Annotated in this window: 59 protein-coding genes, 4 pseudogenes and 2 other annotated features (2 of these 65 only partly in view); of the genes and pseudogenes, 39 read left to right on the forward strand and 24 right to left on the reverse strand. The window is 36.8% G+C overall.

Features of this window, described 5'->3' with window-relative positions; all coding sequences use genetic code 11:
- The 4 genes in view from opp3b to BWGOE10_RS05810 are tightly spaced (at most 18 nt apart) and all read left to right on the forward strand, a layout consistent with a single transcriptional unit that may run on beyond the window.
- On the forward strand, positions 1-649 hold the 3' portion of the coding sequence (gene opp3b / locus BWGOE10_RS05795) for an oligopeptide ABC transporter permease (RefSeq protein WP_000534165.1). Its footprint begins 281 nt before the window's first position; 649 of the gene's 930 nt are visible here — the last part of the coding sequence; its start codon lies beyond the left edge, outside the window; its stop codon occupies positions 647-649.
- Positions 646-1,662, forward strand: coding sequence for an oligopeptide ABC transporter permease (gene opp3C / locus BWGOE10_RS05800; RefSeq protein ID WP_070141280.1), 1,017 nt, complete (start codon positions 646-648; stop codon positions 1,660-1,662). Before opp3b ends, opp3C begins: the two co-directional genes overlap by 4 nt.
- A gap of 18 nt (positions 1,663-1,680) precedes the next feature.
- Positions 1,681-2,724 carry an ABC transporter ATP-binding protein gene (locus tag BWGOE10_RS05805; protein WP_002149824.1) on the forward strand — a complete coding sequence of 348 codons (1,044 nt, stop codon included), beginning with the start codon at positions 1,681-1,683 and terminating at the stop codon, positions 2,722-2,724.
- A complete protein-coding gene (locus tag BWGOE10_RS05810; protein ID WP_070141281.1) occupies positions 2,717-3,652 on the forward strand; it encodes an ABC transporter ATP-binding protein in 936 nt (311 codons plus the stop codon). The genes BWGOE10_RS05805 and BWGOE10_RS05810 overlap by 8 nt, the downstream gene beginning before the upstream one ends.
- 145 nt (positions 3,653-3,797) lie before the next feature.
- Here BWGOE10_RS05810 and BWGOE10_RS05815 read toward each other — a convergent pair whose 3' ends face one another.
- Positions 3,798-5,243, reverse strand: coding sequence for an MATE family efflux transporter (locus BWGOE10_RS05815; RefSeq protein ID WP_070141282.1), 1,446 nt, complete (start codon positions 5,241-5,243; stop codon positions 3,798-3,800).
- Between the two features lie 353 nt (positions 5,244-5,596).
- Here BWGOE10_RS05815 and BWGOE10_RS05820 point away from each other — a divergent pair, with 353 nt between their 5' ends.
- Complete coding sequence (locus tag BWGOE10_RS05820) at positions 5,597-7,243, forward strand: peptide ABC transporter substrate-binding protein (protein ID WP_070141283.1); 1,647 nt, start codon at positions 5,597-5,599, stop codon at positions 7,241-7,243.
- A 30-nt stretch (positions 7,244-7,273) separates the two neighbouring features.
- On the opposite strand, the gene BWGOE10_RS05825 is transcribed toward BWGOE10_RS05820, so the two are convergent.
- Positions 7,274-7,477, reverse strand: coding sequence for a hypothetical protein (locus tag BWGOE10_RS05825; RefSeq protein WP_000559981.1), 204 nt, complete (start codon positions 7,475-7,477; stop codon positions 7,274-7,276).
- A gap of 580 nt (positions 7,478-8,057) precedes the next feature.
- Here BWGOE10_RS05825 and spx point away from each other — a divergent pair.
- Positions 8,058-8,453 carry a transcriptional regulator Spx gene (gene spx, locus BWGOE10_RS05830; RefSeq protein ID WP_002011348.1) on the forward strand — a complete coding sequence of 132 codons (396 nt, stop codon included), beginning with the start codon at positions 8,058-8,060 and terminating at the stop codon, positions 8,451-8,453.
- 50 nt (positions 8,454-8,503) lie between these two features.
- Here the strand turns inward: spx and BWGOE10_RS05835 are convergent, their stop codons facing one another.
- Positions 8,504-9,178, reverse strand: coding sequence for a TerC family protein (locus tag BWGOE10_RS05835; protein ID WP_070141284.1), 675 nt, complete (start codon positions 9,176-9,178; stop codon positions 8,504-8,506).
- Between the two features lie 436 nt (positions 9,179-9,614).
- Here BWGOE10_RS05835 and mecA point away from each other — a divergent pair, with 436 nt between their 5' ends.
- The 4 genes from mecA to pepF all read left to right on the forward strand — a co-directional run bounded on the left by mecA (position 9,615) and on the right by pepF (position 15,118).
- Complete coding sequence (gene mecA / locus BWGOE10_RS05840) at positions 9,615-10,298, forward strand: adaptor protein MecA (protein WP_070141285.1); 684 nt, start codon at positions 9,615-9,617, stop codon at positions 10,296-10,298.
- Positions 10,299-10,370: 72 nt separating this feature from the next.
- Positions 10,371-11,915: a cardiolipin synthase gene (locus BWGOE10_RS05845; protein WP_070141286.1), complete on the forward strand. Its 1,545-nt coding sequence runs from the start codon at positions 10,371-10,373 to the stop codon at positions 11,913-11,915.
- A gap of 90 nt (positions 11,916-12,005) precedes the next feature.
- Positions 12,006-13,241, forward strand: a complete 1,236-nt coding sequence (locus BWGOE10_RS05850; RefSeq protein WP_070141432.1) for a competence protein CoiA — start codon at positions 12,006-12,008, stop codon at positions 13,239-13,241.
- Between the two features lie 50 nt (positions 13,242-13,291).
- Positions 13,292-15,118: an oligoendopeptidase F gene (gene pepF / locus BWGOE10_RS05855; protein WP_070141287.1), complete on the forward strand. Its 1,827-nt coding sequence runs from the start codon at positions 13,292-13,294 to the stop codon at positions 15,116-15,118.
- 145 nt (positions 15,119-15,263) lie between these two features.
- Here pepF and BWGOE10_RS32755 read toward each other — a convergent pair whose 3' ends face one another.
- From BWGOE10_RS32755 to BWGOE10_RS05870, 4 genes are all read right to left on the reverse strand, one after another.
- On the reverse strand, positions 15,264-15,437 hold the full coding sequence (locus BWGOE10_RS32755) for a hypothetical protein (RefSeq protein ID WP_000748141.1): 174 nt from the start codon (positions 15,435-15,437) through the stop codon (positions 15,264-15,266).
- Between the two features lie 229 nt (positions 15,438-15,666).
- The gene (locus BWGOE10_RS05860; RefSeq protein WP_070141288.1) at positions 15,667-16,560 is read right to left on the reverse strand and encodes a ClpXP adapter SpxH family protein; all 894 of its coding nucleotides are present in this window, start codon (positions 16,558-16,560) and stop codon (positions 15,667-15,669) included.
- Entirely contained in the window at positions 16,560-16,958 is a 399-nt protein-coding gene (locus BWGOE10_RS05865) for a globin (RefSeq protein WP_070141289.1), read from the reverse strand. Before BWGOE10_RS05865 ends, BWGOE10_RS05860 begins: the two co-directional genes overlap by 1 nt.
- A gap of 184 nt (positions 16,959-17,142) precedes the next feature.
- Complete coding sequence (locus tag BWGOE10_RS05870) at positions 17,143-17,721, reverse strand: CYTH domain-containing protein (RefSeq protein WP_070141290.1); 579 nt, start codon at positions 17,719-17,721, stop codon at positions 17,143-17,145.
- Between the two features lie 144 nt (positions 17,722-17,865).
- Here BWGOE10_RS05870 and BWGOE10_RS05875 point away from each other — a divergent pair, with 144 nt between their 5' ends.
- From BWGOE10_RS05875 to BWGOE10_RS05890, 4 genes are read left to right on the forward strand one after another with little or no spacing between them, the layout of a single operon-like run.
- Complete coding sequence (locus tag BWGOE10_RS05875) at positions 17,866-18,237, forward strand: hypothetical protein (protein ID WP_070141291.1); 372 nt, start codon at positions 17,866-17,868, stop codon at positions 18,235-18,237.
- A 30-nt stretch (positions 18,238-18,267) separates the two neighbouring features.
- Positions 18,268-18,906, forward strand: a complete 639-nt coding sequence (locus BWGOE10_RS05880) for a GTP pyrophosphokinase family protein (protein ID WP_001081481.1) — start codon at positions 18,268-18,270, stop codon at positions 18,904-18,906.
- 18 nt (positions 18,907-18,924) lie between these two features.
- On the forward strand, positions 18,925-19,722 hold the full coding sequence (locus tag BWGOE10_RS05885; RefSeq protein WP_000673196.1) for an NAD kinase: 798 nt from the start codon (positions 18,925-18,927) through the stop codon (positions 19,720-19,722).
- 15 nt (positions 19,723-19,737) lie between these two features.
- Entirely contained in the window at positions 19,738-20,631 is an 894-nt protein-coding gene (locus BWGOE10_RS05890; protein ID WP_070141292.1) for an RluA family pseudouridine synthase, read from the forward strand.
- A 45-nt stretch (positions 20,632-20,676) separates the two neighbouring features.
- Here the strand turns inward: BWGOE10_RS05890 and BWGOE10_RS05895 are convergent, their stop codons facing one another.
- From BWGOE10_RS05895 to BWGOE10_RS05910, 4 genes are all read right to left on the reverse strand, one after another.
- Positions 20,677-22,287, reverse strand: a complete 1,611-nt coding sequence (locus BWGOE10_RS05895) for a peptidase G2 autoproteolytic cleavage domain-containing protein (protein WP_070141293.1) — start codon at positions 22,285-22,287, stop codon at positions 20,677-20,679.
- Between the two features lie 155 nt (positions 22,288-22,442).
- Positions 22,443-23,183: a bis(5'-nucleosyl)-tetraphosphatase PrpE gene (gene prpE / locus BWGOE10_RS05900; protein ID WP_070141294.1), complete on the reverse strand. Its 741-nt coding sequence runs from the start codon at positions 23,181-23,183 to the stop codon at positions 22,443-22,445.
- Between the two features lie 78 nt (positions 23,184-23,261).
- Positions 23,262-24,422 (reverse strand): FtsW/RodA/SpoVE family cell cycle protein, encoded by a 1,161-nt coding sequence (locus tag BWGOE10_RS05905; protein ID WP_070141295.1) that lies wholly within the window; start codon positions 24,420-24,422, stop codon positions 23,262-23,264.
- Between the two features lie 254 nt (positions 24,423-24,676).
- A complete protein-coding gene (locus tag BWGOE10_RS05910; RefSeq protein ID WP_070141296.1) occupies positions 24,677-25,513 on the reverse strand; it encodes a BclA C-terminal domain-containing protein in 837 nt (278 codons plus the stop codon).
- Between the two features lie 217 nt (positions 25,514-25,730).
- Here BWGOE10_RS05910 and BWGOE10_RS29595 point away from each other — a divergent pair.
- The 5 genes and pseudogenes from BWGOE10_RS29595 to BWGOE10_RS05925 form a co-directional block, all read left to right on the forward strand.
- A pseudogene (locus tag BWGOE10_RS29595) lies at positions 25,731-25,859 on the forward strand (sugar phosphate nucleotidyltransferase); the annotation flags it as partial.
- An 18-nt stretch (positions 25,860-25,877) separates the two neighbouring features.
- Positions 25,878-26,545: pseudogene (locus tag BWGOE10_RS05915) on the forward strand (dTDP-glucose 4,6-dehydratase); the annotation flags it as partial.
- Positions 26,526-26,630: pseudogene (locus BWGOE10_RS31165) on the forward strand (dTDP-4-dehydrorhamnose reductase); the annotation flags it as partial. The pseudogenes BWGOE10_RS05915 and BWGOE10_RS31165, both read left to right, overlap by 20 nt.
- Before the next feature lie 108 nt (positions 26,631-26,738).
- Entirely contained in the window at positions 26,739-27,509 is a 771-nt protein-coding gene (gene fabI / locus BWGOE10_RS05920) for an enoyl-ACP reductase FabI (RefSeq protein WP_002158869.1), read from the forward strand.
- Between the two features lie 148 nt (positions 27,510-27,657).
- Entirely contained in the window at positions 27,658-28,182 is a 525-nt protein-coding gene (locus BWGOE10_RS05925; RefSeq protein ID WP_070141297.1) for a CotO family spore coat protein, read from the forward strand.
- A gap of 56 nt (positions 28,183-28,238) precedes the next feature.
- Here BWGOE10_RS05925 and BWGOE10_RS05930 read toward each other — a convergent pair whose 3' ends face one another.
- Positions 28,239-28,694: a CotY/CotZ family spore coat protein gene (locus BWGOE10_RS05930; protein ID WP_070141298.1), complete on the reverse strand. Its 456-nt coding sequence runs from the start codon at positions 28,692-28,694 to the stop codon at positions 28,239-28,241.
- Positions 28,695-28,818: 124 nt separating this feature from the next.
- Here BWGOE10_RS05930 and BWGOE10_RS05935 point away from each other — a divergent pair, with 124 nt between their 5' ends.
- Together BWGOE10_RS05935 and BWGOE10_RS33275 are read left to right on the forward strand one after the other, a co-directional pair.
- Positions 28,819-29,178, forward strand: coding sequence for a DUF1360 domain-containing protein (locus tag BWGOE10_RS05935; protein ID WP_070141299.1), 360 nt, complete (start codon positions 28,819-28,821; stop codon positions 29,176-29,178).
- 257 nt (positions 29,179-29,435) lie between these two features.
- Positions 29,436-29,558 (forward strand): annotated as a pseudogene (locus tag BWGOE10_RS33275) (cytochrome C oxidase subunit III); the annotation flags it as partial.
- 75 nt (positions 29,559-29,633) lie between these two features.
- On the opposite strand, the gene exsF reads toward BWGOE10_RS33275, so the two are convergent.
- From exsF to BWGOE10_RS05975, 6 genes are all read right to left on the reverse strand, one after another.
- The gene (gene exsF, locus BWGOE10_RS05950; protein WP_070141300.1) at positions 29,634-30,140 is read right to left on the reverse strand and encodes an exosporium protein ExsF; all 507 of its coding nucleotides are present in this window, start codon (positions 30,138-30,140) and stop codon (positions 29,634-29,636) included.
- Positions 30,141-30,305: 165 nt separating this feature from the next.
- A complete protein-coding gene (locus tag BWGOE10_RS05955) occupies positions 30,306-30,773 on the reverse strand; it encodes a CotY/CotZ family spore coat protein (protein WP_070168294.1) in 468 nt (155 codons plus the stop codon).
- A 142-nt stretch (positions 30,774-30,915) separates the two neighbouring features.
- Complete coding sequence (locus BWGOE10_RS05960; protein WP_070141302.1) at positions 30,916-32,982, reverse strand: ATP-dependent helicase; 2,067 nt, start codon at positions 32,980-32,982, stop codon at positions 30,916-30,918.
- A gap of 235 nt (positions 32,983-33,217) precedes the next feature.
- Positions 33,218-33,640, reverse strand: coding sequence for a GNAT family N-acetyltransferase (locus tag BWGOE10_RS05965; protein ID WP_070141303.1), 423 nt, complete (start codon positions 33,638-33,640; stop codon positions 33,218-33,220).
- Position 33,641: 1 nt separating this feature from the next.
- Positions 33,642-34,160 (reverse strand): YjcG family protein, encoded by a 519-nt coding sequence (locus BWGOE10_RS05970; protein WP_070141304.1) that lies wholly within the window; start codon positions 34,158-34,160, stop codon positions 33,642-33,644.
- A gap of 90 nt (positions 34,161-34,250) precedes the next feature.
- The gene (locus BWGOE10_RS05975) at positions 34,251-34,982 is read right to left on the reverse strand and encodes an alpha/beta hydrolase (protein ID WP_070141305.1); all 732 of its coding nucleotides are present in this window, start codon (positions 34,980-34,982) and stop codon (positions 34,251-34,253) included.
- Between the two features lie 203 nt (positions 34,983-35,185).
- Between BWGOE10_RS05975 and BWGOE10_RS05980 the strand changes: the two genes are divergently transcribed.
- Both BWGOE10_RS05980 and BWGOE10_RS05985 read left to right on the forward strand, forming a co-directional pair.
- Positions 35,186-36,097, forward strand: coding sequence for a DMT family transporter (locus BWGOE10_RS05980; protein ID WP_070141306.1), 912 nt, complete (start codon positions 35,186-35,188; stop codon positions 36,095-36,097).
- Between the two features lie 76 nt (positions 36,098-36,173).
- Positions 36,174-36,749 carry a Crp/Fnr family transcriptional regulator gene (locus BWGOE10_RS05985; RefSeq protein ID WP_070141307.1) on the forward strand — a complete coding sequence of 192 codons (576 nt, stop codon included), beginning with the start codon at positions 36,174-36,176 and terminating at the stop codon, positions 36,747-36,749.
- On the opposite strand, the gene BWGOE10_RS05990 is transcribed toward BWGOE10_RS05985, so the two are convergent.
- On the reverse strand, positions 36,739-37,410 hold the full coding sequence (locus tag BWGOE10_RS05990) for a DUF4386 domain-containing protein (RefSeq protein WP_070141308.1): 672 nt from the start codon (positions 37,408-37,410) through the stop codon (positions 36,739-36,741). The genes BWGOE10_RS05985 and BWGOE10_RS05990 overlap by 11 nt on opposite strands.
- A gap of 88 nt (positions 37,411-37,498) precedes the next feature.
- On the opposite strand from BWGOE10_RS05990, the gene BWGOE10_RS05995 reads away from it, so the two are divergent.
- Positions 37,499-37,894, forward strand: a complete 396-nt coding sequence (locus tag BWGOE10_RS05995) for a PH domain-containing protein (protein WP_070141309.1) — start codon at positions 37,499-37,501, stop codon at positions 37,892-37,894.
- A gap of 30 nt (positions 37,895-37,924) precedes the next feature.
- Here the strand turns inward: BWGOE10_RS05995 and BWGOE10_RS06000 are convergent, their stop codons facing one another.
- The gene (locus BWGOE10_RS06000; protein WP_070141310.1) at positions 37,925-38,323 is read right to left on the reverse strand and encodes an Ig-like domain-containing protein; all 399 of its coding nucleotides are present in this window, start codon (positions 38,321-38,323) and stop codon (positions 37,925-37,927) included.
- 163 nt (positions 38,324-38,486) lie between these two features.
- Positions 38,487-39,965 (reverse strand): sodium/proline symporter PutP, encoded by a 1,479-nt coding sequence (gene putP / locus BWGOE10_RS06005; protein ID WP_070141311.1) that lies wholly within the window; start codon positions 39,963-39,965, stop codon positions 38,487-38,489.
- 306 nt (positions 39,966-40,271) lie between these two features.
- Positions 40,272-40,510, forward strand: a binding site (T-box leader).
- A 42-nt stretch (positions 40,511-40,552) separates the two neighbouring features.
- Positions 40,553-40,799 (forward strand) — a binding site (T-box leader).
- A 51-nt stretch (positions 40,800-40,850) separates the two neighbouring features.
- On the opposite strand from putP, the gene trpE reads away from it, so the two are divergent.
- The 8 genes from trpE (at position 40,851) to BWGOE10_RS06050 (ending at position 47,642) form a co-directional block, all read left to right on the forward strand.
- On the forward strand, positions 40,851-42,269 hold the full coding sequence (gene trpE, locus BWGOE10_RS06015; RefSeq protein ID WP_070141312.1) for an anthranilate synthase component I: 1,419 nt from the start codon (positions 40,851-40,853) through the stop codon (positions 42,267-42,269).
- Positions 42,266-42,853 carry an aminodeoxychorismate/anthranilate synthase component II gene (locus BWGOE10_RS06020; RefSeq protein WP_070141313.1) on the forward strand — a complete coding sequence of 196 codons (588 nt, stop codon included), beginning with the start codon at positions 42,266-42,268 and terminating at the stop codon, positions 42,851-42,853. The genes trpE and BWGOE10_RS06020 overlap by 4 nt, the downstream gene beginning before the upstream one ends.
- Positions 42,850-43,875, forward strand: a complete 1,026-nt coding sequence (gene trpD / locus BWGOE10_RS06025) for an anthranilate phosphoribosyltransferase (protein ID WP_070141314.1) — start codon at positions 42,850-42,852, stop codon at positions 43,873-43,875. The genes BWGOE10_RS06020 and trpD overlap by 4 nt, the downstream gene beginning before the upstream one ends.
- Position 43,876: 1 nt before the next feature.
- Complete coding sequence (trpC, locus tag BWGOE10_RS06030) at positions 43,877-44,638, forward strand: indole-3-glycerol phosphate synthase TrpC (protein ID WP_070141315.1); 762 nt, start codon at positions 43,877-43,879, stop codon at positions 44,636-44,638.
- On the forward strand, positions 44,635-45,249 hold the full coding sequence (locus BWGOE10_RS06035; RefSeq protein ID WP_070141316.1) for a phosphoribosylanthranilate isomerase: 615 nt from the start codon (positions 44,635-44,637) through the stop codon (positions 45,247-45,249). Before trpC ends, BWGOE10_RS06035 begins: the two co-directional genes overlap by 4 nt.
- Positions 45,246-46,439, forward strand: coding sequence for a tryptophan synthase subunit beta (gene trpB, locus BWGOE10_RS06040; protein ID WP_070141317.1), 1,194 nt, complete (start codon positions 45,246-45,248; stop codon positions 46,437-46,439). The genes BWGOE10_RS06035 and trpB overlap by 4 nt, the downstream gene beginning before the upstream one ends.
- Positions 46,440-46,442: 3 nt before the next feature.
- Positions 46,443-47,219: a tryptophan synthase subunit alpha gene (gene trpA / locus BWGOE10_RS06045; protein WP_070141318.1), complete on the forward strand. Its 777-nt coding sequence runs from the start codon at positions 46,443-46,445 to the stop codon at positions 47,217-47,219.
- 75 nt (positions 47,220-47,294) lie between these two features.
- Positions 47,295-47,642 carry a DUF4029 domain-containing protein gene (locus BWGOE10_RS06050; RefSeq protein WP_070141319.1) on the forward strand — a complete coding sequence of 116 codons (348 nt, stop codon included), beginning with the start codon at positions 47,295-47,297 and terminating at the stop codon, positions 47,640-47,642.
- Between the two features lie 33 nt (positions 47,643-47,675).
- Here BWGOE10_RS06050 and BWGOE10_RS06055 read toward each other — a convergent pair whose 3' ends face one another.
- Positions 47,676-48,233: a DUF4240 domain-containing protein gene (locus BWGOE10_RS06055; RefSeq protein WP_070141320.1), complete on the reverse strand. Its 558-nt coding sequence runs from the start codon at positions 48,231-48,233 to the stop codon at positions 47,676-47,678.
- Between the two features lie 163 nt (positions 48,234-48,396).
- Between BWGOE10_RS06055 and BWGOE10_RS06060 the strand changes: the two genes are divergently transcribed.
- Together BWGOE10_RS06060 and BWGOE10_RS06065 are read left to right on the forward strand one after the other, a co-directional pair.
- Complete coding sequence (locus BWGOE10_RS06060; RefSeq protein WP_070141321.1) at positions 48,397-49,896, forward strand: L-lactate permease; 1,500 nt, start codon at positions 48,397-48,399, stop codon at positions 49,894-49,896.
- Positions 49,897-49,987: 91 nt separating this feature from the next.
- Complete coding sequence (locus BWGOE10_RS06065; protein WP_070141322.1) at positions 49,988-50,671, forward strand: DUF2278 family protein; 684 nt, start codon at positions 49,988-49,990, stop codon at positions 50,669-50,671.
- A gap of 14 nt (positions 50,672-50,685) precedes the next feature.
- On the opposite strand, the gene BWGOE10_RS06070 is transcribed toward BWGOE10_RS06065, so the two are convergent.
- Entirely contained in the window at positions 50,686-51,519 is an 834-nt protein-coding gene (locus tag BWGOE10_RS06070; RefSeq protein WP_070141323.1) for a hypothetical protein, read from the reverse strand.
- Positions 51,520-51,714: 195 nt separating this feature from the next.
- Between BWGOE10_RS06070 and BWGOE10_RS06075 the strand changes: the two genes are divergently transcribed.
- Both BWGOE10_RS06075 and BWGOE10_RS06080 read left to right on the forward strand, forming a co-directional pair.
- Positions 51,715-52,500 (forward strand): zinc ribbon domain-containing protein, encoded by a 786-nt coding sequence (locus tag BWGOE10_RS06075; protein ID WP_070141324.1) that lies wholly within the window; start codon positions 51,715-51,717, stop codon positions 52,498-52,500.
- Positions 52,501-52,519: 19 nt separating this feature from the next.
- Positions 52,520-53,758, forward strand: a complete 1,239-nt coding sequence (locus BWGOE10_RS06080; RefSeq protein WP_070141325.1) for a TcaA 3rd/4th domain-containing protein — start codon at positions 52,520-52,522, stop codon at positions 53,756-53,758.
- Positions 53,759-53,801: 43 nt separating this feature from the next.
- On the opposite strand, the gene BWGOE10_RS32500 is transcribed toward BWGOE10_RS06080, so the two are convergent.
- On the reverse strand, positions 53,802-54,224 hold the full coding sequence (locus tag BWGOE10_RS32500) for a hypothetical protein (protein ID WP_070141326.1): 423 nt from the start codon (positions 54,222-54,224) through the stop codon (positions 53,802-53,804).
- A 199-nt stretch (positions 54,225-54,423) separates the two neighbouring features.
- Between BWGOE10_RS32500 and BWGOE10_RS06090 the strand changes: the two genes are divergently transcribed.
- From BWGOE10_RS06090 to BWGOE10_RS06100, 3 genes are all read left to right on the forward strand, one after another.
- The gene (locus tag BWGOE10_RS06090) at positions 54,424-55,758 is read left to right on the forward strand and encodes an FAD-dependent oxidoreductase (RefSeq protein ID WP_070141327.1); all 1,335 of its coding nucleotides are present in this window, start codon (positions 54,424-54,426) and stop codon (positions 55,756-55,758) included.
- A gap of 102 nt (positions 55,759-55,860) precedes the next feature.
- Positions 55,861-56,349 (forward strand): GNAT family N-acetyltransferase, encoded by a 489-nt coding sequence (locus tag BWGOE10_RS06095; RefSeq protein WP_070141328.1) that lies wholly within the window; start codon positions 55,861-55,863, stop codon positions 56,347-56,349.
- A gap of 301 nt (positions 56,350-56,650) precedes the next feature.
- Positions 56,651-56,856 carry the 5' portion of a DUF3908 family protein gene (locus BWGOE10_RS06100; protein ID WP_070141329.1) on the forward strand. Its footprint extends 205 nt past the window's final position, so 206 of the gene's 411 nt are visible here — the first part of the coding sequence; the start codon lies at positions 56,651-56,653; the stop codon falls past the right edge of the window.

The raw sequence follows: 56,856 nt of genomic DNA on the forward strand, positions 1-56,856 counted from the left end.
TGGACCATCAGCACAACTTGGTTTGCAAGCGATTATATTAGGAACATTTATCGGTTTAATTTTAGGAATCGTTGCGGCACTTCGTAACAATACGTGGGTCGATTATGGGGCGACAATTATTTCCGTACTCGGGATGTCGGTACCATCATTCGTATTCGCCGCATTACTACAATATTTCGTAGGGGTAAAACTTGGTTGGTTCCCAGTAGCATTCTGGAAAGGACCGGAGTTTACAGTAATGCCTACAATTGCCTTATCGATGGCAGTTATCGCAACAATCGCACGTTTCGCTCGTGCAGAGTTAATTGAGGTTATGCAAGCTGACTACATTTTAACAGCGAAAGCGAAAGGAATTAGCCAAGGCGTTATCATTATCAAGCACGCACTGCGTAACGCATTAATTCCAGTTGTAACAATTTTAGGACCAATGGTTGCAGGATTAATTACAGGGACACTAGTTATTGAGCAAATTTACGCTGTACCTGGACTTGGGGAACAATTCGTTAAATCGATTACAGTGAATGACTATACAGTTATTATGGGAACTACAATTTTCTATAGTGCGATCTTCATCTTAGTTATTTTCATTGTCGATATTTTATACGGAATTATTGATCCTCGTATTCGTTTAGCGGGAGGGAAAAAATGATGAAAGATGTACAAAAATTATCTCCAGATTTATTTCAACCAGCCAATCAAAGTAATGTTGATAATGAAGTCATTGCCCGTCCAAGCTTAACGTTTTGGCAAGATGTAAGAAGACGTTTGTTCCAACATAAAGGTGCAATGTTTGGTTTCGTATTATTAATGCTTATTGTACTACTAGCAATTATAGGACCGATGGTAAGTAAGCATTCTTATAAAGAGCAGGATTTAGGTCGTGCGAAAATGCCACCGAAAATTCCAGTGATTGAAAATGTTCATTGGCTACCATTTGACGGTACAGATCAATATGGTGTTGACCAATATGAAAAACGTGATATTAAAGAGTACTTCTGGTTTGGTACAGATGATCTTGGCCGTGATTTATGGACAAGAACATGGGAAGGTACACGAGTATCATTATATATCGCTCTTTTAGCAGCAGCGATTGACTTAGTAATTGGGGTTGCATACGGAGGTATTTCAGCCTTCTATGGCGGCAGAGTCGATAATATTATGCAACGTATTATGGAGATTATTAACGGTATTCCATACTTAATCATCGTTATTTTAATGGTAATCATTATGGGATCAGGTATTTGGTCTATTACACTTGCGATGGCAATTACAGGTTGGATAGGGATGTCGCGTATCGTTCGTGGACAAATCCTAAAATTAAAAAACCAAGAATATGTATTAGCATCTCGTACATTAGGGGCAACGAATACACAGTTAATTGTGAAGCACTTAATTCCGAACGTAATGGGACCAATTATCGTAATGACAATGTTTACAATTCCAACAGCGGTATTTGGTGAAGCATTCTTAAGCTTCATCGGACTAGGCATTCAGCCACCATTCGCATCACTTGGTTCTCTTGTAAATGATGGTTATAAATCAATTCAAACGTATCCACATATGATGTTCATCCCAGCGGTTGTCATCAGTATGTTAATCTTAGCATTCAACTTAATGGCAGACGGATTGCGCGACGCATTAGATCCAAAAATGCGTAAGTAAAAGAGGGGAGAAGTAAAAATGAAAACATTGCTAGAGGTAAAAGATTTGCAAGTCTCCTTTGATACACATGCAGGTGAAGTACAAGCTGTACGCGGCGTTACTTTTGATTTAAAAAAAGGAGAAACATTAGCGATTGTAGGAGAATCTGGTTCTGGTAAATCAGTTACTTCTAAAGCGTTAATGGGATTAATTCCGAATCCTCCAGGACGTATTAAAAACGGTGAAATCGTATTTGAAGGTCGTGACTTAACGAAACTAACAGAAAAAGAAATGCAGCAAGTACGCGGTAAAGATATTGCGATGATTTTCCAAGATCCAATGACATCATTAAATCCAACGATGACAATTGGTAATCAGATTATGGAAGGTCTTATTAAACACCAAGGAATGAGTAAAGCAGATGCACGTAAAGTTGCTTTAGAATTAATCGACCTTGTAGGTATTCCGAATCCAGAAGCACGCTTAAAACAATACCCTCACCAATTCTCAGGTGGTATGAGACAACGTGTAGTTATTGCGATGGCGTTAGCTTGTAATCCAAAATTATTAATCGCCGATGAGCCGACAACAGCGCTAGACGTTACGATTCAGGCGCAAATTTTAGAACTTATGAAGGACATTCAGCAAAAAACAGAAGCAGCAATCATTTTCATTACGCATGACTTAGGTGTAGTGGCAAATGTTGCAGACCGAGTTGCGGTTATGTACGCTGGTAAAGTTGTTGAAATTGGAACTGTTGATGAAATTTTCTACAATCCAAAACATCCATACACATGGGGCTTAATCGCATCTATGCCAAGCTTAGATGGTTCAGAGGACGAGCTATATGCGATTCCTGGAACGCCTCCAGACTTATTAAAACCGCCAAAGGGTGATGCTTTTGCACCACGTAACCCGCAGGCGCTGAAAATTGATTTTGAAATGGAACCACCTTTATTTAAAATAAGTGATACACATTATGCGGCAACTTGGTTACTTCATGAGCAAGCACCAGAAGTAAAACCACCAGCAGTTGTTGAAAAACGTATTCTTCAAATGAAAGCAGGTGAACAACATGACTAAACAACGTGAGAAATTAATTGAAGTAAAAAATGTGAAACAACACTTCGATGTGAGTGGTGGTGTTGTTAAAGCAGTTAATGATATTTCATTTGATATTTACCGCGGTGAAACATTTGGACTTGTAGGAGAATCTGGTTGTGGTAAATCAACAACTGGAAGAACGATCATTCGTTTATACGATGCAACTGCCGGTGAAGTGTTGTTCGATGGTGAAAATGTACATGGTAAAAAATCACGCGCAGAACTTAAGAAGTTCAACCGTAAAATGCAAATGATTTTCCAAGATCCATATGCATCATTAAATCCTCGTATGACAGTAGGGGATATTATCGCAGAAGGTATTGATATTCACGGACTAGCAAAAGGCAAAAAAGAGCGTATGGACCGTGTTCACGAACTGTTAAATACAGTTGGTTTAAATAAAGAGCACGCGAACCGTTTCCCGCATGAATTCTCAGGCGGACAACGTCAACGTATCGGTATCGCTCGTGCGCTAGCTGTAGAACCTGAATTTATCATTGCTGATGAACCAATCTCAGCACTTGACGTATCGATTCAGGCGCAAGTTGTAAACTTACTGAAACAGTTACAAAGAGAAAAAGGTTTAACATACTTATTCATCGCCCATGATTTATCGATGGTAAAATACATTAGTGATCGCATTGGTGTAATGTACCGTGGTCAAATCGTTGAGCTGACAACAAGTGAAGAGTTATATGAGAATCCAATGCATCCATATACAAAATCGCTACTATCAGCAATTCCACTTCCAGATCCAGATTATGAGCGCAATCGTAAACGTATCGTATACGACCCATCGCAGCATGATTATGGTAGTGAAGTGCCAACAATGCGCGAAATTCGCCCAGGACATTTCGTACTATGTTCTGAAGCAGAGTATAAGAAATATAAAGAAATCTATCAATAATAAAAAAAGCCATTCTTCCATTAAGGAAGGGTGGCTTTTTTCTACTATATAAATGAATTGTCAACATTGTCGGTAAGTCGATATATTGAAAGAATCGCCGATATAAATTTCATTCACTAATAACTACATCTTGATCAAACAAGTGTTACTGCGCCTGAACAGAAACGTTCTCATCTTGTTCATTTGGTTTAACAAGTGCATAACGTTCCCACGATCTACTTCTCCATCGGAAGAACATAATAATTGCCCGCGTCCATTCATCGATGGCAATCGCTAGCCAAATACCAACGAGCCCCATATCTAAATGGAAGGCGAAAAAGTAACCGAGTGGTAAGCTCATTAACACCATGGAGAATGCGCCGATTAAAACCGGATATTTTGCATCGCCAGCTGCACGAAGTGAATTAATGATGACGATGTTCATCGTCCGTCCTGTTTCAAGTAGTACACTTAGTAAAAGAACGCTTGCCCCTAGAGAGATAATATGGGGATTATCCGTAAATAGTCCCATTAATTGTGTGCGGAATGTAACAACGAGAATGACCATAAATAAAGTTACACCAATCGCCCATTGTACACTTTTCCATACGCGTGTGTAAGCTTCATCTTTTTCATTTCCGCCAACTAGGCGTCCAACGATAATAGCTGTTCCCATACCGATAGCAATTGCGAATAAATAAGTGAACATGGAAATGTTAGTAGCGTATTGTCTTGCTGCTAATGATTCCGTACCTAAGTATGTTGCGTAATATAAGAAGACAATTTGACAAGCTTGATACATGACTTGTTCGAATGCAGATGGAATGCCGATCTTTAAAATTTTGCCAACGTATTCTTTTGATAAAGTGAAGTAATATTGTAATTTCACACGGTATTCCATAACGCGATACAGTAACCAGAAGAAAACGATAAGTGCGATTAACCGGCTGACAGCGGAAGAAATCGCGGCCCCTTGCACACCAAGTTCAGGGAAACCGAATTTCCCGAAAATAAGTACGTAGTTTCCGGCGATATGAATAATATTCATTCCAAGCGAAACAAACATTGCTTGCTTTGTAAAGCCGTGAACGCGGATAATTGCGGCTAATGAGTTAATAATAGCTTGAAGGAAAATAGCTCCTCCGACGATGGATAGATAGCTTTGTGCATACGTTAGTACATCGCCTTGTAAATTCATTGCCACCATCATATGTTTTGAAAATAAAAGAAAACCAGCGCTTATAATGAGTCCGACCACTAAATTTAATGTGACTGCTAATGCTGATATTTTTGATGCTTCCATAAAGCGTTTAGAACCGAGGTATTGGGATACAACGATAGCTGCGCCATTCCCAATGACTTCTAGTACTAAAATCGCGATATGAAGGTATTGATTCGCTGCACCAACCCCAGATACAGCATCGTCTGATAATGCACTTAACATGAAAGTATCAGCGATCCCCATCAGCATAAAAAGAAAAACTTCTAGAAAAATAGGCCATGTTAATAAGAATAAACTTAATTTCTCTGTTGGCCCGTTTTTTGAGTGAATTGCTGTCATGTCCGTCCCCTCTTTACCGATATCTATTTTTAGCAAAGTGTATCGTAACACACTTTCATATCCTTTGCACTTAATTTAGCCTACATATTTTCAATATGAATAAACCTTCATTTTATGACAGAAAAGGAAGAATAATTATACGTAAGGTATTATAGAATATAAAATTTATTTTTCTCTGATAATTTAGAAAAGTATAAAATTTAGTGTTTTTAACACTTTAGTTCAATAAAAACGCAGTGTGAAACGTTTACAAATATAGAATGCGTTAACAGAAAATTTTAATAAAATAGAAATATAAATATACAAAGAATATATTTATGTGTATAATATGAATTATTAGAACATATATATATTTCTTTCTGTTTGAAAATGAAAGGGCTAACATTTTTTTGGAGGGTGGAAGTATGAAAAAAAAGATACCAGTTTTTGTAGCATCAACAGTAGCAATGAGCATGATTTTAGGGGCATGTGGCTACCAAAAAGATGAACCGCAAGCGAACGCAAAAGGGGATAGCGGGAAAAGCGGTGCGAAGCAAGTTATTAACTTAATTGAAACACAAGAAATTCCAACGATGGACCCAGCGTTATCAGCTGATGCAGTTTCTTCAAAAGTAATGAACAATACGATGGAAGGTCTATACCGCCTTGGGAAAGACGATAAATTAGTTCCAGGTGTAGCGAAGGAATTCCAGAAGTCAGAAGACGGTAAAAAGTATACATTTAAATTACGTGAAGATGCAAAATGGTCAAATGGTGAACCTGTAACGGCGAAAGATTTCGTGTATGCATGGCAAAGAGCAATTAATCCAGATACAGCTGCGAAATCGGCGTACATTATGTACGATATAAAAAATGCTGAGAAAATTAATAAAAAAGAGATGAGTCCAGATCAATTAGGCGTGAAAGCGATTGATGATCATACATTAGAAGTAGAATTAGATAATTCTATTCCATATCTTGTTGATTTAATGGTCTATCCGATCTTCTATCCTGCTAATGAAAAGTATGTGAAAGAGCAAGGGACGAAGTTTGGTTTAGAAGCAAATACAACACTTTATAACGGACCATTTACATTAAGTGATTGGCAACATGAACGTAGCTTCAAAATGACAAAGAGCCCATCGTATTGGGACAATAAAGAAGTGAAGCTCGAGGAAGTAAACTTTAATATTGTAAAAGATACGTCTACGCCAATTAATTTATATGAAACAAACGCAGTCGATCGAGCAACGTTATTAGCAGAGTTCATCGATAAATATAAAGGAAAACCAGATTTCAAAACGGTAGAAGATACATCTGTATTCTTCCTTCGCTTAAATCAAAAAGACCCAGCTTTAGCAAATAAAAATATTCGTAAAGCAATTTCTCTTGGTTTTGACCGTAAACCATTCGTTGATACATTATTAAATAACGGTTCTAAGCCAGCGACGGGATTAATTCCTGACAATTTCATTAAAGGACCGGATAAACAAGATTTCCGTGCTGAAAATGGAGATATTGTAAAACCGAATGTGAAAGAAGCGAAAAAGTATTGGGAAGCTGGTAAAAAAGAACTTGGTAAAAATGAAATCGAATTAGAGATGTTAAATGAAGACGTGGAATTATCGAAGAAAACTGGTGAATATTTAAAAGGTGAGTTAGAAAAGAATTTACCAGGTTTAACAGTGAAAATTAAACAGCAGCCATTCGCGCAAAAACTAAAATTAGAAGATGCGGGTGACTATGTAATGTCATTCTCTGGATGGAGTGCAGACTTCCCAGATCCAGTTACATATCTTGATATGTTCGTAACTGACGGAGCACAGAATAAAATGAATTATTCTAATCCGAAGTACGATGAGATTATTATGAAAGCGAAGAAAGATGGAAGCGACGTAAATGCTCGCTGGAAAAACTTATTAGAAGCAGAAAAAATGTTACTTGATGACGCTGCGATTGTTCCAGTATATCAACGTGGTAGAGCATATTTACAAAGAGAAACAATTAAAGATATGTACAACCATAAGTATGGTGGCGAAGTAAGCTTCAAATGGGCATCAGTAGGAAAATAACAAAAAAAAGCAGGTGATTACCTGCTTTTTTTAGTACGTACGTTTTTTATAAATGCCTTTTCCGCCAACTTGGTTCCAGCCAGATTGTACATCTAAACTTTTGTTAACAAACTTCATTTTTTCTTTCCCACCAAAGAGTTTTTCACCGATGCTATTTGTAATGACACCAATCAATGCTGTTATTCCGATGATGAGGGTAGCAACAATGATAAAATCAGTAAAAAAAGCGATCATATGCAAATTCCCCCTTTGCCTGTCTGTATTTTTATTGTATGAGATAAATGGTAAAAAAGAAAGAAATGTCAGAAAAAAATTTGATTTACTTTAGAAAGCATATAGACATGAGCAGGGAGATTTGTTAAAACAAGAACAGGCGTTCTGTTTCACTTCTAACCTTTAGAGTCTTACATTTTTCAATTGTTTTGTCGGGAAAAGGTAAGAAAACGCTCTCTTTTTGATAGGGAAGATTATGAAACTGTAATTGTATATCAATTGAAAATTATTGTAGAAAGTAAGTATCAAAAGGGTTGAAGACCGTTGTTAAAGGACAGTTTTACTGAGTTTAATCATGTTACATAGCAGTGGAGTACACGGAGAATTTTTCTCAACTAGCAGTAAATTCACTGTATATTTCTTGCAAAAACTATTGTATAATGATTATAGAAGTTACTTATTAAAAGTAATTGTTGTTGCTTACATGAATTGCGATTTTTTACTTTGCTATAAGACAAGTTATCGCAAAAAATTGCGGAAGTTAGAAATTTAAACTGTAATTAGTACAGAATTTGTACTCTTTAAGGAGAGTGAGCTTTGTATGGTAACATTATATAGTTCTCCAAGCTGTACGTCTTGTAGAAAGGCGAAATTATGGCTAGAGGAAAATCATATTCCTTATACAGAACGTAATATTTTCTCAGATCCATTAACGATTGATGAGATTAAAGAGATTTTACGTATGACAGAAAGCGGAACGGATGAGATTATTTCTACTCGTTCAAAAGTTTTCCAAGAATTGAATGTGAACTTAGAGTCTTTACCACTTCAAGATTTATATAAGATGATTCGTGACTATCCAGGTATTTTACGTCGTCCAATTATGATTGACGAAAAACGCCTTCAAGTAGGTTACAACGAAGACGAAATCCGTCGTTTCTTACCACGTACAGTAAGAACGTTCCAATTACGTGAAGCACAGCGTCTTGTAAATTAATTATAATAATATGAAAACCTTCTACCTATTATAGAGTAGAAGGTTTTTTTTTACTGTTTAACATTACGTAATCGCACTTGTTGAACGATAATACCTATGCATAAAACGGTGAAAATGAACAAATAAGGGATACTTGCGGTGAAACTAGGGTTATGATGAAAAAACGTTGTAAGTCTGTCTTCATGGGTAATCATTTTTCCTGCTGTATAGGCGAGAACTGATGCTCCGCAATAAATGAGAAATGGAAAGCGTTCCATGAGTATTAAAATAAGTTTGCTTCCCCAAATGATAATCGGAATAGAAATGAATAAACCGATAATTACGAGTGAAAGTCTTCCGTGAGCTGCTCCTGCAATGGCAATAACATTGTCAAACCCCATAACGAGATCCGCGAATACAATTGTACGCACAGCTTGGAATAAAGTTGTTTTTCCTTTGATAGAAGAAAGGTCGTTGTTATTATCAGTGAGTAAATTTACCGCAATTAATGTGAGTAAAATTCCGCCGATGAGTTGTAAAAATGGGATATCAAGTAAATAGACAGCTAGTATTGTGAGGAGAATTCGTAACACAATTGCTAAAATAGTACCAATCAAAATGGCTTTATTTCGTTTTGCTTCAGGTAAATTTCGGCTAGCTAGTGCGATGACAATTGCGTTATCGCCACCTAGTACAACATCGATACCGACAATCATTAGTACAGATGTTAAAAACTCTAAGTCCATTCGTCTGCCTCCATTTATGATGTTTTAATAAGCGAAATATATGTATGTGGTGAAGAAAGTTTGTCTAGTTTTGATCCCGCGCGCCCGGGGACAAAATAATCACCTCTAATAGAAGTTTCACTTTATTACAGTGTACGGGGGAATATGGGAATGTATGTCCAAATTTTTTGTGAGCAGTGCATTGGTATAATGGTATATTTATCCCGATTGGTGCGAGCTAGTAATCAGTGAAGGGTAAAAAAAATACTGATTAATGTTTCACTTTATGTAAACAGTCGAATACAGATAGGTATATAACTATTTTTGTAAAATAAATCGATTTTATTTCCCTTCTGGAGAATCTTATCATAAAATGAGAGTACGAGAATCTATTGATTTGTCATATGAGTGGGGGATCCCTTCATAACAATTCTAAACAGGAAGGGAGAGTTGTATTTTGGATATTGAAAGAGTTAACGATCATACGATGAAATTTTTTATTACGTACGTTGATATAGAGGATAGAGGATTTAACCGTGAAGAGATTTGGTATGACCGCGAACGAAGTGAAGAACTTTTTTGGGAAATGATGGATGAAGCTCGCGATCATGACGATTTCTTTATTGATGGACCGTTATGGATTCAAGTGCAAGCAGTCGATAAAGGGATTGAAGTACTTGTAACGAAAGCGGAGCTTTCAAAGGATGGACAAAAGCTGGAACTACCAATAGGTGTAGACAAAATTATAGACATTCCTCTAGATGAAGGCATCGAATCATTATTCCAGCAAGAATTAGTGGAAGAGGTAGAAGAACAAGTAGGAACAAACTTTAATGAAGATGGTACGTTTGGCTTTTTAATTAAGTTTAATGATTTTGAAGATGTCATTTCATTAAGTCATCGTCTTATCTTTGAAGATATAAAAGATGAATTGCATTCATTTGAGGACCGCTATTATGTATATGTGGAATTCGATGAAGTGCTACATGATGAAGAAGAAATTGATCGTATTTTAAGTATTGTTTTAGAATATGGAGAAGAATCTACTTTAACGATTCACCGTGTAAGTGAGTATGGGAAACAGGTTGTGAAAGAGCGTGCGCTTGAGACAATTCGCAACAATTTCCCTCCTAAAATGTAGGCCGATTTCTATAGTATGAAATCGGCTTTTTTTATGAAGAATAGGAAGGCTTTCTTATTTAGGGGGTAAGAGATGAAAAATACACTAAAACTACTTTTCTTTTTTCTACTACTGTTCGCATTATTTGTTTCATTACGCATGTTTATTGATGTAGCATTTTATTCGGATGTCATTGGGATAAAGGATGTTTCGATTTTAGGTATTATTAGTATTTTATTTACGGTTTCCGCATTTTTAATTGGATGTGTTATTTTCTTAGAAAACCGCCATCCGTCAAAAACACTTACGTGGTTAATCGTACTAGGTATTTTTCCAGTGTTCGGTTTCTTTGCTTATCTTTTATTTGGACAAAACTTTCGCAGAAAAAGAATGTTCCAAAAGAAGGCATTACTCGATGAACAGGCGTTTTTACAATATAAGGGACACGAAGATTACGAAGAACGGATTTTACGAAATCATAAGCATCAAGAATTGTTATTTCGTTTAGCAGATCGACTAGGTGCTTTAAATATTTCATTTCAAACTGAAACGAGGACGTTAACAAATGGAGACGAAACGTTTCAGGCAATTTTAGATGGGTTAAATCGAGCGAAACACCACATTCATATGGAGTATTACATTGTGCGTGATGACAAGCTCGGTACAGAAATTAAAGATATTTTAATAAAAAAATCAAAAGAAGGCGTTGTCGTTCGTTTTTTATACGACGCGGTTGGAAGCTTTAAATTATCAAATTCGTATATTGCAGAATTGAATGATGCAGGAGTAGAAATGATTCCATTTTTCCCTGTGCGCTTTCCAATTTTAAACGATAAAATTAATTATCGAAACCACCGGAAAATCGTTATTATAGATGGAAATGAAGGGTTTGTAGGTGGATTAAATATTGGTGATGAGTATTTAGGGAAGGATAAATATTTCGGTTTTTGGCGAGACACGCATTTATATTTACGCGGTGAAGCAGTTCAAAGTTTACAGCTAATTTTCCTTCAAGACTGGTTTTATATGACTGGTGAGGCGGTATTAGCACCTGAATATTTACAAGCGGAAGCAGTTGAGGGTGATCATTGGGGCGGAGTCCAACTTGTTGGAGGTGGACCGGATAATAAATGGGAAACAATTAAACATTTATATTTTGCAATGATTGCTTCAGCTAGGAAATCGATTTGGATTGCAACACCATACTTTATTCCAGATGATGATATTTTATCTGCATTAAAAGTAGCTGCACTTGCTGGTATTGATGTTCGTTTGTTAATGCCAAGTAAGCCGGATAAGCGGACTGTCTTTTATGCATCAAGATCGTACTTTCCGGAGTTATTAGATGCAGGAGTAAAAATATATGAGTATGAAAAAGGTTTTCTTCATAGTAAAGTTGTTATCGTTGATTCTGATCTCGCGTCAATTGGGACAGCTAATATGGATATGAGAAGTTTTCATTTAAACTTTGAAGTAAATGCCTTTTTATATGATACAGATAGTATTCGAAAGCTCGTTCAAGATTTTAAAGACGATTTAGAAGAGTCCAGTGAAATTCATGTTGACCGATTTCATAAGAGACGTCTTCATAGGCGGATTGTTGAATCGACGTATCGGTTATTATCACCTTTATTATAGAAAGAGATGTCCTAATTTAGGACATCTCTTTTTTTGAGAGGAATTTGTAGTAAATTGTAGAATACAAGGAGTTGAAAGGGTGTGATTGTGATGTTTATTGCAAGGAGAGAAAACGGAGAAAAAATTCACCTATTATATAACCGGGATGAAGAGCTTTTACGCGAAATGCGTAAACGAGAAAAATTATTTTGTACAGCTTGCGGAAAAGAAGTGCAAATGAAATTAGGAAAACAGAAGAGGTGGCATTTTGCTCATAAGAAAGTGGATTCATGTCTTGCCTTTTATGAAGCAGAATCTATGTATCATATGCACGGTAAAGAATTGTTATATAGATGGTTAAAACGTCAAGATTTTCATGTAGATATAGAGCGTTATCTGCCAGCAATCCAGCAACGGCCAGATATTTACGTAGAGAGAGCGGATAGAAAAATCGCGATTGAATATCAATGTGCAAATCTCTCCATAGAGCAGCTTTATAAGCGAACATATTCGTATTGGCAAGCTAGTATACAAGTCATCTGGATAATCGGTGGAAATCAGTTGAAAAAGCAATCCGCCTATTGGATGACATTCTCCTCCCTTATGGCGTTCTCCTTACAACCTTATCCTCAGCCATTTCTTATTTTCTTTTGTCCGAAACAAAAATCGTTTATGAAATGCGCATTTATCACTCCGTTTTCTACAAATGTCTCTTTCTCACGTACTATTTATTTACCAACCGATACGACTACTGTTGACATGCTCTTTTCTCCCGTTCCTTTCCAAAAAGAGATATTAGGACAAGAATGGAAGAGAAAAAAGGACCATTTTAGGCAAAACGCTCTATCTATCTGGAATTATAATCATAAGTCACTACTCCACCTCTTATATCAATATAAATGTACCCCAGCGAGTTTTCCTTCTGAAATCGGTATTCCGCTCCCATCCTCGTTTGCTTTTCAAACAAATCCATTTATATGGCAAGCTTCTCTTTATATGAAGTGTATAGGTATGCTTAAGGTAGGGGAGTATATTTCTCTGCAATACGTATGTAACTATGTAGCAAAGTATACGAAGAGGCGTCAACTTCCGTATTTTGTACAACATACATGGAAGGTAGCAGTTGCAGAGTATATGACATTTTTATGTTATATGGGTGTGTTAAATAAAGTAGGTACTAATAAGTATCGGAAAATAAAAGATGTTATTTTGTTAAAAACAGAGGAAGAAATTATGAAATATGATGAAATTTGCTTAGCGCATGCACTATCTCTATTTGAGACAAAGTACAACATGAGAGAGGGAAAAGGGGATATAATAAAGACTGATCGTGAAGGAATTACATAAGAAAAATCGAATTGTACTTAAGTAGAGATATTATAAGGAGGGCTTAAAGAATGGCTGAACAAAATACAGTAAAATCATTACCAAATCGCAATGAGATTGAAGAAGCAAACACATGGCGATTAGAAGATATTTTCCAAACAGATGCAGAATGGGAAAAAGAATTCCAAGCTATTAAAGAGCTATTACCGAAGTTAACTGAATTTAAAGGGAAACTTGGCGACTCTGCAGACAATTTGCTTGAGGCATTGCAATATGAAGATGAAATTTCAATGCGATTAGGTAAGCTATATACATATGCACATATGCGTTACGATCAAGATACAACAAACTCTGTGTATCAAGCATTAAATGATCGCGCAACAAATTTATACTCACAAGTATCTAGTAGCACAGCTTATATCGTGCCTGAAATTTTATCGATTTCAGAGGATACGTTACAATCATTCTTAAAAGAAAATAGAGACTTAAGTGTATATGAACATGCATTAGAAGAAATTACGCGTCAACGCCCGCACGTATTATCAGAAGTTGAGGAGGCTTTGCTAGCAGAAGCGTCTGAAGTGATGAGTGCATCAAGTAATACATTTGGTATGTTGAATAATGCGGATTTAAAATTCCCATCTATTAAAGGTGAAGATGGAGAAGAAGTAGAAATAACACATGGTCGTTACATTCAGTTTTTAGAAAGTGATGATCGTCGTGTGCGCGAAGATGCATTCAAAGCTGTATATGAAACGTACGGAAATTATAAGAACACATTTGCAAGTACGCTAAGCGGGGCTGTGAAACGTAATAATTTCAATGCACGCGTTCGTAAATACGATTCTGCACGTCAAGCTGCATTAAGTAATAATAATATCCCTGAGGCGGTGTATGATCAACTTATTGAATCAGTAAATGATAATTTACACTTACTACATCGATACATTGATATTCGTAAGCGTGCTCTAGGTCTTGATGAGCTTCATATGTACGATTTATATACACCACTTGTACCAGAAGTGAAAATGAATGTGAAGTATGAAGAAGCGCAAGAAATGTTATTGAAATCTTTAAATGTACTTGGTGATGAATATGTTGAAATTTTAAAAGAAGCATATGAAAATCGCTGGGTAGATGTATATGAGAATAAAGGAAAACGAAGCGGAGCATATTCATCTGGTGCATACGGAACAAATCCGTATATTTTAATGAACTGGCATGATAATGTAAATAATTTATTTACACTTGCTCATGAGTTTGGTCATTCAGTGCATAGTTACTATACAAGGAAGACACAACCGCACGTATATGGTGATTATTCAATCTTCGTTGCAGAAGTAGCATCAACTTGTAATGAAGCGCTTCTAAATGATTACTTATTGAAGACGACAGAAGATAAGAAAGAGCGTCTATATTTATTAAATCACTATTTAGAAGGATTCCGTGGTACTGTATTCCGTCAAACAATGTTTGCAGAGTTCGAGCATATCATTCATAAAAAAGTACAAGAAGGACATGCGGTTACGCCAGATATGTTAACGGAGATTTATTACGATTTAAATAAGAAATATTTCGGTGATGCTTTAGTAATTGATAAAGAAATCGGTTTAGAATGGTCTCGTATTCCGCACTTCTATTACAACTATTACGTATATCAATACGCAACAGGATTTAGTGCAGCGACAGCTTTGTCAAAACAAATTTTAGAAGAGGGACAACCAGCAGTAGAACGTTACATTAACGAATTCTTAAAAGCTGGAAGCTCTGATTACCCAATTGAAGTGTTGAAAAAAGCAGGAGTAGACATGGCATCGCCAGAACCTGTAAAAGAAGCATTGCAAGTATTTGAAGAGAAATTAAATGAATTAGAAGCACTATTGTTTGAAGAGAAGTAATGAAAAAAGACGAGGGATTTTATCCTCGTCTTTTTGTTTGAAACATTTGTTCAAAAGTATATAGTGTCGATATTTGTCGAATGATTAAAGTGATTTTCTTTACTTTTTCTATATTAGAAGGGATTTTCACGACTTATTTTTGTAGTTAAAATCCTTTAAATCGTTTTCTATAGTTGAAATAAGAAACAGCGATGACGATAACTCCGAATAAAAGAGGGAAGGCAATAATTTTAGGAAAAGCTTGTAATAGAGAGAGGATATACAAGAAAAAAGAAACAATAACACATAGAAAGATAAGAAAAATATGAGATTTTTTCATAAGGAAACCTCCTAAATTGCTTTTTTTATAGCTTATTCAAGAATGAAAACGTTTAGAATGTGACAAAAGTGTGAAATTCGACAAAAGGGGTTGTCATCTGACGTCGAATCTTGTAATATAATAAGCGTGAACGAATTCACATACAAACATATACCCCTTTGTTTGAACGTGAAAATTTCTCCCATCCCCTTTAATATTTTTATAAGCCGTAAAGAAAAAGACCTGGTGTTTACACCAGGTCTTTTTCTTTTGCTATCCATTTCCAATAACGCTCGCACTTCACTTCAATCATTTGTACTTTTCGTTTTAGTTGTAATTTTTTTAGTTCGCGCTCTATTTCTTGCTGAGGGCAGTCATATATAAATGAGATTTCCTTTGAAGAAATAAATTGTGTTGCTTCTAGTAATACTTCTAAAGGAGGTAATGGCTCTGGCTCAATCTCGCATTTTACAAGTTCTTTTAATAGCTGTACGTATACATCATAGGAATAAATTCCTGTGATTTTAATACCTTCCTCATCTGAATTTGCATGGAAAAATAGGAGGGAAGGTATTTCTGTAATATGCATCTCATTTGTGAATTTCAGGTCGCATTGGAAAGCTTTTTTTGCGCTAACTGAGTGTAGGTCCTTTTTAAATTCCTCTACATCGATGCCGCTATCTTTAGCACATGTAAGTAATAATTCACAGTCAGGGTTTGATACATTTTCAAGCAAAATGTATTCTTGGAGTTTTCGCAAAAACTTCGAACCTGCTTTTCGCCCTTGTAACTCCGCTGCCTTAATTGCCATCGAAACTAAATACGGTGTTGACGATGCCTCTTGCATATGTACTTTTCCATCACATGAAAAACCTTGTAAACTTGTTGTTTTTTCCCACACAAATCGAATATTAGCAGGTTTATTCCATTTGTGTGAGGAAGCGTTTGCCCCGTCCACTTTTCCTGTTACGATATGACGAATAGAGAAGTATTTCCCATATTCAAGCCATAGTTTAATAATAAATGGCTCGATATCCCAGCAATCTTTACAAAGTGGATCAATAAATAAATATGCTTCTACAGACTTATGCTCGCATGTGGAAGGAGAAGGCATATTCATATGCTTTGCTTCCTGCTTATCCATTACGCTTCACCTGTTTCATTTTGAGTATTGACCATATGTTGAGCAGTTAATGCTAAACGTTCGAAAACAAACTCTCTTATATGGCCGTGCACTCCTGTATCATCCATTGCTTGCTCCATACATGATAGCCAAGCTTCTGCGCGTTTTGGAGTAATCTCAAACGGAAGATGGCGTGCCCTTAGCATAGGATGCCCATGTTCTTCAGTGTATAAATTAGGACCACCTAAATATTGCGTTAAAAATTGTTTCTGCTTCCTAGCAGTTTCTGTTAAATCATCCGGGAAGATCGGAGATAAGTCAGGGTGTTCACTGACATGGGAATAAAATGTATCCACTAATGTTGCAATGCATTGTTCACCGCCAATTGCTTCAAATGGTGTCATAGGTTGCTTGCTCATCCTTTATAAACTCCTTTTTCCATGAAATGTATATCTATTGTAGCAATGGAATGTTAGGAAGGGCAACTAAACAGCCTTCATAACATTCTTTGCTTATTCTATATGTTGCTAATAAATCTTCACTTTCCAAAAAGGTGAAACATAGCCACCAGTAAATCACTTCTGCACTGATGGAAATTTTACTTTAGCGCTCTTCGTTTTGTTTGGCAAGGAAAAAGCGTTTTACTTTGTTGTCTGTATGACGAACTGGTACGTTATGTTGCTTTAATAACCTCATAAATGCTGCTTTACCAGTCTGTTCATCTTGCACTTCGTATTCGATTTCATAATCATCGTGATTGTAATAGAAACTATGATCAAAGACAAGTGTTCCGCCTTCAAATAATGTTTCAGCTCTTTCTGTTGTTAAACTTCCCATATAAGTTAAGGAGGAAACGGGAATTTGTAATTTGTCTAGCTGATCCATTACAGTTCCTTGAATGATTGCGTTTGTTTCCATCATAAGTTTTGCTTCTTTTTCTGTTATAGATTGATGAGTTTCTAATAAACCAATTTCAGCAGGTTGTTTTAATGTTAATGTATAAGTTCCATCTTTATGGCGAATACGAAGTGCAGAGCCTGCATCTTTTAAAGAGAAGTGAGGCGTTTCAAAGTAGTGATTTACTTGCTTTGTAAATGCTTCAATAGAAAAAGATTTGCATAATGTTTGGAATTCGTCCTCTGTAACCATATTTTTAAATTCAATTTCAATTTCTTGTGTCATTGTATGCGCTCCTTTTGAAAAATAATTCTTTCCACATTATCGTTTTTTCGCAAATTTGGTTCAATGTTTTATTTGTTTGCGTCCATGTTATGATACAATAATACTGTTAAGTAAGACAGGAAGTTGAGATGGAGGAGTTCGAGCATGCAAAATAAAATTCAAGTTAAGAGCGTAGAAATGAGAGAGAATGCGCTTATTTTTTGTGCGGAAAATACTGAAATAGAGGTAAAGGAGTTAAGTGCGCGTAATCACGTACTTGTAGACTCAGACAATTTATCATTTTTATATATCTTAGAAAACGAATCATCTTTCATTTATGTAAGTATTCCGCATACATGCTGGGAAGCAATGCATGAAGCGATGAATAAAGATACAGCGATGTTTATTCATGTGAATGATGTTGAAATAGAATTAGAAGGATTAAAAGAAGAAGTAGAATATTTAGTTGAAAATATTGAAGGTAATGCAAATTACGGAGAAGAACTAGTAACTGCTGTAGAAAAAGTGTTTCTATAGGCAAATGGATTGATTTTGGTGGTGGTTGAAATGAATCGTAATTGGGAAGAATTTTTAGCACCTTATCACCAAGCGGTGGCGGAGCTGAAAGTGAAACTAAAAGGAATGCGTACTCAATTTGCAATGTTAACGGAGCATTCTCCAATTGAGTTTGTAACAGGAAGGGTAAAGTCGGTTGCAAGTATTATTGATAAAGCGGAGAAGAGAAATGTACCGCTAGACCGGCTCAGAGAAGATATGCAGGACATCGCGGGCCTTCGAATGATGTGTCAATTTGTTGATGAGATTAAGCCTGTTGTAGAATATCTTCGAAAACGAAATGATTTTGAAATTGTGGAAGAACGTGATTATGTAACGCAAAAGAAAGATAGCGGTTATCGCTCTTACCACGTTGTCATTAGTTATCCTGTTCAAACGATACAGGGAGAAAAAAAAGTGTTAGTTGAAATTCAAATTCGCACGTTAGCAATGAATTTTTGGGCAACGATTGAGCATTCTTTAAATTACAAATATAGTGGACGTTTTCCTGAGGATATTAAAATACGCTTACAACGTGCAGCGGAAGCGGCGTTTTTATTAGATGAAGAAATGTCTTCCATTCGTCTTGAAATTCAAGAAGCGCAAAAGGTTTTTTCACGAAAGCAGGAAACGAAAGATTCTGAATCATAAACTAAAGGGTGTTGGACGATGAAATTTACAATTATGTCAAAGGGAGATCAATCATCAGATACACTAGCGAGTACAATGAAAGAATACTTGTTAGATTTTGGATTTACAATGGATGAAAAGGAACCTGATATTGTAATTTCTGTTGGGGGAGATGGAACGCTTTTATATGCATTTCATCGTTACTATAATCGATTAGATGAAACCGCATTTGTTGGTGTACATACAGGGCATTTAGGTTTCTATGCAGATTGGTTACCGACGGAAGTAGAGAAGTTGGTGATTGCAATCGCTAAAACACCATTCCAAGTGGTTGAATATCCACTTTTAGAAGTGATTATTCGCTATGTGAATGGTAGTAAAGAGTCGCAGTATTTGGCGATGAATGAAGCGACTGTAAAAAGCGCAGAAGGTACATTAGTAACAGAAGTGGAAATACGCGGAGAGTATTTCGAAACGTTTCGCGGAGATGGTCTTTGTATTTCTACTCCTTCAGGAAGTACCGCTTATAATAAGGCGCTTGGCGGAGCGATTATTCACCCTTCTATTGAAGCGATTCAAATTGCAGAAATGGCATCTATCAACAATCGTGTATTTCGTACGGTAGGTTCGCCACTCGTACTGCCGAAGCATCATACATGCGTTTTAAAGCCGGCTGCAGGAATGAACTTGCAAATTACGGTGGATCATTTGACGATGGTTCATCAAGATGTGAAATCAATTCAGTATCGCGTTGCAAACGAGAAAGTACGATTTGTTCGTTTCCGTCCGTTCCCATTCTGGAAACGTGTTCGTGACTCGTTTGTTGCAGATAAATAGAGAGGGTTTATATATTTGAACAGATTTACATTGAAATGGGATATAGGGCTGGCTGAAGAGGGAACTTTAGTTAGAGAATTTTTGAAAACAAAAGGGATTTCGAAAGCTGCTTTAACGGATATAAAGTTCCGTGGCGGAGCAATTGAAGTAAACGGTCAACACACGAGTGTTCGTCACAAGTTACAAGCTGGTGAAGCGTTACAAGTCTTTTTTCCAGTGGAGGAAAGAAGTGAAGGGATGGAAGTGGAAGAGATCCCTTTATGTATCGTATATGAAGATGATGCGGTTCTTGTTATAAATAAAGAAGCGAATATGTCAACGATTCCGTCTAGGGAGCATCCGTCAGGAAGTGTTGCAAACGCTATTTTATATCATTATGATAAACAAAATCTTGCAAGTACGGTGCACATTGTGACGAGGTTAGACCGTGATACTTCAGGGCTTATGTTAATTGCGAAAAATCGATTCGTTCACCACCTTTTATCGAAGCAGCATCAACAAAAAGGGGTGAAACGAACGTATGAGGCAATCGTTCATGGGACTATTTTAGAAGAAGTAGGAACGATTGACGCACCAATCGGACGAAAAGCGGATAGTATTATCGAGCGAACTGTCTGTGAAGATGGTCAAAGAGCTGTTACTCATTTTAGAGTGATGGAGAGTTCTTCCGATAAGACGCATGTAGCGCTTGAGCTCGAGACGGGAAGAACACATCAAATTCGTGTACATATGGCATATATAGGACATCCGCTACTTGGGGATGATTTATACGGTGGCCGAAGAGATGTGATAAAACGTCAAGCGCTTCATAGTACATCTTTGACGTTTTATCATCCTATTTTAGAAAAGGGAATGACTTTTACCGTAAGTATCCCAGAGGATATGCAATACGCTTTACATAACAATTAAAAGGGAACAAAATTCTTATCATAAAAAGAATTTTGTTCCCTTTTTTTAGCGAAATAATATTAAAATTTGATTTTCACCAGTACGTTTTATAACGAAAAAGCCACTTTCAGCTTTTGTAGCAATGCCGTCATCATTTGGACGACAATACCCGTGTGGTTCGCAAGTGCCGTCATCATGTACTAACATTTGTCCAATTAATCCGACAGGAAGCCACTCAGTACGGTCTTTTCTTGATATATACTTACAAGCTGGATCCCATTCTGTATTTAAAAGGGGTTGTATTTCTTGTTTGTTAGTACGTGTATATTGACGTTTTCCGAAGCTATCTGTTTCATAGCGTTTTTGCCAACTTAAAGCACCGCTATTTCCTATGAGAGCAGGAGTGGCGCTAGATATTCCTAATATGAATGAATCATTTGAAGTAGCTTTTCGGATTTTTTCTTCTCTACTAAATGTAACGAAATAACCGACATCAATAGGGCGATGATCTACTGTCTCAAACATTTGTGCAAAATCAGTACCGCTTGCATTGTAAGAAGCACCATCGATATACATTTCTCCGTTATGAGCAAGCCATTTTGCCCCTATATTATGATCGGTTTCACTTGTGCCATTCGCAATAAACCAAGAATAAGCTTCTTCTGCTGTGCCGAAGCGCCCCATAATATGGCTACCTGCAAAATTAGCTGTTGATGTATGATTTCCTTCCGCATGAGATGAGAATCCGTTAGCGATAGTTGCGGTTCCTTCTGCATGTGCTGCTTCGCCCAAAGCAATTGCATGTTTTCCTTCTGCATGAGAATAAGAGCCGCCTGCTGTCGTTTCACTTCCTTCGCTATGCGAACTATGTCCAGTTGCCTTTGTTTTTGAACCTTCTGCATGAGAAAAGGCACCCTCTGTATGAGTAAGAAATCCTTCGGCATGTGAGGCTATCCCGTCAGCTGTGGAGTGAAGGCCCTCCTTATATGCGTATCTGGCTACTTTTTCATTCTCTGCAGGAGTAGGTGAAAGTATAGGGGGATGAATGATGGTAGAATCCTCTTTTTTTATGTCATTGGTTAAAGTTAATTCCTCTTTTATTTTTGTTACTTGCTGTATAATATTGGTGGGAATTTCAGCTTGGGCCTTTTCTTTAATTGTTTTAGGAATTTCAGTTTGGGCCTTTTCTTTAATTGCTTTAGGAATTTCAGCTTGGGCCTTTTCTTTAATTGCTTTAGGAATTTCAGCTTGGACCTTTTCTTTAATTGCTTTAGGAATTTCAGTTTGGGCCTTTTCTTTACTTGCTCTAGGAATTTCAGCTTGGGCCTTTTCTTTACTTGCTCTAGGAATTTCAGCTTGGATTTTTTCTTTAATTGTTTCAGGAATTTCTTTGTTTATATTCTCCTGTAAATTCTTTGACTCAAGTATAGGCTCATTGTTATGAGAAAGGCGTTTCTTTTTTTGTAGTGCCTTTATTTTTCTGTTATCTATAATTCGTCTCATAACAGCATTTTCTAAAGAAATATATGTTCCTCTCGTTTTCCCTGTTTTTATTTCCTCTCGTTCTTCTATCTCTTCAATAGCCGCAGCTCGTATGCTACACCAGTTATTAATTCCATATATGGGATGATATAAAGGAGAGAAATTTCTTTTTTGTTTAGATCGTTTTTTCTTCATTCCGTCACCTCCTGCGACAGTATATGCCGCATAGTAAAAAAAAGATGCACTTCATGGCATCTTTTTTTTACTGTATGACCGATTTTTAACGAGGAATTCGCCTAGAAAGCATTCTTTATATGTACTGGGAATGAATTGTAAAAAGGTAAATATAATTATGAAATTGGGCGGAATTTCTCAGTGACAAAAGGTAGGGAGGAAGGGACGGAAATGGTCTCCATTTCAGGATAACGAAGTCCAGTTAGTTTGCCGCCAAATACAGCACCGGTATCAATATTGATTGTATGATTCACAAAGCGAGGCTCGTTGACAGGTGTATGTCCATATATAATCCATGTTTCTCCCTTATACTCTTTTGCCCAATCTCGGCGTACAGGTGAGCCGTCAGGATGCTTTTCTCCTGTAATATCACCATATAATACAAATGTTTGCACTTTTTTATCATTTCTTCCTATGTAATCCTGACGAATGCCAGCATGGCATACGATTAATTTCTTGTTATCCAGTATGTGATACAGTGGGGACTGCTCGTAAAGCGTAATGAACTTTTCTTTTATGATTTGTTGTTTATTAGAAGGTAATGCTTCATATTCGGCAACAGTTGTTTCGAGTCCATGAGCGATTGAAACATTACGCCCAAGGAAAAAACGATACAGTTTATTACAGTGATTCCCAGGCGCATAATAAGCTTCTTTTCTATTTATTACGAGCTCCCATACGATTTCAATCATACGTAATGAATGAGGGCCGCGGTCTGTAATATCACCAACGAACGCCAGCTTTCGATTGGCGTTATGTATAGGGAGACCACTAGCCCAGCTATATCCTAGTTTCGTTGTTAAATCTTGAAACTCTTGGAAGCATCCGTGAATATCACCTATAATGTCATATTTCATATGTAAACCTCCAGTTCATTTTTTCATTAGTATATCTAAAATGGATATAGAAAAAAACATACCGTTTTCCGATATGGTTCATTTAAACATAAAGACTTTCGTTCTTGAACGTACGTTTAAAATAAATCCAATAGCAATCATGTATGTGAGTAGTGAACTCCCGCCATAGCTCATAAGAGGTAATGTTATTCCTGTAATAGGGAGTAAACCGATTGTCATCCCAATATTTTGGAATACTTGGAAGGTGAACATTCCGATTGTACCAGCGCAAATATAACTACCGAAAGGTTCATTGCTTTCTAAAGCGATATGGATCATTCGGTAAATGAGTAAGAAAAAAAGTGAAATAATAACACTTGCTCCTAAAAAGCCGAACTGTTCAGCGACATTTGTGAAAATAAAATCTGTATGTGGCTCTGGAAAATATACTTGTCCATTTTCCCATCCTTTTCCTTGCATTTCTCCTGATCCGGTAGCTAAGAATGCCTGTCTTAATTGGTATCCTTGTGCGTCATATTCGTAAGGGGATAGCCAGCCATAGAAGCGGTTTAATTGATACTCTTTTAGAATACGTTCTTTAAAGAACTCTGTATGAGTGAAATAAATATATATTAAGGTAGAGCCTATGACGAAAATGACGGAGGTTAATCCGAGGATAAGGCGCCAACGTATACCAGAAACTAAAATCATTGCTGCAAGCATCGCTGATATTACCATAGTGTTTCCTAAATCAGGTTCTTTTGCGATTAAAAGTAGTGGAGGTAAACTAGCTGCGAATATTTTTCCAAGTAAAATAAAATCTTCACGGGTTGTCCGCAAAAAGTACTTTTCATTATGATTTGCTATAATTCGTCCAATGATGATAATTAAAAATAATTTCATAATTTCAGAAGGTTGAAAGTTTCCGATGCCTGGGAGTCTATACCATGCGGTAGCCCCTTTAATCGTAACGGCACCTGGAACTTGAAGCTCTAGACCAATAAGAAGTATGAGGGCAAAGCTATACAAATACCAAGCAATTTGTTTATATCGATCGAAATCAATAATCATAATAACGCCAATTGCCACAAATCCAATGACATACCATTGGATTTGTTTTAATGCAAAATTTATGTTTTGTAAAAATGGCGGTAAAGAAGCTTGTGCACTTGCAATAGCAAAGCAACTAACAGTCCCAATGGCAAATAAAATAAAGATTAGTATGTAGTCTATTTGATATTGAGAGTTCGTATCTTTCACAGTATGTATTCCTTTCTATCGCCTAGTAGGTGTGATGATGACGTGATTGCAAAAAATAATATGCAAGTAGACTGTTCATACATTTATTCCACTATTTATGGAAAGTCATACATAATAGGAAGGAGAATATCTCTTTTGTAATTATATTCAAGTTGTAGGGGAGATGCACATCCGCATTTAGAATGAGGTTGGGATGGTACCTATAAAATTGGGAAAGCAGTAAAACTGGTCCAGTCCTACTGCTAAGGAAACAATTATGCAATTTTTTCAATAACAATTGATGCCCCCGTACCAACAGCTAGTGATAATACCGCCTCTATACCAATTACTTCCACTGATACTGGAGCTGTTGTAATTTGTGCAATCGCTTGGATAACGATAGGTGTTCCAAGTGAAACTAAGTTTCTTACAGCACCTGGCACTGTTACGCCATTCACTTGAATTTCAATGCCACCCAGTAATCCTGATGTTGCGGTATATGCGATAACAGTAATTTTATATAATCCACTTTGGTGTATGGTGAAAGTATCGCTATCTAATTGAGTAATCGCTGTACCGAGCTGTGATCCAACGGTATTAAATGGTACAGGCGTGTTAATCCCAACGTTGATGCTACTCGCAGCGGAGTTAAATGCGTACAATCCTGCTGGAAGTCCTAATCTAGTCGGCCCAGTAGCACCAGTCGGCCCAGTGTTACCAGATGGCCCGGTATTGCCAGTCGGCCCAGTGTTACCAGATGGCCCGGTATTGCCAGTCGGCCCAGTGTTACCAGATGGCCCGGTATTGCCAGTCGGCCCAGTGTTACCAGATGGCCCGGTATTGCCAGTCGGCCCAGTGTTACCAGATGGCCCGGTAGTACCAGATGGTCCAGTGTTACCGATTGGTCCAGTATTGCCAGTCGGCCCGGTAGTACCAGATGGCCCGGTATCGCCAATTGGTCCAGTGTTACCAGTCAGCTCGGTGTTACCAGATGGTCCAGTATTGCCAGTCGGTCCAGGTGACAAGGGGAATTGTGGAAATGTAGGGTCGAATGTGCTGGAAGATAAAGAGTCACCTGGATTTAAGTCATTTGAATCATTATGATTGGACATAAATTCACCTCCATAAATCTCTCGTTATATAATAGGTGGAAATTAATGAGAAAATGACATGGATATTTGTATGCTTGAAAAGAAACTTTAATTATATGGAACAATATAATTAAATGGAAAGTTTTGTGTGCATATAACATATGATTGAGATGGAACAGGGTAAGTATATGGAATATTATAAAGATGTACTATCTCCATCATAAGGGAGAGATGCATAATGAAAGGGATTATTTTAGCGGGTGGAACTGGATCGAGACTATATCCAATAACGAAAGTAACGAATAAACATTTACTTTCCGTTGGGCGATATCCGATGATTTATCATGCAGTATATAAACTGAAACAATATTACGGATATAAATAATATGATACGAATGTAATCGGGACAGTCACTTTATTAGAGTTAGTGAAAAAATATCCACATATTAAACTCGTGCAAGTATTAACAGATGAAGTTTATGGGTCTTTAGGGAAAACAGGGAAGTTTACCGAGGAAACCCCATTAGCGCCAAATAGTCCTTACTCTTCCATTAAGGCGAGCGCTGATATGATAGCTTTATCTTATTATAAAACATATCAATTACCAGCCATAGTGACGCGTTGTTCTAATAACTATGGGCCGTATCAATATCCTGAGAAGTTAATTCCATTAATGGTTACGAATGCGTTGGAAGGAAAAAATCTACCGTTATATGGTGATGGATTAAATGTAAGAGATTGGTTACATGTAACGGATCATTGTAGCGCGATTGATGTTGTTTTGCATAAGGGGCGTTTAGGAGAAGTATATAATATAGGCGGAAATAACGAAAAAACAAATGTAGATGTTGTGGAACAAATTATTAATCTATTGGGAAAAACAAAAAAGATATTGAATTTGTTACAGACCGTCTAGGTCACGATCTTCGTTATGCGATTGATGCACAAAAAATGAAGAATGAGTTTGGTTGGGAACCGAAGTATACGTTTGAACAAGGGTTAAAAGAAACGGTGGAAAGGTATGAAAATAATATATTCTATCTTTCAACATAACATGCTACGATTAAGTAGTTTTTTACAAATGCCTTCTTGGGAAGAAGGATTAGAGCGGTTTTTTATAGAAACAAAAAGTTATTAACAAATTTAAGTTAATGACTTTTTTGTTTGCCTTTAAGAGGTTTTATGTTACTATAATCATAGTATCAGGTACTAATAACAAGTATAAGTATTTCTGGGAGGATATATCATGGAACTATTACAAGGGAAAACATTTGTTGTTATGGGCGTTGCGAACCAAAGAAGTATTGCATGGGGAATTGCTCGCTCTTTGCATAATGCAGGTGCAAAATTAATATTCACATTTGCAGGAGAGCGTTTAGAAAGAAACGTTCGTGAATTAGCGGATACATTAGAAGGGCAAGAATCACTTGTATTACCTTGTGATGTAACGAATGATGAAGAACTTACAGCTTGTTTTGAAACGATTAAGCAAGAAGTTGGTACAATTCACGGTGTAGCACATTGTATTGCTTTTGCAAATCGTGATGATTTAAAAGGCGAATTTGTAGATACTTCTCGCGATGGATTTTTACTTGCACAAAATATTAGTGCATTCTCTTTAACAGCTGTAGCAAGAGAAGCGAAGAAAGTGATGACAGAAGGCGGAAATATTTTAACGTTAACATACCTTGGCGGCGAGCGCGTTGTGAAAAACTATAACGTTATGGGTGTTGCAAAAGCTTCATTAGAAGCGAGCGTGAAATATTTAGCGAACGATTTAGGCCAACATGGCATTCGTGTTAACGCTATTTCTGCAGGACCAATTCGTACGTTATCTGCGAAAGGTGTAGGCGATTTCAACTCAATCTTAAGAGAAATCGAGGAGCGCGCACCACTTCGTCGCACAACAACTCCAGAAGAAGTTGGGGATACAGCGGTATTCTTATTCAGTGATTTAGCACGCGGAGTAACAGGTGAGAATATTCATGTTGATTCAGGATATCATATTCTAGGATAAATATAATATTTATTATAGTTTGTTAAAGGGCAGTCTCTAAATATTGAGGCTGTCCTTTTTAATTGTTCTCGGAAAGAACGATTTTTAACGAAAGTTCTTGCATCGTTATGAATATAACTATAATAGTACACGATTTATCCAGCTATGTATGGAAGTGGGAGGGACGAGTGTGAAGAATAAAAGCTCAACAGTTGGAAAACCGTTGTTATATATTGCGCAAGTAAATTTAGAACTTGCTGCACCGAAAATAAAAAGAATTATCCTTACAAACTTTGAAAGTGAGGATAGAAAAGAGAAAAGTGATAGAAATGAAAATAGTGTAAGTAGTGAGGTGGAAGAGACAGTAGAAAAAGAAAAGCTTGAGAAAGAGGAGCAGCAAGTGGAGGAAGAGGAAGAAGTAGAAGAGGAACCAGAAGAGCAAGAGCAGGTGAGAACAGTCCCGCACAATAAATCATTTAAGGATATGAGCAATGAAGAAAAAATTCAGTTTTTAGTAAACCGCCCTCATTACATTCCGAAAGTAAGATGTAGAATAAAAACAGCGACAGTCTCATATGTAGGATCTATTATTTCATATCGAAATGGTGTTGTATCAATTATGCCGCCAAATAGTATGAGAGATATTCGAGTATCTATAGAAGAGATAAAATCAATTGATATGGCTGTTTTTTAAATTATGTAAAGGTGGTAGATCAATTCTACCACCCCAATAGTTTTTTAGTTTACTTATTAGATAGTAACGTCTCGTAAGCACTGAATAGCACAGAAACAGCTTAAATCAACAGTAATGCAAGTATTTGTACCGCGTAAAGTTGCATTTGGTAAATTTAAAAACGTACAAATTTGTTTATTCCCATCTGTTACTGGATCTCCGCCGACAGTTACAGTTAATACACGTAATACAGCACAGCTATCGTCATCTACGCTCTCGACGCGGAAAAATGGTGACGTACATTCTGTAAGGCTTCCGGATGGCGCAAATGCCTCAAAAGGTATTCCAGCTTTTGTGTATAAAATAAAAGGACGTGTATTTGCTACTGATGAACTGCTGTGTGCTCCTAAAAATGGAATTTCGCAACCAGATCCGCATGTTGTAGTAGAACAATCTTGTAATTCATTGATAAATTTTACAACATCAACTACGCAATGAGAAGAGCTATGGTGTTTATTTTCGTTACAACTCATTAATGTCACTCCTTATCTTCTTGTTTGTATTTACATTAATAAGATATTGGAGTAGGGGAGATTTGGTCACAGTCTCAAGACCTTTTTTTTTAAATAGGCTAAAGAAGATAGGGAAGGTGGAATCATGTTATTTACAAGCTGGCTTTTATTTTTTATTTTCGCGCTAGCTGCTTTTAGGTTAACTCGTCTTATTGTTTATGATAAAATTACAGCCTTTTTGCGAAGACCGTTTATTGATGAGTTAGAGATTACAGAGCCAGATGGAAGCGTATCGACTTTTACAAAAGTGAAAGGTAACGGATTAAGAAAGTGGATTGGAGAATTATTAAGTTGCTATTGGTGTACAGGTGTATGGGTCAGTGCTTTTTTATTAGTCTTATATAATTGGATTCAAATTGTTGCAGAGCCGCTACTAGCGTTATTAGCTATTGCAGGAGCAGCAGCAATTATTGAAACAATTACAGGATACTTTATGGGAGAATAATAAATTTCCATGTTAGAAAAAGCGGAGTTTAAAAGAATGAGGGAACGGAAATAAGGAGTTGTTCATATAGTAAATAGACAGAATTGACAGTAGAGGAGATGTTTGCTGTGAGCAATAATCCAAGGCCAAATTCATATGATCTTCAGCAGTGGTACTACCTACAGCAACAGCAACAGCAACAGCAACAGCAACAGCAACAGCAACAGCAACAGCAACAGCAACAGCAACAGCAACAGCAACAGCAACAGCAACAGCAACAGCAACAGCAACAAGAACAACAACAGGCATATCAAGAACAATTACAGCAACAAGGATTCGTAAAGAAAAAGGGATGTAATTGTGGCAAGAAGAAAAATACAATAAAACAATATGAAGAATGAAACACTCATGTTATTGTGAGTGTTTTTCATTTAATAATTAAACGTGGTACTCCAATTAAGAAATACCACGTTTGGTTAAACGATTTGTACGACTGTTAATGCTGCTGCGCGAATATCTACACTACCTTCTAATTCAACCGGTACGATTTGAATGAAATTATTAGGGTTTAAGTTAATGAGAACAGTACCACTGGAAACTTCTACTTGACCGGCACCAATAACGTTAGAGCGTACTGCTGTACCAGATCCAGGAATAACATTCTGCGGCGTATTTAATGATAAGAAAAAACGAGCCGCTGATGGTATAAAATTAGGATCATTAAAACTTATTGATAATGTATAGCTGATTTGATAAATACCAGTTCTTTGTATTTTAATGCCATTTCCTACACTTACTGTATCATTTATTACTGGAATAGTGAGATCTGGGTTTGAACTTGTACTAGGTAATAACAGTGGTGTGAATAATGAAGCGAATTGAGGGGCGAGAGCGTTGAATGCAAAGCCGAAAGCTGGCAATGTACTAACGGCTTTTGCGTTGCAATCAATTTTATTAAATTTATATTTATCAGAAGAGAGCATGTTTTTCACTCCTTTATTTCTTCTACTTTTAGTCAATGAAAGGGATAAGTTTTTTGTTCTAGACAAGTTCCTAATTTTATAAAAAACTACATTAGTACCTTTTAAGCATGGATTGGGTGACAGAAATTTCTGCCACCCAATCCATGCTTAAATCATTATTCAGTTTTAAATCGTAACATCACGTAAGCATTGAATAGCGCAGAAACAGCTTAAATCAACAGTAATGCAAGAATTCGTTCCTCGTAAAGTCGCATTTGGTAAATTTAAAAACGTGCAAATTGGATCATCGCCAGGTGATACAGGATCTCCGCCTATAGTTACGGTTAGTACACGTAATACAGCACAGCCATCATCATCTATGCTTTCAACTCGGAAAATTGGGGAAGTGCAACTAGTAAGGCTGGTAGATGGCGCAAATGCTTCGAAAGGTGTTCCAGCTTTTGTGTATAAAATAAAAGGACGCGTATTCGCTACTGATGCGCTATTATGTGCTCCTAAAAATGGAACTTCGCATCCAGATCCACATGTTGTGGTTGCACATTCTTGTAATTCATGTATAAAACGAACGACATTAGATACACAGTTGAAATCAAAATCATGGTGATGATGATCTTCGTTACAATTGCAGCTCATTATGTTCACTCCTTATCGTGAGTTCTGACATACACTATTACAATATGAACGGGATATGGTTGATATTACGTTAATTCTCAGGATAGAAACAGGGAATTTATATAGAGGGGATGTACATAAGGTGATATGCAAAAAGACACCCTTATTTAATGGATGTCTTTTCAGGTAAATCTTTTCGCGTAGTATATAAAAAACGAGATATATCTAGTTTCTTTCCTCTGAAAAATTGCGGGGAGGAAATGTAAAGTTCTTCTTTTGCGCGTGTAATGGCGACATAGAGTAATCGTCTTTCTTCTTCTAACGCTTCAGAAGTCTCAGTTACACGGTCATTGGCATCTTTTAAAGAAGAAGTATGCGGCAATATACCATCGCTTGCTCCGAGTAAAAAGACGCATGGAAACTCAAGGCCTTTTGCGTTATGAATCGACATAAGCGATACGGCATCTTTTTGCGGCATTGTTTTTAATGCTTCCATTTCTTTTTGACCTTGAATTGCTTCATTAATAAATTGTAAATAAGCTGGAATATCCGTAAAGCGAGTTGCTGATTCCATTAATTCTTCTAGCATTTCTTCTTGTATGTCCTTATGCATCGTAAAGGAAGAACGATCATTACTTTGTAAGTACTCTAAATATTTTCCTTTACCATGAATAATTTCTTTCAATGCTTTTTTCGGTTCAAGTTCTTTTATAAATTTAATAAAATCGATGCGTTCATTTACTTTTTTAACTTGAAAAGGTTTCAAGCTTGGATTTAGTAATAGGAAATGAAGAAGGGAAGGGAACCGGCCCTCACCATATTTCCATTGTTCACGTTCAATAAATGAAATGCACTCATCACGGCCAATATACATTGTTGGTAATATATTTGAAAGTGATTCGAGGCGGAACGGTCCAAGCACGAGTCGTAAGTGATCTAATACGGGCCTAATTAAAGAATGTTCGTAGAAAGATTGGCTCGCTCCATGTTTAATAAATGGAATCTTATGAATTGTAAGCTGATCAAGTAAAGAACGGCTTACAGAATGTGTACGATATAATAAACAAAAATCTTTATAATTTCGTTCACCACTATCTACTTTTTCCTGAATGAGTTGCAAAATTTGATTTGCTTCATCAAGAGTTGTCGCAGGTCGTGCATAAAATGGCTGCATGCCATCGTTACGAACAGAATATAGCTCTTTATCAAAACGTTCTTGATTGAGCTTAATAACTTCATTTCCAAGTCCGACGATAAATGGATTAGATCGATAATTCGTATTAAGCGCGATAATCGTTGTATTATCAAATTCCTTTGGAAAAGATAAAATAATTTGGTGACTTGCCCCTCGCCAGCCGTAAATCGCTTGATCGTCATCACCTGCGATAAATAAATTATTTCTTGGCGTGGCTAACAATTTTACAATTTCATATTGTGCATACGACGTATCTTGAAACTCATCTACTTCGATGTAATGAAAACGCTCTTGTAATTGAGTAAGCAGGGGAGCGTTATTTTCTAACAGATAATACATTTCTAATAAGATGTCGTCAAAATCGATATAATTGTATCGTTGTTTTACCTCTTCGAAACGTTCGTATACTTCTTTGAACTCTTGTTCAACCGGTGTTTTCGCTTTTACATCTTTCGGACGATTCAATTTATTTTTCTCAAGTGAAATCATAGCGAGTATCGTTTCGGCATCATAAGCGTCTTTTAAGCGTAATTCTTTCAAAATTTTCTTTATCATAATTTGTTTATGTTTTTCATTTGCTAAAATTTGCTGATTATATCCTTGACTACGAAGCAATTTTAAAAAGACAGAGTGGAATGTACCAGCAACGACATAGCTACTTGCGGCATGATTCATACCAGGTAAATTCGCTACACGGCTTCGAATTTCTTCAGCTGCTTTTTGTGTAAACGTCAGCAGCAAAATATTTCGCGGATGGACATGTTTTACATTAACTAAATAACCAACGCGAGTTGTCAAAACAGATGTTTTACCACTTCCAGCACCAGCTAGTGTAAGGACAGGTCCTTCTGTCGTTTGCACTGCTTCTAACTGTTTTTCATTTAAATAAACACCTTGCTGTTCTAAAGCGCGGAAATATGCCGCATCTGCATCTTCTTCCATAATTAAATGGGTAGATGTTTTCGGAATATGATACGTCGCTTGCGGAATGCCAGCATGTGTTAACGATTTTTGTGAAAATTTTTCTTGTGTCATATATTCACCTTCAAAACTATAGCATCAACATTTAACTTTAGCGGAAGAAAAAGAAAATAGCAATGTAAAAAACAGGAGGGGCTACCTCCTGCTACAAAATTATCCCGCTATTTGCGGGCAGTAAAACTCCAAACTCAAAATTCAGGTGGGAGATCAACTGCCCGTAAACGCCCGATTGGTGAAGGCTAATAATCAGTGGGGGATGAACAAAACCCCCACTGATTAAAGTTTCACTTTATAATTCTTTTATCATTACGACGTGCGGGATATTTGCTTCCATAAACACATCAGAAGCCGTCACGTATCCTAGCTTCGTATAGAAATCTTCAGCATGTGTTTGGGCATGAAGTTTCAATTTTGGAAGTGCTTCTTCCTTTGCATATGCTTCAAGTGCATCCATAACAATTTTTCCAATGCCTTTTTTACGATGGGAAGCTAGTACACAAATGCGTTCCATTTTTCCTATTCCATCAACGATGCGGAAGCGACCAGCACCAACTGGAACATCATTATCATATATAACAACGTGTGTTGAAATTTTTTCAAACTCATCATACTCTTCTTCTGCAGAAACTCGTTGTTCATTTACAAAAACTTGTTTACGTACAGAGAATGCATCACTTAGCTGTTCGTCTGTTTGTACGATTTGTGCGTGCAAATTAGTTGTTCCCCTTTCCAAGGTGGAATGTTTCATGTACAGTCCACGTCCCGTTTTCTAATTGATATAGAAGGTGGAAACGATCGATTGGTTGCTCATAATAAAAATCTTTCATACGTAATCGACCTAATACATCAGCGTGCTCTGCATCTGATAAGTCTTGACCGATTGTTAAATGAGGTACGAAAGAGTACTCGCGTTCTTGTGTAAAGAATCCATTATGCATTTCTTCATTTAAGAAAGTAAGTTCAGGTGTTTTTTCAACTTTAAAATAAAGAACATTATTAACAGGTGCGAATGAACCGACTTTCCCGACATGAAGGGTGAAAGGATTCGTTTTATTTGCGATTGTATGTAACTCATTCACAATCGATTCTAATTGATCATCTTGCGTCTCAAAGGGTGTTTTCAATGTAATGTGTGGCGGAACTAATGCGTAATGCGGATCATAACGTTTACGCAATCCGTTCGCTTTATCTTGAATCATTTTTGATGGAAAAATTACAATGCCTAATTTCATGTTCCAATTCCTCCCTTTGCAAGTCTAGTTAGATTTTGAGAATAAATCTCTTTATCTATTATATCAAATTATTCTGAACACTGCTCTCTATTATTTCATTGATAGAATATGAGAAAATGCTTTCGGTAAATCTGCTTGCCAATACTTCCAAGTGTGATTCCCTTCAAACTCTTCATAATGCGTGATGAAATTTCTATCTGTAAGTAGTTTATTTAACTCGCGATTTGGTTCTACGAAATCAGATACTTGTCCATCTGTACGCTTGACAGCTGTTTCTTCGGTCCCAATTACGTGATAAAGATCTAGCGCTCCCGGATTTTTGAAATCTTTTGCTAAGTTCATCACTGTTTCATCAACAAATGGTGATTGCATAACGACCTTACCAAATGTATGCGGATACATAAGTGCGGTCATAAAGGAAACTGTACCGCCAAGAGAATCTCCAATTAAAACGCGCCCTTTACCCATTTGATACGTTGGATAATTTTCATCAATATATGGAGCAAGTTCATGAGCAAGGAAACGAATGTAAGCAGCATTCTTTACATCGCTTGGGAAATATTTTTCCTTACGATCGTGTACATTTTTATATGGAATACCGACAATAATTGTGCGTTCAATTTCTTCAGTTTCACGAAGACGCTCAATTACACGGTGCGCTTTACCGAGCTGAAAATAATCTCTACCATCTTGTGCAATAACAACCGTATGCTTATGGAGAGGTGTGTAATTTACTGGTAAATAAACAAGAAGTGTAAGTTCCTCTTGAAGTGATGTACTAAAAAATGAAATTTCTTCAATTCTCCCTATTGTTTGATTCATGTATATCCCCCTAAATAAAAATTTACTGTAATGATTGTAAGAGCGACGCTTGTAGTGAAAAGGAAAGAAATAATCACTAATAGGTGCCTTAATTTCTATTTTACCATAATGGTACGAAGAATCTAAAAAATTAGTATTTAAGTTATGAAAGAAAACGGATATAATGAAGTGGGATTTTTTACAGGTGAGAGGGGAGACAGGATTTGAAACAAGAAAGGTCAATCGCACTACCATTAGCCATTTCCATTATAGCCATTTCATTCGCAGCTGTTTTTGCAAAGATGTCCTCAGCACCATCTTCAATTTTAAGTATGTATCGATTATTGATTATCGTACTTATTATGCTGCCTATCGTTTGGAAAAAACGGGAAGAGTTTAGTAAGATTCAAATAAAAGATTGGGGATTTTTAATTGGATCTGGTTTCTTTTTAGCACTTCATTTTCTTTTATGGTTTGAATCTTTAAAGCATACAACAGTTGCTAGTTCGACGATTATTTTAGCACTTCAACCTATCGTATCTTTAGTTGGAGGTTTTTTGCTGTTTAAAGAAAGAACAACCTATTCAGCAATTGCGACGATGGGAATTGCGATACTAGGCGTAATGTGTATTGGTTGGGGAGATTTAGGACTAAGTGAGCAAGCGATTTATGGGGATATATTATCCTTTTTAAGTGTGATAGCAGTTGTCGGTTATTTATTTATCGGACAAACGACAGTAAAGAAAGTATCGCATTGGATTTATAGTTTCACTGTATTTGCCTTCGCTGGTATATTTATAGCAATTTATAACGTTATGCTGCAAGTGCCATTTACAGGTTATACGAAGTGGGACTGGAGCATTTTTCTTTTACTTGCGATTGTACCGACAGTGTCACACGTAATTAATAATTGGCTATTAAATTACGTAAATGCAACAACAATTTCAATGAGCATTTTAGGAGAACCAGTTGGGGCATCTATACTTGCGTTCTTCTTACTTGGAGAAAAATTAAATGCAATGCAAATTATCGGTAGCATGCTTGTATTGTTTGGTGTATCTGTTTTCTTACTACAGCAACAAAAGCGAACAGCAAAAAATGTGGTGAACGAGCCGGTGTGTACACAGGAATTATAATGTTAGGGGAGAAAAGAGAAGTTGTGATACTTCTCTTTTTGTTTTATAGAAATTTAAGTGAAGAAGGGGGAGAGAAATGGAAGAGATATTAAAGAAGTATATGAAGAGTTTTACAACATTAAGTGAAGAAGAGCAGCAACTGATCCTCAGTGAATTACAAATTGAAGAATATAAAAAAGGAACAGTGCTCCTAAGACAAGGAGATGTTCCGTCTAAATGTTATTTTGTGTTAAAAGGATGCGTGAGGCAACATTGTATAGATGAAGCCGGGAAAGAAGTTACATCAAATTTTTATACAGAAGAACAAGCAATCGCAAATTTCAATCATCATAAACAAGATAAATCATCCCCACATACGTTAACGTGCCTAGAAGATTGTCTAGTTGTAGTTGGCGATCTGTATAGTGAAAAGGACATGTATAAGAAATATTCACAGTTAGAAGAAATGACGCGCCAAATGATTGAATACAATTTTGGTGAAGTGCAAGAAGAGCTTACGTTATTTATTGCATCGACACCAGAAGAGCGCTACAAATCATTATTACAAAAACGACCGCATTTAATTCATCGTGTTCCGCAATATCAACTGGCAAGTTATCTAGGTATTACGCCAGAATCATTAAGCAGAATTAAGAAACGACTCAAACAGTAGAGTTTTTTCCACCTCTAAGTAATAGCCATATACTAAATCCTAGTTCACCTGCAATCATCGGTAGTTGAAAGACAACGTTAAGAATGGAAATAATAGCATCATATTGTGAAAACATCGTATTCATTACGTTAATGATGATATAGCCGATTGCAGCAACAAGCAGTAATATACTAATAGTTTTCGGTATGTTTTTAGATTGAAAGGTTACGTATCCTAAGGTGAGAAGATGTAAGCCGAAAATGATTAATCCTACAGACCAAATGTATTCAAAAGCTTCTAGAAATAACATTGTATATGCTTCTGAATTAGCAACTGTGCTTTTTGAAAGTAGCAATACAAATATTAAATTGAATATAGCAATCCCAAGTATAGCTGTATACATAAGACGAAGACAGGCAGCTAGTAATGAGAGGCTAGCATGGATAGGTTTTAGAAAGAAATAAAGAGCCCACGAGGCAATAATATCCGTAATAAAAAGGATAATCCATCCGAAAATTTCTGCTTTGAAAAGTGAACTTGAAGTTTGAATATTATGGAGTGTCGTGCTCGCATCTCCTTGTACAACGAGATTTCCGTGAACAAAACCGTAAGAAAAAAATGCAGCAAATGCCATAATAAGAAGAGAAGCACCAGCAAATAAGGCAAACTTTCGTTCATTCATATGTCGACCTCCTATTTCAATATTACTTTTATTTTAATAAGAGAAGGAGGATGATTCATTGACTTAAATCAAGAGAGGAGAGAGCGTAATGGAATTTCCATCAAAAAAAGATGGATGGTTATATCCAATCTTTTTCATTGTTTTAGGCGCCTGTTTTGCTCCAATATTTGCAGGGAGAGAATACTTTCTCTTATTTTTTACAATTCCATTAGCTATACTGTTTAGTTGGAGTTGGTTTTCAACAAAATATATCGTTAAGGAAGAAATAATTATGATTACATCAGGTCCCGTTAAAAAACGTATATTTATACGAGACATAAAACGAATTTCCAATACAAAAAATCCAATATCGGCTTATGCGTTATCATTTGATCGATTAGAAATTGTTTACGGATCATATGAAACAGAACTTATTTCTCCAAGAAATAAAGAAGAATTTATTTTGTTGCTAAAAAGAAAAAATCCTGGAATTGAAATAAAGTAAGAGAGTGGATACGAATCCACTCTCTTTATGTTACTTTGGATTTGTCATATAAGGTTGTACGTGAACGACACATAAGTCGCGGAATTTCCCTTCAGCAGTTGTGACAATAACAACTGCTCTTCCCGCACTTTTTCCTGTAATCGTTACTGTCTCACCTTTCGGATAGATGGTGATGACATCGGAATTCATATTTGTCCAAATAAGCTCTTGATTCGTTGCCTGCATTGGTAAAACGGAAGCCGATAAATCGGCGCTTTGTCCGCTTTTTATTTTAAGTTTATTTTTCTGTATATGAATACCAATTACAGATATAACAGAAGGAGCAATTGAAATTTTGGATGGATTAGGTTGTATGTTTAAATGAGAAGTAGAAGTGTTTGTGATAGGTGAAAATTTTCTTATATGTTGTTGCTGTAAAGATGCTAACATTGTGGAGTCCCCTTTCTGTATAGGTGTCGATACTAATAATATAAAGGAAGAATGTTATAGTAAATTTAACGAAACATAAAGAAATTGTTAAATTCGAGAAGAATATTGTCGAAATGCGGTTAAAAGAAAGCTCTGCTGTTATCGTAACAGCAGAGCTTTCTTTTTATAGATTATGAATATGTTGTTTTTCGAAATTCTCAAATTGTTCTTCAACTTCTTTTGAAGGCTTAGTTAGTAAACTAACAATTATGATCACTATTAAACTAATAGCGAAACCAGGAATCATTTCATATAAGAAATCTTTTAGGAACTTAAACTGTGTCCAAATAATTACTGTGGCTGCACCTGAAATCATACCAGCAAGCGCGCCCCATTTCGTCATACGTTTCCAATATAAGCTTAATAAAATAGCAGGTCCAAATGAAGAACCAAATCCAGCCCAAGCATATCCCACAAGAGCTAAAATCGTATCATTTTGTTTAAACGCTAATGCGCACCCGACTAAGGCGATAACAAGTACAGCCATACGACCGACAAATACAAGCTCTTTATCAGAAGCAGAACGTTTAAAGAATGTACGATATAAATCTTCTGTTATAGCACTTGAAGTAACGAGAAGCTGAGAAGAAATTGTACTCATAATAGCTGCTAAAATAGCGGCTAATAAAAATCCAGTAATAAGTGGATGGAATAAAATTTTTCCAAGTTCAAGGAAAATTGTCTCTGGGTTAGATAATGTCAAATCTTGTTGTGAATAGTAAGCAATACCGATAAGACCAGTAAACATAGCTCCGACAACAGAGAAAATCATCCAGCTCATACCAATTCTTCGTGCGCTTTTAATTTCTTTTACAGACGAAATTGCCATAAAGCGTACGATAATATGAGGTTGTCCAACATAACCAAGGCCCCATGCGAATAAAGAAATCATTCCTAAAGTAGAGGCACCTTTAAAAATATCTAAACGTGTTGGATCTACAGATCGAATTGTATCAAATGCAGGTCCAAGTCCGTTCGAATTCATAATTGTTACGATAGGAACAAGAATAAGAGCAACTACCATAATGATTCCTTGCACGAAGTCTGTCCAACTTACTGCTAAGAAACCACCAAATAATGTGTAAGCTACAACAACGCCTGCTACAATGAATAATCCAACATGATAGTTCATACCAAATGAATTTTCAAATAATACAGCGCCTGAAACTAGTCCTGAAGCTACATAGAAAGTAAAGAAAATCATAATAACAAGTCCGGATACTAAGCGTAGCATGTGGGATTTGTCGTGGAAGCGGTGTTCCAAAAATTCTGGGATAGTAATAGAGTTGTTTGCCATTTCAGAGTAGGTACGTAAGCGAGGAGCGACATAAAGCCAGTTTGCGTATGCGCCTAGTGTAAGGCCGATCGCAATCCAACTACTACTTAATCCAACGCTAAACATTGCACCGGGTAATCCCATTAAAAGCCAACCACTCATATCGGATGCTCCAGCACTTAATGCTGTTACTGCGGGGCCTAGTGTACGCCCGCCAAGCATATAATCTGTTAAGTTGGACGTTCGTTTGTAGGCGAAATAGCCGATTACTAACATCCCGAGCATGTAAATAGAGATAGAAGTTAAAGTTAACATCTGCGTACTCATGTAGTTCCCCTTCCTTTTGTCATGTCTTTTGATGCATTTTGCATATTTATAATCTATCATGATTATTCAGAAAAATCCATTCGGAAATACGAATTTTCTGAAATGTAAGCGTTTTTTGACAATGTTTCGCTTTTGTAATATATAATTTTCTGACAAAAAACCTTAATTTTAATAGAGTATTTATTATATTTACATAAAAACAGGTTGTTTTGTCAATATAATATCGGATGAAGAAAAAATATTTTTTTCGGAAAAAGTATTGACTTATTAGAAATGATAGGAATATAATGAGTGCAACTTAAAAAAATGCAAGCGTTGATGAAGAAGAGTACACATGATGAACATGTCAGAGAGCTGATGGTTGGTGCGAATCAGTATGGAATTGATGTGGAATGGGCTTCGGAGCTTCCAAACCGAAACGAAAGAAGTAGGCTTTGGCGACATGATCTCATCGATATAAGAGACACGTATTATTTTTTGATACGGCAAAGTGCGTTACATTCGTAACGAATTAAGGTGGCACCACGGGAGTACCCGTCCTTTCTATAGGATGAGTACTCCCTTTTTGTGTATAAAAAATTAAATAAGCTAAATCGTTTAAGTAAGAAGAGTACGTATATTTGGAGACGTTACAGAGAGCCGGGAGCAGGTGGGAGCCCGGTACGGTGCCATATACGGAATGGGCTTACGAGAGGTATGCTGAACAATTTCTATTCAGTAGGCAACCCGGGTTCCGCCGTTAAAAGGATAAGGTATATATTTTGTACCTGAATAAAGCGGGATGCTTTTGCGTCCAACCTGAGGTGGTACCACGGTAAATTTATCGTCCTCTACATATTTCGATATGTAGGGGACTTTTTTATTTTTCAGAGTGAGGTGAAAGGCATGATGACAAAAGAGGAATTTATGAAGCAAAAAGAACAAGGAAAAACATTTTTAGTAATCGCTGAAGAAGAAGGAGATAGCATTACGCCAATTTCTTTATATAGACGTATGAAAGGGAAGAAGAAATTTTTATTAGAAAGTTCACAGCTTCATCAAGATAAAGGGCGCTATTCTTACTTAGGTTGTAATCCGTATGGAGAAGTGAAAAGCGTTGGTATGGAAGTAGAACGAACAGTGTATGGGCAAACAGAAAAGTTGCAAGGTAACGTACTGAAAGTGTTAGAAGAGGTAATCGCACCAGTGCAAGTAGCGAGTCCATTCCCATTTTGCGGAGGAGCAGTTGGTTATATTGGCTATGACGTCATTCGGCAGTATGAAAACATTGGGGCAGATTTACACGATCCATTAAATATTCCAGAAGTACACCTTTTACTATATCGTGAGTCTACCGTTTACGATCATTTACGCCAAAAGTTGTCGTTTGTATATGTATGCAGGGAAGACGATTCAGCTTCTTATGAAGAAGTATACGAAAGATTGCAAGTATACAAAGAGGAAGTGTTAAAGGGAGAAGAAGCGGAAGTAAATGAAATACAATCAACGTTATCATTCACTTCTTCCATAACGGAAAAAGAGTTTTGCGAAATGGTAGAAACGGCGAAAGAACATATACGAGCCGGGGACATATTCCAAGTCGTATTATCCCAGCGTTTGCAAAGTGAATGTAAAGGAGATCCATTTGCATTATACCGGAAACTTCGAATTGCAAATCCATCACCATATATGTTTTATATCGATTTTCAAGATTACGTCGTTCTCGGCTCTTCACCAGAAAGTTTGCTATCAGTAAGAGACGATAAAGTGATGACAAATCCAATTGCTGGTACGAGGCCGAGAGGGAAATCGAAACAGGAAGATGAAGAAATCGAAAAAGAACTGTTAGGAAATGAGAAAGAGCGAGCAGAGCATATGATGCTTGTGGACCTAGGCCGAAATGATATTGGCAGAGTAAGTGAAATTGGCTCTGTGACGATAGATAAATATATGAAAGTAGAGAAATATTCTCACGTTATGCACATTGTATCTGAAGTTTACGGAACATTGCGAAAACGAATGAGTGGGTTTGATGCATTAGCGTATTGTTTACCAGCCGGCACAGTATCAGGTGCTCCGAAAATAAGAGCGATGGAAATTATTAATACGTTAGAGCATGAAAAAAGAAATGTATACGCCGGAGCAGTTGGATATATTTCATTCTCAGGAAATCTTGATATGGCGCTAGCAATTCGAACGATGGTTGTGAAAGATGAGAAAGCGTACGTTCAGGCAGGAGCGGGTATCGTCTACGATTCAGACCCGGTTGCTGAATATGAAGAAACATTAAATAAAGCGAGAGCGCTTTTGGAGGTTATGAAATGATTGTACTGATTGATAACTATGATTCCTTCACATATAACTTGTATCAACTATTAGGCGAGTACGAAGAAGAAATTGTTGTCGCAAGAAATGATCAAATAACAATTGAGCAATTAGAGGAGATGAAGCCGAAAGGAATTGTGCTATCACCAGGACCTGGGAAACCAGAAGATGCTGGAATTTGTATTGATGTTATTCGTCACTTCTATAAGAACGTTCCCATCTTAGGAATTTGCCTTGGCCATCAAGCAATCATATCCGCATTTGGAGGAGAAATTGTTAGAGCAGAGCGCATTAAACACGGAAAAACATCACGTGTGAAACATAACGGAACGTCAATCTTTTCATACGTTACGCAGCCGCTAACAGCGATGCGTTACCATTCACTCGTCGCAGCGCAAAATAGTTTGCCGCAGTGTTTTGACATACTCGCGACAGCGATGGATGACGGAGAAATCATGGCAGTTCGTCACAACTATTATCCGCTCTTCGGATTACAGTTTCACCCAGAATCAATTGCAACAGAAGAAGGCGGAAAGTTAATACGTGCCTTTTTAGCAGAAGTGAAAGAGGAGGAGAGAGTATGAACAGTTATCTTCGAAAATTAGTAGAGGGACAACATTTAACAGAAGAAGAAATGTATGAAGCGGGACTTCTTTTATTAAGTGACAACATATTGGAAAGTGAAGTTGCAGCTTTCTTAGTATTGCTGAAAGCGAAAGGCGAAACAGCAGAAGAAATATACGGTCTCGTTCGTGCTCTTCGTGAAAAAGCATTACCGTTTTCAAATCATATAAAAGGCGCGATGGACAATTGCGGAACGGGTGGTGACGGTGCGCAAACATTCAATATTAGTACAACATCGGCATTTGTACTTGCCGGAGCTGGTGTAAAGGTTGCGAAACACGGAAACCGTGCTGTTTCTAGTAAAACAGGAAGTGCTGATTTATTAGAAGAACTTGGTGTAAACATTAGTTGTACGCCAGGTGAAATTGACTACTTATTAGAAAATGTAGGGATTGCCTTCTTATTCGCACCAGCGATGCATCCAGCATTAAGACGCATTATGAAAATAAGAAAAGAATTAAACGTTCCGACGATCTTTAACTTAATTGGACCGTTGACGAATCCGGTTAATTTAGAAACACAATTTGTCGGTATTTATAAACGAGATATGTTATTGCCAGTAGCGGAAGTATTGCAGAAACTTGGCAGAAAACAAGCGCTCGTCGTAAACGGAAGTGGATTTTTAGATGAAGCATCATTACAAGGAGAAAACTGCGTCGCTATTTTAAAAGACAATGAAATAATCGAAATGAGTATTGAGCCTGAAAAATATGGTTTTTCAAGAGTGAAAAATGAAGAAATTAGAGGCGGGAATTCAAAAGAAAATGCAAAGATTACGCTCGGAGTATTGAGCGGAGAAAAAAGTGTATACCGCGATACAGTTTTATTAAATGCAGGGCTTGCTCTTTTCGCAAACGGAAAAGCGGAAACGATTGAAGAAGGAATTAAACTAGCGGCACATAGCATTGACTCTGGAAAAGCATTAGCCAAACTAAACTTATTAATTGCAGCAAGCAACGAAAAATTAGAAAGGGTGAATTAAAGTGGGGACGATTTTAGACAAAATTGTAGAGCAGAAGAAAAAAGAAGTTGCGGAGTTATATGAAACATATACACCAGTGAAAGAAAAAAGGAAAACACACTCACTTGTAAAAGCTTTAGAGCAGTTTACTGTAATCGCAGAGGTGAAACGAGCGTCTCCATCAAAAGGCGATATCAATTTACACGTTAATGTATCAAAACAAGTTAAAACATATGAAGAGTGCGGTGCTGGAGCGGTTTCCGTTTTAACAGATAGTCAATTTTTTAAAGGATCGTTTCACGACTTACAAACCGCAAGAGCAGAAAGCCACATTCCGCTTTTATGCAAAGATTTTATAATTGATAAGATTCAAATTGATAGAGCTTATGAAGCAGGAGCAGATCTTATTTTATTAATCGTTGCAGCATTGTCAAAAGAGAAATTAAAAGAGCTTTATAACTACGTACTAGAAATGGGATTAGAAGCGATTGTTGAAGTTCATGATGAACAGGAATTAGAAATTGCAACCCGATTAAATCCGCACGTTATCGGAATTAATAACCGTAATTTAAAAACATTTGAAGTAGATTTAAGCCAAACTGAAAAGCTCGGAAAACGACTGAATGAGGAAAATCTACTTTGGATTAGTGAAAGTGGTATTCATTCAAAAGAAGATATTATTCGCGTCAAACGAGCTGGTGCAAAAGGCGTATTAGTCGGAGAAGCACTTATGACATCATCTTCTATCAGTACCTTTTTTGAAGACTGTAAGGTGAAAATATGAAAGTAAAGATTTGCGGTATTACTGATATGGAAACAGCAAAACGTGCTTGCGAATACGGAGCAGATGCAATCGGATTTGTTTTTGCTGAAAGTAAACGGAAAATTACTTCAGAGCAAGCGAAAGAAATTATTGGGGAAATTCCGGCACACGTTTTAAAGATCGGTGTTTTCGTAAATGAATCAGTAGAAGTGGTCCAGAAAATTGCAGAGGAGTGCGGGTTAACGCATGTGCAACTACATGGGGATGAAGACAATCATCAAATTATGAGATTGAATATTCCGTCTATAAAAGCGGTAGGAGTAGCTTTAGAGAAAGATATGGAACATGCGAAAAAATACGAAACAGATTATCTGTTATTTGATAGCCCGAAAGAAAAGTTCCACGGAGGAAACGGAAAGACATTCTCATGGGAGTTACTCGCACATATGCCAAACGAGTTACGAGAGAAAACGATATTAGCTGGCGGATTAAACATCCTTAATATAGAAGAAGCAATTCGAACCGTTCAGCCATATATGGTCGATGTGAGTAGCGGGGTAGAGACAGAAGGAAAGAAAGATTTAGAGAAAATAAAACAATTTATTATAAAAGCGAAGGAGTGTTCCAAATGAATTATGCATACCCAGATGAAAAAGGACATTACGGTATATATGGAGGACGATACGTTCCAGAAACGTTAATGCAATCCGTACTAGAGCTAGAAGAAGCATATAAAGAAGCGATGCAAGATAAAGCGTTTCAAAAGGAATTAAATCATTATTTAAAAACGTACGTCGGAAGAGAAACACCGCTTTATTTCGCTGAAAATATGACGAAGTATTGCGGCGGAGCAAAAATTTATTTGAAACGTGAAGATTTGAATCATACAGGAGCTCATAAAATTAACAATACAATCGGTCAGGCACTTCTTGCGGTACGAATGGGCAAGAAAAAAGTTGTTGCTGAAACAGGAGCAGGACAACATGGAGTTGCAACAGCTACTGTATGTGCCCTTCTTGGATTAGAATGCGTCATCTTCATGGGAGAAGAAGATGTGAGACGACAAAAATTAAACGTGTTCCGAATGGAATTACTCGGAGCAAAAGTAGAAAGCGTAGCGGCAGGTAGCGGCACGTTAAAAGATGCGGTAAACGAGGCGCTTCGTTACTGGGTTTCACATGTACACGATACGCACTACATTATGGGGTCAGTTCTCGGACCACATCCATTCCCGCAAATTGTCCGTGATTTTCAAAGTGTGATTGGAAAAGAAGCGAAAAAACAATACGAAGCGTTAGAAGGGAAATTACCAGAAGCAGTCGTTGCTTGTATCGGTGGTGGTAGTAACGCAATGGGAATGTTTTATCCGTTCGTACACGATGAAGAAGTTGCCCTTTACGGCGTTGAAGCAGCTGGAAAAGGTGTTCACACAGAAAAACATGCAGCGACTTTAACGAAAGGAAGCGTCGGTGTTTTACACGGATCGATGATGTATCTTCTCCAAAATGAAGAAGGGCAAATTCAAGAAGCACACTCTATTTCAGCTGGACTAGATTATCCAGGTGTTGGGCCAGAACATAGTTTACTAAAAGATATTGGCCGCGTTTCTTACCATTCGATTACCGATGATGAAGCGTTAGAAGCGTTTCAATTATTAACGAAAAAAGAAGGCATTATCCCGGCATTAGAAAGTTCACATGCTGTTGCGTACGCTTTAAAACTAGCGCCACAAATGAAGAAAGACGAAGGTCTTGTCATTTGTTTATCCGGCCGCGGTGATAAAGATGTAGAGAGCATAAAACGTTATATGGGAGAGGTGTAAAAAATGGGAGTAGAAAAAATTACAGCAGCGTTTGAAAATGGTAAAAAGGCATTTATTCCGTACGTAATGGGCGGAGATGGTGGGCTTGAAAAGTTAAAAGAAAGAATTCGTTTTCTTGATGAAGCAGGAGCAAGCATCGTTGAAATTGGTATCCCATTTTCAGATCCAGTCGCAGACGGGCCAACTATTCAAAGAGCAGGGAAACGAGCATTAGATAGCGGTGTAACATTAAAAGGTATTTTTCAGGCATTAATAGAGGTGAGGCAAGAAGTTCAAATTCCATTTGTACTCATGACATATTTAAATCCAGTACTCGCATTTGGAAAGGAACGTTTCATCGAGAGCTGTCTTGAAGCAGGGGTGGACGGTCTTATCGTTCCAGACTTACCGTATGAAGAACAACATATTATTGCGCCGTTACTTCGAGAGGCAAACATTGCACTAATTCCACTCGTTACCGTAACGAGCCCTATTGAAAGAATTGAAAAAATTACGAGTGAATCAGAAGGGTTTGTCTACGCAGTTACAGTAGCAGGCGTCACGGGAGTACGTCAAAACTTTAAAGGCGAGATTCATAGTTACTTAGAAAAAGTAAAATCGCATGTACACTTACCAGTAGTCGCAGGATTTGGCATTTCAACACGGGAGCAAATAGAAGAAATGATTACAATATGCGACGGTGTTGTCGTTGGGAGTAAAGTCATTGAGCTATTAGAAAATGAAAAGCACGAAGAAATTTGTGAATTAATAGAGGCAGTAAAACAAACAGAAGAGGCGTAAGCCTCTTCTGTTTGTTTTATGTGAAAAATGTTAAAATATACAAAAGATCGCTTCTAACTTAGAGGGGGAGAAGGCATGCTAAGACGTAAACTATTATATCTTCTTTTAACTGTACCATTATACGCTTGGCTCATTAGCATGACGAAAATAGAATTATTGGCCCTATTTCTAGGATATTTATTCATCTTTTCCAACTTAAATCGAATACAAGAGCAATCTATTTTAGAAGTATGTATATTTTCCATTAGTATAGAACTATTTAGTATCGTTTCGATTGTATTATTAAATGAATTATTTCGATGGATTTATTCATTTTCATTAATGAAAATTGGGAATGTTGGATTGCAAGTAGTATGTGCTTATATTGTGTTTGTTGTGCTAGAAAAAATGATTGGACAGCAGACGATTTTTCAGGATAAATAAGAGGCCCGTTGTTAATAGGGGCCTCTTATTATTTTAGCCTAATGGGTTCTCGCCAAAACGCTCCCATAACTTTGGAAAGCGCTCCGCTAGTTCATCTTCATCATCTTCCCAATCAAATTCCAGTTCAGGCATAGATGAATCATGCCCCTTTTCATCTAATAGGGAATCAAATTTATTCCACACATTATCGTCCCATTCTGTATCACCAGTTTCTTTTAAGGAAAAGGCTTCAAGTCCGACAGATAGCATTTCTTCAAATTCTGGAATAAGTTCATCTTCTTCATAAAACTTCGGGATTAGGTTCGCTAGAGATTCAGGGTGTTCTACTGCGGATTCAAAGGTTTCTTGTCCACATGCAATAAGCCAACCTCTAAAGTAATCAAATGAATCGTCAGAGCATCCACCTAAAATAATATAAGCGCCAGCCCACAGATTAGACGTATAAGATTGCTTTAAAGCGTTTTGGAGATGAATCTCAAAGTCTATAATTTCGCTTGTAGACTTTTTAGCTAATTGTTCAACTAACCAATCACTCGTTTCGTCGTTTGTAGTCATTTCAGAAATAAATTGCCAAAATTGTACTTTATTCATATGTATAGCACCTCGCAAAAAATGTATTTCTTAAAGTGTAACATTTTTTCAATTATTCACTTCATTAACAATAAGGAAAGAATCTGTTATGAAATTAATTGAAAGTCACAACATCTGTTATATAATAGTTAAAATTGCATTTTTTACGAAAAGAGATGATAACATGGCCATATTGTTGGCACTTATCCCGATTATGATGATTTTTATTTGTTTGTTTTTGTTTAAACAAACGTCATTAAGAGCCTCATTAATCTCTTATGCCGTTTCTGTCGGAATCGTTTTACTCTCGCCAACATTTCGGTTAGGGATAAGTGAAACTGTACACGCAACGATTAAAGGTTGGTTAATTTGTTTTATTGTTGGATACGTTTTGTTTTTCGGTATTTTTTTATTTCACCTCATGAACAAAATGGGATACATCGATCAAGTAGCGAGATTTCTAGAACAAGTCACGCACGATCGATTATTGCAAATGCTTCTTATGTGTTTTGGTATTTGTCCGCTTATTGAATCAGTAAGTGGGTTCGGAATTGGCTTTATGGTCGCAGCTCCTATTTTTCTTTCTCTCGGTTATAAACCGTTTCAAGCTGTACTACTCTCGTTTATCGGTTTACTCGCAAGTTCATGGGGAGCGATGGCAACAGGTACGATTATCGGTTCGCAGCTGATTAACATGCCGCTCACAACTCTTGGCACAAATACAGCATTATTAAGCAGCCCAATTTTCGCATACTTTATCATCCTTTCCTTATACGTTGTCGGTGGCTTTCAGGCAGTTATAGAAAAGTGGAAGGAAGGAGTTGGTTTCTTTCTATTATTTTCTCTCGGAATCTATCTTTCTAACGCATACGTAAGTGTGGAACTAGCAGGGATATTAAGTTCTATCGTTACAATTTCATTTGGCTTTCTTATCATTAAACTAAAAGGGAAAAATGAACAAAACCTTTTAACAGAACATGCGGCAACTACGGAGAGGGAAATATCGATTATAAAAATTATTAGCCCTTATATATTCTTAACAGTTTGTATTCTACTTTCTCGCCTCATTCCAACATTACATGATCTGTTCAGGTCATATGCAGTTCTCGATTTAAAATCATATTCTTACAGACTAGAGCTACTATATTCACCAGGATTTTGGCTCGGCATGACTTGTTTATTTACAATTATTTTCTTCCGTATTCCATCTAATATTATTAAACAATCACTCTCGCAAACGATAAAACAATGGATTCCATTCGCAATTACAACGACAATGTTCATTGCAATTTCAGAACTAATGGGTGCATCTGGTATGCATTCATTACTCGCAAAGACAGCTGGCGAAACATTTGGTACCTTTTTCGTTTTCGTTGCTCCATTCATAGGCGGAATTGGCGGCTTTTTAACAGGTAGTAACGCAGGGTCAAATGCGATGTTTATAAAACTCCAAATGCAAACAGCACAAAACGTAGCACTTCCGTGGCAATACGTCACAACACTCCAAAACACCGCATCATCAGTAGCGACAATCGCTTGTCCATCACGGATTACACTTGGTGCTTATTTATGTAATATCCCTTATCGTGAAAACGAACTACTAAAGAAGACGACGTTAATGATTTTTGGTGCGGTGTTGCTTGTAGTGGTAGAGGTGATTTTTTGGTATATGTTGAGAAAATAAAAAATCCTCCTGGCAAAGGAGGATTTTCTTTATGACTGGATAATGTTTTAAATATGAAAAGCTTCTACTAAATGAATAGGAGATGAAATGTATGCCCTTAAAAAACTACGGTGTATTAAAAGGAACAGTTGTACAATCTAAGATTGGAAAAGGGAAAACACCTCATTATCAAGTTCATTTACAAGGCGAAGCAGGAGTAGATTATCGCATTGCAATTAACGTAAAGTCGCAAAGTTATCCGTCAGAAGTTTTATATTTTGCGAGTAACAATATTCGGTCAGAGGCGATTCATATTTTATCAACATTACCGTTCGGTTTTACGGAAGTGAAAAACAATGAGCCGAAAGTAGCTTTAGATTATGTAAGAGGTAATTTATTTGACTCAAAGCAAATGATTCCTTTACCTGCTGAAAAAGCAGGAGTTGATAATGATTTAAATGAAAAGATAGAGCGCTATATAAAACGAGCAATAGAGGAAAAAGCGATTATTTACGCGTTTGGTGAAAGGTGGGGACCAGAAGAAACTACACCGGACTCTTATTTTCATTTCAAACCTGGAAACGGTATACACGATATTCATATGAACCAAGGGAATGTAGAGAAATGGCAAGGTGATGATGGGATATGGCAAGATGGTGGTTTGCTCATTCATTTTGAGAAAAAAGAAGAGTGGGTAGGTATTTTCCTTGCCTTTCAGTCACAATCATGGTGTACCGATGAAGAAGGGCACGCTCGTGTTCCGGTTGAGAATTGTGATTATAAGAGAAATAATTAATAAGAAGAGGGCGTTCACAACGAACGCCCTCTTCTCATTTTATAAAACACAAAACTCACAAGTGTAGAAAGACAAGAGAAAAGCAGTGCCACACTAGAAAACGCAATGAGATACATATTATATTTCATAACCTGTCCAATTAGCTGATTACTGTCGTACTGAAAAAGCCCCGCTATTATATTGAATAAAAATAATACGATGAACATTACGATGACACCGTCAATTGATCCTTTAATGTCTGGTTTACTTAAAGCGATATGTGCAGAAATACAAATGGCGATAAATAAAAATAACCAAAAGGAAGGATTCAATAAATTGCTTATTGTAAATAAGCTTTTCAATAATACAAATGTCGAAAGTAGCATGTTTTGGATCATTTCTAAATTAATAGAAGTCGATGCAATTGTTGTTTCGAGAGTCGTATTAAATAAAGAATATGAACCTGGTACGAAATAGCGCATTAAAAGTATTAATGCAGTAATACCAGAAATAATAGGTCCTATGCCGATAAAGAAATTACCGATTCGTTGATATACACTTTTTTGATTGTATTGATGTTGTACGTAACCTAAAGCTCCCTGACTTGTATCCGTCGGGAAGAACTGAGTCGCCACAATTTTATGACGGAATAGTACGCACATAATCGCATGTCCAAGTTCATGAATAGGAACACCAATCCATGCAGTTAAAAGGAAGCCCTTCCTTCCAAAAGCTCTCGACCAATACGTTCGTGTGAGAGATTCTAAATAACCTAATATAAATCCAATTACAATGATGACACCAATTAAAGAAAATAATTGGATCACACTTGTAAGGAGTGTTTGAAAAATCGAGTTTACAAATTCCACTGTCTTCATCCAATCTGTTTAAAATGTTATTTGCTCTGTTTCATAATAACATTATTTTTCTATATTACTAGCATACATAGTTTCGTTTAAAAGAAGGATTTCATATTCTTTTTCTTGTAGTCATGTTTTATGTACAAAGTCATATATTGAATTTGTAACACCCTATAAGGTATATGCTTAAGGAGGGATGAGAGAATGAAATGTCCGGCATGTAATACAGAAAATGCAGCGGAAGCAAGGTTTTGCGGGAATTGTGGACATTCGTTAACGGAAGAAGTGGTAGTGAGCGGTGGGCAGGAAGAAGGGAAGCAACAAGTGCGCATAGCACAAGTAAAGGAAACTCGACCAAATGAAACAGTAGAGCAAGCAAAGCGGTTTGCGAGTGGCTATTTTCAGTTTTTTAAACATGCTTTAAAAGCACCGACAGCTATTATGAAAAGTGGAAATGTTGAAGTGCGAAATGGGATAGTGAGCCTTGTTCTTATTTGCTTTTTAGGAGCATGTATTTTTTATAGAATGATGAGTGCAGCGACAGCTGTTACGAGAACGTTAGTACCAGATATAACTACTCCTACTTTCTTTGGGGAGTCTGTAATGGTCTTTTTCTTTTTATTAATTTTAACTTTATTTGTCGGATTTATTATTTTTGTAAGTGGTAAGATGATGAAATCATCTTTTTCGTTTCTTGAAGCATTCGGTATATGGGGGACGATAGCAACGCCAGCTATTGCTATACTAGTCCTTTCTTTTCTTTTTAGTTTCTTATTAATCTTTTTCTTACCAATATTATTATGGATAGCTACAACATATATATGGATTAGTATAATTGTAGCTATAGTAAAACTAGACAACGGCGGAGTAGATCCTGTTTACACACTTCTTATCGCAAATGTTTTAATTGGAATTGCAACGTTTATTGTGTTTTGGTCTTACATTAACACGATAATTCAAACCTTTACACAGGGATTAACTGGCTTCTAACGAAAAGGTGGTTGAACGGATGAATGTATGCACAAAGTGTGGGATTCATTTTGAAGACGGTGTGCAATTTTGTCAAAACTGCGGGATGAAGAGGGGAAATCCTGTAGTAAAGCAGCAAAAAATGAGTAAAGGAACAAAAGTTGGAATTACATTGTTAGTACTGTTTGTTATAGCGATTAGTGGATTATATTTGTATGGATCTTCATATTACTCACAATCATCGCAAGTAGAGAGAATTATTACTGTTTTACAAGAGAGGAACGGAGAGAAATTAGCTGAGATCGTCACGACAGATGACCCAGCCGTTATTGTGATGAGAGAGAGTTTAACGCCTCTATTTTCATATATAAAAGAAAATCCATCTTACGTGAATGAATTGAAAGAATATTTGAGGCAAGGTGAAAAACAAGGGGATGGAATAGAAAGAGCAGATTTTTCTTTAACGAAAGACGGGAAGTATTTCTTTTTATTTGATCGGTATAAATTGAAAGCGAAGACGTATTATACGACTCTGCTTACAAATGAAAAAGGTACATCTTTAAAATTGAACGGAAAAGAAATTGATAAGACAAATGATAAAAAGTTTGAGAAGCAATATGGGCCATTTCTTCCAGGGGTACAACTGTTTCAATCAGAATATAAAAATGAATATGTGAAACTAGCACGTGAAGAAAAGGTTGTACTTATGAAACAAAGCCAAAATAATGTAACGGTAGATTTAACGTTACAAGGGCAATATATTACAGTTCAAACGAATGCGCCTGGTGCGACATTATACGTGAATCAAAAGCCCGTTACAGCGTTGACCGGAGAAGAGATTACGTGGGGACCGATAGCGACTGATGGAAGTGCGGCGATTTATTTAGAACGAAATGGAGAAAGTGGAAGGGAAACGACAAAGGTAGAAACGGTAACGACACTTTCAACTTATAATCTTCCATTTCAAAAGAAAAGTGTAGAAAAAACAGTTGTTTACAATGTTACTCCGCCGACTACTACTCATTATGTATATAATGGTTTCATCTTCCCTGATAGTGATATTCGAAAATTAACGAGTGCGGACTTAACATATTTAACGAAAGAGCAGTTAAAAATTGCTAGAAATGAAATATACGCAAGACATGGACATATGTTTCAAACGAAAGATATGCAAACGTATTTTTCAAAACAGTCTTGGTACAGAGAAAATCCGTATTTTACAGGAGTGTTAACTACTATTGAATCTTATAATGTTGAACTTATTAAATCCAGAGAATAGAATACGTGAAAAGGTACAGTGCATAACTGTACCCTTTTTATGATTATTTAGCTGGACCAGGATCCCTTGAGAAAAAGATGTGAAAGAGGAATGTGACTTTACTAGCTCCTCCTGATGTACTAGCTTGCACATCAGATAATGCACTAGATGTTAAAACACCTTCAGAATGAGGCGGTACGACTATTTTGAGGGCATCATCTGATTCTGATGATGCAGTAACTGTTATTGTATCATCAGATAAGTTCAAAATTTTAACAGTACCGATTGGTAAGATGGACTTGCCAGCGTGTGATGCTGAAGCGAAGCGAGAGCCTTTCCAAATAGTTTGTGCGAAAGTCTCATCATTAGATAACCAAGCGCGAGCACTATAAAGTGTTGCGTTAATGGAAAATTCTTGGTCAAGTGGCATGGCGGCTTTCGGTTCTTTCGGTTCCTCTGGAGTTTGAGCGAGAAGGCCGGCGCACATGTATGTTTCACCTACTTTCAATAGTAACTGTTATAGCATATTAAACATCTTGTTTATAAGACACGACGGATACCTATTCATGCATAGGTTTGTGCACCAAATTTGTAGATGGAATTCTCTTTCTTTACAATGGAAGTAGGTGTTATTTCTATAAAATATGGAAATCGTAAAGAGTATGTAAAAAAGAAGGAGTGGTAAAGTGAACTATGTCATTATTGGCGGAGATGCAGCAGGTATGAGTGCAGCAATGCAAATTGTTAGAAATGATGAAACGGCAAATGTTGTAACGTTAGAAAAAGGTGAAATCTATTCATACGCTCAGTGCGGATTACCGTATGTGATTAGTGGTGTTATCGCCTCTACTGAAAAGTTAATTGCACGCGATGTAAAGACATTTCGTGATAAATATGGGATTGATGCGAAAGTGCGTCATGAAGTAACGAAAGTAGATACGGAAAAGAAAATTGTGTATGCAGTACATATGAAGACGAAAGATGTATTTGAATTTTCATATGACCGTTTATTAATTGCGACTGGTGTACGCCCTGTTATGCCGGATTGGGAAGGTAAAGATTTACAAGGTGTTCATCTTTTAAAAACAATTCCGGATGCTGAGCGTATAGTAGACACGCTACAAACAAATAGCGTTGAGCACGTAACGATTATTGGCGGCGGTGCAATTGGTCTAGAGATGGCAGAAACATTTGTAGAACTAGGAAAGAAAGTAAGAATGATTGAGCGAAACGATCATATTGGCACAATTTATGATGCCGATATGGCGGAATATATACATAAAGAAGCAGATAAACATAATATTGAAATTTTAACAAATGAAAATGTAAAAGCGTTTAAAGGAAAAGAAAGAGTAGAACAACTGGAGACGGATAAAGGGACATATAAAACTGATCTCGTTTTAGTATCTGTCGGTGTACAGTCAAATACTGATTTTCTTGAGGGGACAAATATACGTAAAAACCATAAAGGTGCAATTGAAGTAAATGCTTATATGCAAACAAATGTGAAAGAAGTATATGCGGCTGGTGATTGTGCAACGCATTACCACGTTATAAAGGAAATTCATGATCATATCCCGCTCGGAACGACTGCGAATAAACAAGGGCGACTTGCCGGACTTAATATGGTTGATAAACGAAGAGCATTCAAAGGTACGTTAGGTACAGGCATTATTAAATTTATGAATCTGACGCTCGCAAGAACAGGTTTAAATGAAAAAGAAGCGAAAGGGCTAAACATCCCGTATAAGACGGTCAAAGTAGATTCAACAAATATGGCGGGCTATTACCCAAGTGCCAAACCACTTCACTTGAAATTACTATATCACGCCGATACGAAACAATTGTTAGGTGGTCAAGTAATTGGAGAAGAGGGCGTAGATAAACGTATTGATGTTATTGCGATGGCACTTTTCAATAAAATGAGTATTCACGATTTAGAAGATGTCGACTTAAGTTACGCACCACCATATAACAGTGTTTGGGATCCAATTCAGCAAGCGGCAAGGCGAGCGGAATAGCACTTTTTTAAGTGCTATTTTTTTCGTTAAAGGGGAGTAATCTTTTTAATCGAATAATAAAGATGGGGGAAAGGGTTACATATAAGGAAGGGGATCTTAAAAATGGTTGTGGCACTTCAAAAAGTTCAAGAATCAGAAAAAGAAATGTTACGTAATTTGTATGCACTATATCTTCATGACCTTTCTAAGTTTACTACTAATATAACTATTGGAGCGGACGGCTTTTTTGAATACGAAGATTTGGACACGTTTTGGAAAATTGATGGAATCACTCCATATTTCATAAAAGCTGATAATAGTATTGTAGGATTTTTATTACTATTGGAACGTCCATTTTTGAAGAAAGAAAACGACTTTGGCATTAATGATATTTTCATATTAAATCAATACAAGGGAGAAGGAATCGGTAAACAAGTCATTAAAAACTTACTAAAAGAGAAGCGGGGCAAATATTTCGTTATTGAACTTATAAAAAATGTACCAGCTGTTTCTTTTTGGAAGAAAGTATATAGAGAGCTAAACATTGAATTTGATGAACGAAAACAGCTAATTGATGATGAAGAATGCCTTGTGCAGACGTTTAAAATATAATGAAATTGGTGCTTCGTATGTATTACTTTGAAATTTAACTTTATCCCGCTATTCGCCGGGCAGTAAGACCCCCACCTCAAAATTCAGCGAAAGCAAAGAAGTTAGGTGGGGGATCAACTGCCCGTAAAAGCCCGATTGGTGAGGGCTGATAATCAGTGGGGGATGAAGAGAACCCCCACTGATTAAAGTTTCACTTTATTTCGAATATACCGTTCGCCCTTGAAAACATAGTACGTATCGCTTATATTGTCATATAGTATTTATTTTTTAATAAAGCAATGAACGAACCAGGGGGTACAGTATGGCAATTAACATGAATACAATCGAAGAATGGATTGCTGAATCAAATGCAAGAAACGAAGAAGACTTAGGAAACGTTGTTGAAGAGATGAAAGAAGTATGTGTCGGACTTGATAACGCGACATTAATTTATACGAAAAACGTATTTTGTTTCGGTAAGAAAGTAGAAGTATTGTTCTTCTTCCAAGATCACGTCGTTATCGGAGA

Origin of the sequence: Bacillus mycoides (genome assembly GCF_001757995.1) — a bacterium.
GTDB lineage: Bacteria > Bacillota > Bacilli > Bacillales > Bacillaceae_G > Bacillus_A > Bacillus_A mycoides_B.

What these genes read in the sequence shown, in the direction of transcription:
- pepF (WP_070141287.1), top strand. Translation starts at nt 13,292, where the DNA reads ATGGCTGAACAAAATACAGTAAAATCATTACCAAATCGCAATGAGATT.
- BWGOE10_RS05970 (WP_070141304.1), bottom strand. Translation starts at nt 34,160, where the DNA reads ATGAAATTAGGCATTGTAATTTTTCCATCAAAAATGATTCAAGATAAA.
- BWGOE10_RS05925 (WP_070141297.1), top strand. Translation starts at nt 27,658, where the DNA reads ATGGAAGTGGGAGGGACGAGTGTGAAGAATAAAAGCTCAACAGTTGGA.
- BWGOE10_RS05975 (WP_070141305.1), bottom strand. Translation starts at nt 34,982, where the DNA reads ATGAATCAAACAATAGGGAGAATTGAAGAAATTTCATTTTTTAGTACA.
- BWGOE10_RS05995 (WP_070141309.1), top strand. Translation starts at nt 37,499, where the DNA reads ATGGAATTTCCATCAAAAAAAGATGGATGGTTATATCCAATCTTTTTC.
- BWGOE10_RS05845 (WP_070141286.1), top strand. Translation starts at nt 10,371, where the DNA reads ATGAAAAATACACTAAAACTACTTTTCTTTTTTCTACTACTGTTCGCA.
- BWGOE10_RS05990 (WP_070141308.1), bottom strand. Translation starts at nt 37,410, where the DNA reads ATGAATGAACGAAAGTTTGCCTTATTTGCTGGTGCTTCTCTTCTTATT.
- BWGOE10_RS05960 (WP_070141302.1), bottom strand. Translation starts at nt 32,982, where the DNA reads ATGACACAAGAAAAATTTTCACAAAAATCGTTAACACATGCTGGCATT.
- BWGOE10_RS05985 (WP_070141307.1), top strand. Translation starts at nt 36,174, where the DNA reads ATGGAAGAGATATTAAAGAAGTATATGAAGAGTTTTACAACATTAAGT.
- BWGOE10_RS05805 (WP_002149824.1), top strand. Translation starts at nt 1,681, where the DNA reads ATGAAAACATTGCTAGAGGTAAAAGATTTGCAAGTCTCCTTTGATACA.
- trpB (WP_070141317.1), top strand. Translation starts at nt 45,246, where the DNA reads ATGAATTATGCATACCCAGATGAAAAAGGACATTACGGTATATATGGA.
- BWGOE10_RS06095 (WP_070141328.1), top strand. Translation starts at nt 55,861, where the DNA reads ATGGTTGTGGCACTTCAAAAAGTTCAAGAATCAGAAAAAGAAATGTTA.
- opp3C (WP_070141280.1), top strand. Translation starts at nt 646, where the DNA reads ATGATGAAAGATGTACAAAAATTATCTCCAGATTTATTTCAACCAGCC.
- BWGOE10_RS05875 (WP_070141291.1), top strand. Translation starts at nt 17,866, where the DNA reads ATGCAAAATAAAATTCAAGTTAAGAGCGTAGAAATGAGAGAGAATGCG.
- trpD (WP_070141314.1), top strand. Translation starts at nt 42,850, where the DNA reads ATGAACAGTTATCTTCGAAAATTAGTAGAGGGACAACATTTAACAGAA.
- BWGOE10_RS05955 (WP_070168294.1), bottom strand. Translation starts at nt 30,773, where the DNA reads ATGAGCTGCAATTGTAACGAAGATCATCATCACCATGATTTTGATTTC.
- BWGOE10_RS05930 (WP_070141298.1), bottom strand. Translation starts at nt 28,694, where the DNA reads ATGAGTTGTAACGAAAATAAACACCATAGCTCTTCTCATTGCGTAGTT.
- fabI (WP_002158869.1), top strand. Translation starts at nt 26,739, where the DNA reads ATGGAACTATTACAAGGGAAAACATTTGTTGTTATGGGCGTTGCGAAC.
- BWGOE10_RS06000 (WP_070141310.1), bottom strand. Translation starts at nt 38,323, where the DNA reads ATGTTAGCATCTTTACAGCAACAACATATAAGAAAATTTTCACCTATC.
- BWGOE10_RS05860 (WP_070141288.1), bottom strand. Translation starts at nt 16,560, where the DNA reads ATGGATAAGCAGGAAGCAAAGCATATGAATATGCCTTCTCCTTCCACA.
- BWGOE10_RS32755 (WP_000748141.1), bottom strand. Translation starts at nt 15,437, where the DNA reads ATGAAAAAATCTCATATTTTTCTTATCTTTCTATGTGTTATTGTTTCT.
- BWGOE10_RS05810 (WP_070141281.1), top strand. Translation starts at nt 2,717, where the DNA reads ATGACTAAACAACGTGAGAAATTAATTGAAGTAAAAAATGTGAAACAA.
- trpE (WP_070141312.1), top strand. Translation starts at nt 40,851, where the DNA reads ATGATGACAAAAGAGGAATTTATGAAGCAAAAAGAACAAGGAAAAACA.
- BWGOE10_RS06060 (WP_070141321.1), top strand. Translation starts at nt 48,397, where the DNA reads ATGGCCATATTGTTGGCACTTATCCCGATTATGATGATTTTTATTTGT.
- BWGOE10_RS06020 (WP_070141313.1), top strand. Translation starts at nt 42,266, where the DNA reads ATGATTGTACTGATTGATAACTATGATTCCTTCACATATAACTTGTAT.
- BWGOE10_RS05870 (WP_070141290.1), bottom strand. Translation starts at nt 17,721, where the DNA reads ATGACACAAGAAATTGAAATTGAATTTAAAAATATGGTTACAGAGGAC.
- BWGOE10_RS05880 (WP_001081481.1), top strand. Translation starts at nt 18,268, where the DNA reads ATGAATCGTAATTGGGAAGAATTTTTAGCACCTTATCACCAAGCGGTG.
- BWGOE10_RS06035 (WP_070141316.1), top strand. Translation starts at nt 44,635, where the DNA reads ATGAAAGTAAAGATTTGCGGTATTACTGATATGGAAACAGCAAAACGT.
- putP (WP_070141311.1), bottom strand. Translation starts at nt 39,965, where the DNA reads ATGAGTACGCAGATGTTAACTTTAACTTCTATCTCTATTTACATGCTC.
- trpA (WP_070141318.1), top strand. Translation starts at nt 46,443, where the DNA reads ATGGGAGTAGAAAAAATTACAGCAGCGTTTGAAAATGGTAAAAAGGCA.
- spx (WP_002011348.1), top strand. Translation starts at nt 8,058, where the DNA reads ATGGTAACATTATATAGTTCTCCAAGCTGTACGTCTTGTAGAAAGGCG.
- prpE (WP_070141294.1), bottom strand. Translation starts at nt 23,183, where the DNA reads ATGAAATATGACATTATAGGTGATATTCACGGATGCTTCCAAGAGTTT.
- BWGOE10_RS06065 (WP_070141322.1), top strand. Translation starts at nt 49,988, where the DNA reads ATGCCCTTAAAAAACTACGGTGTATTAAAAGGAACAGTTGTACAATCT.
- BWGOE10_RS06050 (WP_070141319.1), top strand. Translation starts at nt 47,295, where the DNA reads ATGCTAAGACGTAAACTATTATATCTTCTTTTAACTGTACCATTATAC.
- BWGOE10_RS05850 (WP_070141432.1), top strand. Translation starts at nt 12,006, where the DNA reads ATGTTTATTGCAAGGAGAGAAAACGGAGAAAAAATTCACCTATTATAT.
- BWGOE10_RS05825 (WP_000559981.1), bottom strand. Translation starts at nt 7,477, where the DNA reads ATGATCGCTTTTTTTACTGATTTTATCATTGTTGCTACCCTCATCATC.
- BWGOE10_RS06075 (WP_070141324.1), top strand. Translation starts at nt 51,715, where the DNA reads ATGAAATGTCCGGCATGTAATACAGAAAATGCAGCGGAAGCAAGGTTT.
- BWGOE10_RS05935 (WP_070141299.1), top strand. Translation starts at nt 28,819, where the DNA reads ATGTTATTTACAAGCTGGCTTTTATTTTTTATTTTCGCGCTAGCTGCT.
- BWGOE10_RS05910 (WP_070141296.1), bottom strand. Translation starts at nt 25,513, where the DNA reads ATGTCCAATCATAATGATTCAAATGACTTAAATCCAGGTGACTCTTTA.
- exsF (WP_070141300.1), bottom strand. Translation starts at nt 30,140, where the DNA reads ATGCTCTCTTCTGATAAATATAAATTTAATAAAATTGATTGCAACGCA.
- BWGOE10_RS06080 (WP_070141325.1), top strand. Translation starts at nt 52,520, where the DNA reads ATGAATGTATGCACAAAGTGTGGGATTCATTTTGAAGACGGTGTGCAA.
- BWGOE10_RS05865 (WP_070141289.1), bottom strand. Translation starts at nt 16,958, where the DNA reads ATGAGCAAGCAACCTATGACACCATTTGAAGCAATTGGCGGTGAACAA.
- BWGOE10_RS05885 (WP_000673196.1), top strand. Translation starts at nt 18,925, where the DNA reads ATGAAATTTACAATTATGTCAAAGGGAGATCAATCATCAGATACACTA.
- BWGOE10_RS05895 (WP_070141293.1), bottom strand. Translation starts at nt 22,287, where the DNA reads ATGAAGAAAAAACGATCTAAACAAAAAAGAAATTTCTCTCCTTTATAT.
- BWGOE10_RS05835 (WP_070141284.1), bottom strand. Translation starts at nt 9,178, where the DNA reads ATGGACTTAGAGTTTTTAACATCTGTACTAATGATTGTCGGTATCGAT.
- BWGOE10_RS32500 (WP_070141326.1), bottom strand. Translation starts at nt 54,224, where the DNA reads ATGTGCGCCGGCCTTCTCGCTCAAACTCCAGAGGAACCGAAAGAACCG.
- BWGOE10_RS05820 (WP_070141283.1), top strand. Translation starts at nt 5,597, where the DNA reads ATGAAAAAAAAGATACCAGTTTTTGTAGCATCAACAGTAGCAATGAGC.
- BWGOE10_RS06055 (WP_070141320.1), bottom strand. Translation starts at nt 48,233, where the DNA reads ATGAATAAAGTACAATTTTGGCAATTTATTTCTGAAATGACTACAAAC.